At 61.9% G+C, this 57,671-nt stretch carries 50 protein-coding genes and 1 tRNA gene (2 of these 51 cut by a window edge); 26 read left to right on the plus strand and 25 right to left on the minus strand.

Going from position 1 to position 57,671, the window contains the following annotated elements:
- Positions 1–30: the 3' portion of a DUF924 family protein gene (locus ACB037_RS00245; protein WP_202043833.1), read on the plus strand. Its footprint begins 573 nt before the window's first position; 30 of the gene's 603 nt are visible here — the last part of the coding sequence; its start codon lies off the left edge, out of view; it ends in the stop codon at positions 28–30.
- Between the two features lie 55 nt (positions 31–85).
- Here the strand turns inward: ACB037_RS00245 and ACB037_RS00250 are convergent, their stop codons facing one another.
- From ACB037_RS00250 to hinT, 10 genes are all read right to left on the minus strand, one after another.
- Positions 86–1,705 (minus strand): methyl-accepting chemotaxis protein, encoded by a 1,620-nt coding sequence (locus ACB037_RS00250; protein WP_371174744.1) that lies wholly within the window; start codon positions 1,703–1,705, stop codon positions 86–88.
- A 207-nt stretch (positions 1,706–1,912) separates the two neighbouring features.
- Positions 1,913–2,827 carry a protein translocase subunit SecF gene (gene secF, locus ACB037_RS00255; protein WP_029314368.1) on the minus strand — a complete coding sequence of 305 codons (915 nt, stop codon included), beginning with the start codon at positions 2,825–2,827 and terminating at the stop codon, positions 1,913–1,915.
- Positions 2,828–2,936: 109 nt separating this feature from the next.
- The gene (secD, locus tag ACB037_RS00260; protein WP_042863668.1) at positions 2,937–4,739 is read right to left on the minus strand and encodes a protein translocase subunit SecD; all 1,803 of its coding nucleotides are present in this window, start codon (positions 4,737–4,739) and stop codon (positions 2,937–2,939) included.
- Between the two features lie 148 nt (positions 4,740–4,887).
- Entirely contained in the window at positions 4,888–5,355 is a 468-nt protein-coding gene (locus tag ACB037_RS00265; RefSeq protein ID WP_041212852.1) for a hypothetical protein, read from the minus strand.
- Positions 5,356–5,461: 106 nt separating this feature from the next.
- The gene (locus ACB037_RS00270; RefSeq protein WP_371174745.1) at positions 5,462–6,322 is read right to left on the minus strand and encodes a DUF6279 family lipoprotein; all 861 of its coding nucleotides are present in this window, start codon (positions 6,320–6,322) and stop codon (positions 5,462–5,464) included.
- Positions 6,323–6,373: 51 nt separating this feature from the next.
- Positions 6,374–7,237 (minus strand): phosphotransferase, encoded by an 864-nt coding sequence (locus ACB037_RS00275; RefSeq protein ID WP_342040787.1) that lies wholly within the window; start codon positions 7,235–7,237, stop codon positions 6,374–6,376.
- Positions 7,227–7,823: a penicillin-binding protein activator LpoB gene (gene lpoB, locus ACB037_RS00280; protein WP_010674346.1), complete on the minus strand. Its 597-nt coding sequence runs from the start codon at positions 7,821–7,823 to the stop codon at positions 7,227–7,229. Before lpoB ends, ACB037_RS00275 begins: the two co-directional genes overlap by 11 nt.
- A complete protein-coding gene (locus ACB037_RS00285) occupies positions 7,823–8,221 on the minus strand; it encodes a YcfL family protein (RefSeq protein ID WP_010674345.1) in 399 nt (132 codons plus the stop codon). Before ACB037_RS00285 ends, lpoB begins: the two co-directional genes overlap by 1 nt.
- A gap of 68 nt (positions 8,222–8,289) precedes the next feature.
- A complete protein-coding gene (locus ACB037_RS00290) occupies positions 8,290–9,711 on the minus strand; it encodes a COG3014 family protein (RefSeq protein WP_371174746.1) in 1,422 nt (473 codons plus the stop codon).
- Positions 9,711–10,061 carry a purine nucleoside phosphoramidase gene (hinT, locus tag ACB037_RS00295; RefSeq protein WP_010674343.1) on the minus strand — a complete coding sequence of 117 codons (351 nt, stop codon included), beginning with the start codon at positions 10,059–10,061 and terminating at the stop codon, positions 9,711–9,713. Before hinT ends, ACB037_RS00290 begins: the two co-directional genes overlap by 1 nt.
- Before the next feature lie 256 nt (positions 10,062–10,317).
- Here hinT and ACB037_RS00300 point away from each other — a divergent pair, with 256 nt between their 5' ends.
- A complete protein-coding gene (locus ACB037_RS00300) occupies positions 10,318–12,330 on the plus strand; it encodes a methyl-accepting chemotaxis protein (RefSeq protein WP_041215416.1) in 2,013 nt (670 codons plus the stop codon).
- A gap of 70 nt (positions 12,331–12,400) precedes the next feature.
- Here ACB037_RS00300 and ACB037_RS00305 read toward each other — a convergent pair whose 3' ends face one another.
- The gene (locus ACB037_RS00305) at positions 12,401–13,285 is read right to left on the minus strand and encodes a 6-carboxytetrahydropterin synthase (RefSeq protein ID WP_201894747.1); all 885 of its coding nucleotides are present in this window, start codon (positions 13,283–13,285) and stop codon (positions 12,401–12,403) included.
- A 79-nt stretch (positions 13,286–13,364) separates the two neighbouring features.
- Between ACB037_RS00305 and ACB037_RS00310 the strand changes: the two genes are divergently transcribed.
- The 4 genes from ACB037_RS00310 to ACB037_RS00325 all read left to right on the plus strand — a co-directional run bounded on the left by ACB037_RS00310 (position 13,365) and on the right by ACB037_RS00325 (position 17,058).
- Positions 13,365–14,708 (plus strand): dihydroorotase, encoded by a 1,344-nt coding sequence (locus tag ACB037_RS00310; protein ID WP_371174747.1) that lies wholly within the window; start codon positions 13,365–13,367, stop codon positions 14,706–14,708.
- A 213-nt stretch (positions 14,709–14,921) separates the two neighbouring features.
- Positions 14,922–14,998: transfer RNA gene (locus tag ACB037_RS00315), tRNA-Pro, on the plus strand.
- A 120-nt stretch (positions 14,999–15,118) separates the two neighbouring features.
- Positions 15,119–15,595 carry a hypothetical protein gene (locus ACB037_RS00320; RefSeq protein WP_223955526.1) on the plus strand — a complete coding sequence of 159 codons (477 nt, stop codon included), beginning with the start codon at positions 15,119–15,121 and terminating at the stop codon, positions 15,593–15,595.
- 203 nt (positions 15,596–15,798) lie between these two features.
- Positions 15,799–17,058 (plus strand): dicarboxylate/amino acid:cation symporter, encoded by a 1,260-nt coding sequence (locus ACB037_RS00325; protein WP_045525467.1) that lies wholly within the window; start codon positions 15,799–15,801, stop codon positions 17,056–17,058.
- Positions 17,059–17,131: 73 nt separating this feature from the next.
- Here ACB037_RS00325 and ACB037_RS00330 read toward each other — a convergent pair whose 3' ends face one another.
- Complete coding sequence (locus tag ACB037_RS00330) at positions 17,132–17,578, minus strand: isoprenylcysteine carboxylmethyltransferase family protein (RefSeq protein ID WP_371174748.1); 447 nt, start codon at positions 17,576–17,578, stop codon at positions 17,132–17,134.
- Between the two features lie 179 nt (positions 17,579–17,757).
- Here ACB037_RS00330 and alr point away from each other — a divergent pair, with 179 nt between their 5' ends.
- Positions 17,758–18,984: an alanine racemase gene (gene alr, locus ACB037_RS00335; protein WP_371174749.1), complete on the plus strand. Its 1,227-nt coding sequence runs from the start codon at positions 17,758–17,760 to the stop codon at positions 18,982–18,984.
- A 54-nt stretch (positions 18,985–19,038) separates the two neighbouring features.
- Here the strand turns inward: alr and ACB037_RS00340 are convergent, their stop codons facing one another.
- The 7 genes from ACB037_RS00340 to ACB037_RS00370 all read right to left on the minus strand — a co-directional run bounded on the left by ACB037_RS00340 (position 19,039) and on the right by ACB037_RS00370 (position 26,998).
- Entirely contained in the window at positions 19,039–19,983 is a 945-nt protein-coding gene (locus tag ACB037_RS00340) for a TerC family protein (RefSeq protein WP_029314355.1), read from the minus strand.
- A gap of 450 nt (positions 19,984–20,433) precedes the next feature.
- A complete protein-coding gene (oppF, locus tag ACB037_RS00345; protein ID WP_045525464.1) occupies positions 20,434–21,429 on the minus strand; it encodes a murein tripeptide/oligopeptide ABC transporter ATP binding protein OppF in 996 nt (331 codons plus the stop codon).
- Positions 21,430–22,410, minus strand: a complete 981-nt coding sequence (locus ACB037_RS00350; protein ID WP_039038983.1) for an ABC transporter ATP-binding protein — start codon at positions 22,408–22,410, stop codon at positions 21,430–21,432.
- Positions 22,411–22,518: 108 nt separating this feature from the next.
- On the minus strand, positions 22,519–23,430 hold the full coding sequence (gene oppC, locus ACB037_RS00355; protein WP_010674331.1) for an oligopeptide ABC transporter permease OppC: 912 nt from the start codon (positions 23,428–23,430) through the stop codon (positions 22,519–22,521).
- 14 nt (positions 23,431–23,444) lie between these two features.
- The gene (gene oppB, locus ACB037_RS00360; RefSeq protein WP_010674330.1) at positions 23,445–24,365 is read right to left on the minus strand and encodes an oligopeptide ABC transporter permease OppB; all 921 of its coding nucleotides are present in this window, start codon (positions 24,363–24,365) and stop codon (positions 23,445–23,447) included.
- Between the two features lie 97 nt (positions 24,366–24,462).
- Positions 24,463–26,082: an ABC transporter substrate-binding protein gene (locus ACB037_RS00365; RefSeq protein ID WP_319901105.1), complete on the minus strand. Its 1,620-nt coding sequence runs from the start codon at positions 26,080–26,082 to the stop codon at positions 24,463–24,465.
- A gap of 280 nt (positions 26,083–26,362) precedes the next feature.
- A complete protein-coding gene (locus tag ACB037_RS00370; protein WP_010674328.1) occupies positions 26,363–26,998 on the minus strand; it encodes a YchE family NAAT transporter in 636 nt (211 codons plus the stop codon).
- An 832-nt stretch (positions 26,999–27,830) separates the two neighbouring features.
- Here ACB037_RS00370 and adhE point away from each other — a divergent pair.
- From adhE to ACB037_RS00395, 5 genes are all read left to right on the plus strand, one after another.
- Positions 27,831–30,506 carry a bifunctional acetaldehyde-CoA/alcohol dehydrogenase gene (gene adhE / locus ACB037_RS00375; protein ID WP_041215422.1) on the plus strand — a complete coding sequence of 892 codons (2,676 nt, stop codon included), beginning with the start codon at positions 27,831–27,833 and terminating at the stop codon, positions 30,504–30,506.
- Between the two features lie 110 nt (positions 30,507–30,616).
- Positions 30,617–31,852 (plus strand): HD domain-containing phosphohydrolase, encoded by a 1,236-nt coding sequence (locus ACB037_RS00380; RefSeq protein WP_323899907.1) that lies wholly within the window; start codon positions 30,617–30,619, stop codon positions 31,850–31,852.
- A 352-nt stretch (positions 31,853–32,204) separates the two neighbouring features.
- Positions 32,205–33,896, plus strand: a complete 1,692-nt coding sequence (locus ACB037_RS00385) for a LytS/YhcK type 5TM receptor domain-containing protein (RefSeq protein WP_371174750.1) — start codon at positions 32,205–32,207, stop codon at positions 33,894–33,896.
- Positions 33,893–34,597, plus strand: coding sequence for a two-component system response regulator BtsR (gene btsR / locus ACB037_RS00390; protein WP_010674324.1), 705 nt, complete (start codon positions 33,893–33,895; stop codon positions 34,595–34,597). Before ACB037_RS00385 ends, btsR begins: the two co-directional genes overlap by 4 nt.
- A 143-nt stretch (positions 34,598–34,740) precedes the next feature.
- A complete protein-coding gene (locus tag ACB037_RS00395) occupies positions 34,741–36,162 on the plus strand; it encodes a carbon starvation protein A (protein ID WP_049636408.1) in 1,422 nt (473 codons plus the stop codon).
- Between the two features lie 62 nt (positions 36,163–36,224).
- Here ACB037_RS00395 and ACB037_RS00400 read toward each other — a convergent pair whose 3' ends face one another.
- Positions 36,225–37,868, minus strand: a complete 1,644-nt coding sequence (locus tag ACB037_RS00400; protein WP_371174751.1) for a mechanosensitive ion channel family protein — start codon at positions 37,866–37,868, stop codon at positions 36,225–36,227.
- Positions 37,869–38,084: 216 nt separating this feature from the next.
- Between ACB037_RS00400 and ACB037_RS00405 the strand changes: the two genes are divergently transcribed.
- From ACB037_RS00405 to ACB037_RS00425, 5 genes are all read left to right on the plus strand, one after another.
- A complete protein-coding gene (locus tag ACB037_RS00405; protein ID WP_039038991.1) occupies positions 38,085–38,417 on the plus strand; it encodes a DUF3302 domain-containing protein in 333 nt (110 codons plus the stop codon).
- A gap of 10 nt (positions 38,418–38,427) precedes the next feature.
- A complete protein-coding gene (locus ACB037_RS00410) occupies positions 38,428–39,465 on the plus strand; it encodes an HlyD family secretion protein (RefSeq protein ID WP_128296454.1) in 1,038 nt (345 codons plus the stop codon).
- Positions 39,466–39,585: 120 nt separating this feature from the next.
- The gene (locus tag ACB037_RS00415) at positions 39,586–41,346 is read left to right on the plus strand and encodes a DEAD/DEAH box helicase (RefSeq protein WP_371174752.1); all 1,761 of its coding nucleotides are present in this window, start codon (positions 39,586–39,588) and stop codon (positions 41,344–41,346) included.
- Between the two features lie 87 nt (positions 41,347–41,433).
- Positions 41,434–42,867 carry a D-alanyl-D-alanine carboxypeptidase/D-alanyl-D-alanine-endopeptidase gene (dacB, locus tag ACB037_RS00420; RefSeq protein WP_042017206.1) on the plus strand — a complete coding sequence of 478 codons (1,434 nt, stop codon included), beginning with the start codon at positions 41,434–41,436 and terminating at the stop codon, positions 42,865–42,867.
- 211 nt (positions 42,868–43,078) lie between these two features.
- Positions 43,079–43,336: a GrxA family glutaredoxin gene (locus ACB037_RS00425; protein ID WP_010674029.1), complete on the plus strand. Its 258-nt coding sequence runs from the start codon at positions 43,079–43,081 to the stop codon at positions 43,334–43,336.
- Between the two features lie 59 nt (positions 43,337–43,395).
- Here the strand turns inward: ACB037_RS00425 and ACB037_RS00430 are convergent, their stop codons facing one another.
- On the minus strand, positions 43,396–43,605 hold the full coding sequence (locus ACB037_RS00430) for a DUF1653 domain-containing protein (RefSeq protein ID WP_371174753.1): 210 nt from the start codon (positions 43,603–43,605) through the stop codon (positions 43,396–43,398).
- A gap of 356 nt (positions 43,606–43,961) precedes the next feature.
- On the opposite strand from ACB037_RS00430, the gene ACB037_RS00435 reads away from it, so the two are divergent.
- Complete coding sequence (locus tag ACB037_RS00435) at positions 43,962–45,176, plus strand: pyridoxal phosphate-dependent aminotransferase (protein WP_005302243.1); 1,215 nt, start codon at positions 43,962–43,964, stop codon at positions 45,174–45,176.
- Positions 45,177–45,241: 65 nt separating this feature from the next.
- Here ACB037_RS00435 and ACB037_RS00440 read toward each other — a convergent pair whose 3' ends face one another.
- Positions 45,242–46,717, minus strand: coding sequence for a YfcC family protein (locus ACB037_RS00440; protein ID WP_010674027.1), 1,476 nt, complete (start codon positions 46,715–46,717; stop codon positions 45,242–45,244).
- Between the two features lie 162 nt (positions 46,718–46,879).
- Positions 46,880–48,073, minus strand: a complete 1,194-nt coding sequence (fabV, locus tag ACB037_RS00445; protein ID WP_041212832.1) for an enoyl-ACP reductase FabV — start codon at positions 48,071–48,073, stop codon at positions 46,880–46,882.
- A 271-nt stretch (positions 48,074–48,344) separates the two neighbouring features.
- On the opposite strand from fabV, the gene ACB037_RS00450 reads away from it, so the two are divergent.
- Together ACB037_RS00450 and ACB037_RS00455 are read left to right on the plus strand one after the other, a co-directional pair.
- Complete coding sequence (locus tag ACB037_RS00450) at positions 48,345–48,770, plus strand: DUF4124 domain-containing protein (RefSeq protein ID WP_201894808.1); 426 nt, start codon at positions 48,345–48,347, stop codon at positions 48,768–48,770.
- A 481-nt stretch (positions 48,771–49,251) separates the two neighbouring features.
- Positions 49,252–50,550, plus strand: coding sequence for a PAS domain-containing methyl-accepting chemotaxis protein (locus ACB037_RS00455; RefSeq protein ID WP_045525449.1), 1,299 nt, complete (start codon positions 49,252–49,254; stop codon positions 50,548–50,550).
- Positions 50,551–50,622: 72 nt separating this feature from the next.
- Here ACB037_RS00455 and ACB037_RS00460 read toward each other — a convergent pair whose 3' ends face one another.
- On the minus strand, positions 50,623–50,820 hold the full coding sequence (locus ACB037_RS00460; RefSeq protein ID WP_039038678.1) for a hypothetical protein: 198 nt from the start codon (positions 50,818–50,820) through the stop codon (positions 50,623–50,625).
- 61 nt (positions 50,821–50,881) lie between these two features.
- On the minus strand, positions 50,882–51,778 hold the full coding sequence (locus ACB037_RS00465; protein ID WP_371174754.1) for a DMT family transporter: 897 nt from the start codon (positions 51,776–51,778) through the stop codon (positions 50,882–50,884).
- Between the two features lie 111 nt (positions 51,779–51,889).
- Here ACB037_RS00465 and rsxA point away from each other — a divergent pair, with 111 nt between their 5' ends.
- The 6 genes in view from rsxA to ACB037_RS00495 are tightly spaced (at most 43 nt apart) and all read left to right on the plus strand, a layout consistent with a single transcriptional unit that may run on beyond the window.
- Complete coding sequence (gene rsxA / locus ACB037_RS00470; RefSeq protein ID WP_039038677.1) at positions 51,890–52,471, plus strand: electron transport complex subunit RsxA; 582 nt, start codon at positions 51,890–51,892, stop codon at positions 52,469–52,471.
- Positions 52,472–52,475: 4 nt separating this feature from the next.
- Positions 52,476–53,042: an electron transport complex subunit RsxB gene (rsxB, locus tag ACB037_RS00475; RefSeq protein ID WP_042017194.1), complete on the plus strand. Its 567-nt coding sequence runs from the start codon at positions 52,476–52,478 to the stop codon at positions 53,040–53,042.
- 14 nt (positions 53,043–53,056) lie between these two features.
- A complete protein-coding gene (rsxC, locus tag ACB037_RS00480; protein WP_371174755.1) occupies positions 53,057–55,675 on the plus strand; it encodes an electron transport complex subunit RsxC in 2,619 nt (872 codons plus the stop codon).
- Positions 55,676–55,678: 3 nt separating this feature from the next.
- Positions 55,679–56,731: an electron transport complex subunit RsxD gene (gene rsxD, locus ACB037_RS00485; RefSeq protein WP_371174756.1), complete on the plus strand. Its 1,053-nt coding sequence runs from the start codon at positions 55,679–55,681 to the stop codon at positions 56,729–56,731.
- A 43-nt stretch (positions 56,732–56,774) separates the two neighbouring features.
- Positions 56,775–57,407 (plus strand): electron transport complex subunit RsxG, encoded by a 633-nt coding sequence (rsxG, locus tag ACB037_RS00490; protein WP_043156385.1) that lies wholly within the window; start codon positions 56,775–56,777, stop codon positions 57,405–57,407.
- A 16-nt stretch (positions 57,408–57,423) separates the two neighbouring features.
- Positions 57,424–57,671: the 5' end (the start) of an electron transport complex subunit E gene (locus ACB037_RS00495; RefSeq protein WP_010674312.1), read on the plus strand. Its footprint extends 511 nt past the window's final position; 248 of the gene's 759 nt are visible here — the first part of the coding sequence; it begins with the start codon at positions 57,424–57,426; its stop codon lies off the right edge, out of view.

Below are 57,671 nucleotides of genomic sequence, written 5' to 3' on the forward strand. Positions count from 1 at the left end.
TTCCTGCAACAGCCCGGTTCGGGGTTCTGACATAAAAAAAATCCCCGCCATGGGCATGGCGGGGAGAGAACATCCGATCCGCGCATCACTGGATGCGATAGCGGGAGATCTGCTGGTGGATATTCTCCGTGGTCACGTTCAGCTCCTCTGCGGCGGCGGAGGTCTCCTCCGCCGTGCTGCTGGTCTGCTGCACCACCTGGGCTATCTGCTCGACCTGGAGGGCGATGGATTCCGCCGCCGAGGTCTGCTCGCGGATGGCCAGGGTGATCTCGCCGACCTGATCCATGACGCGATGGGAGGCCTGGCGGATCTGGGTGATGATGGCCCCGCTTTCCGTCGCCATGGCCACCCCTTGCGCCACCTTCTCCTCCACCAGGACCATTCTGGCCACCGTGGCCTCGGACCCTTGCTGGATAGCCTCCACCGTCCTTGAGATCTCCTGGGTCGACTGGGCCGTCCGCTCCGCCAGCTTGCGCACCTCGTCGGCGACCACCGCAAAGCCGCGTCCCTGCTCACCGGCCCGCGCCGCCTCGATGGCGGCGTTGAGCGCCAGCAGGTTGGTCTGCCCCGCCACATCGTTGATGACGTTCACCACCCCACCGATGCGGGAGATCCCCTCCCCCAGCGCCGTCACATCGCGGGAGGCCTGACGAATGGCGTCGGCGATGTCGTTGATGGCGAGCACAGTGCGCTCTATGGTGGCCCCGCCGTCACTGGCGAGCTTGCCGGATTCATTGGTGATGCGGCTGGTCTCCTGGGTGCGCTGGGAGATGTCCGTGATGCTCACGCTCATCTCCTCCACCCCGGCGGCGATAAGGCTGGTGGCGTCATTGGCCTGACTCGCCGACTCCGCCATGTGCTGGGCCGCCTGGGAGAGGGACTCTGCCGTGCTCTTGATCTGCAGGCTGCCCACCGAGAACTCGGTGAAGGTCTGCTGCAAGGTGTCCAGCAGGCGGTTGACCGCCGTCAGCGTCTGGCCGATCTCGTCCTGCTGGCTCACATTGGCCCGCAGGGTGAAGTTCAGGTCGCGCTGGATCTCGGACAGGGTCGCCATGGCCAGACGGAGGGGATTGGCGACCTGCCTGAACAGCCAGAGAAAGAGCACCAGCGTGAGGGCACCCGTGCCCACCGAGATGAACAACAGGGCCTGCATGCTGCTATCGGCATTCTGCTCGCCTCGCAGCTTGACGGCGTCACCTTGCTGGATGTTGAAGTGGACGTGCTTGTCGATGGCCTGGGAAAGCTGCTCAAACAAGGGGGCAAGCTCCTTGTCGATCGCCTCTCTGGCCTCCACATTCTTGTTCGCGCGGGACAGGCGCAGGACGTCTTCAGAGGCCTTGCCGTACTGGGCAACCAAGCGCCGATCATCGGCGACGAGCTGCCTGTCCTCCTCATTGGAGATCATCCCGCTTTCATACTGACTCAGCAGGGCGTCCATCTTGGTGTGAAGGGATGCAATGCTCTGCTCTATCTGACTCATCTTGCCGTCGTCGGTGTTGAGCACGTGCGCCTGGATAAATGAATGCAGGGCGTAGAAGTCTGTCTGTATCTCCTTGATCGTGGAAATGCTGGGGACTGTGTTGTCTGTTACATAGCTGAGATCCGCATTGGCGGAGGAGAGTCTGCTGATGCTGAACCAGCTGAGACACCCCAGGGCCAGCATGACCAGCAGGGCAATGAGTTGAAGCCGACGAGCGATATTCATGAGTGCTTACTCCATCCATAGACTCCCTGCCAGTGTAGCCGAAGCGGGCCCCGAAAATAGCGCCTAAAACATGCATTTCATTACACTTTTCAACTTCTGCTCGGCCGCATCACACCCGCCGCCCCAGCCCGGCCTTCGGGACCGCCGCGCCCCCTCTGGCAGAATGGAAAAAGGAAGGCATTCGCCTTCCTTTTTTGCCCGGGGCGGTCACGCCGCCTCGGCCAGCTCCTCCTCTTTTTTCTGGTAAGCCTGGGGGGAGAGCCCCAGCAGCTCCTGCACGGTGGAGGCCACCGTGATGGAGGAGAGTGTCCCCACCAGGATGCCGGCGAACAGGGTGAAGGAGAAGCCGTAGAGGGCGTCGCCACCGAACAGGAGCAGGGCCCCCACGGTGAAGAGGGTGGTGCCCGAGGTGATCATGGTGCGGCTGAAGGTGGCCTTGATGGCCACGTCCGAGCACTCGTGGATCCCCATACGGGTACGCGACCCCAGCAAGTCCCGCAGCCGGTCCGAGATGACGATGCTGTCGTTGAGGGAGTAGCCTATCACCGCCATCAGGCCCGCGATGACGTTGAGGTCGAACTCGATGTCAAAGAGCGCGAGCAGCCCGATGGCCACCAGACCGTCGTGCAGCACCGACACCAGGATGCCGATGGCCTGGCGCCACTCGAAGCGCACCGCCAGGTAGGCGGAGATGGCGAGCGAGGCCACCAGCACCGCCAGCATCCCCTGCTGGAACAGCTCTGCGCCCACCTGGGGCCCGACGATGGTGGTGCGCAAGAGCTCCACCGGCAGGGCGAGTTGCTGCCCCAGCATGGTCGCCAGATCTTCCGCCGCCCAGGGCAGCGCGTGGGGGGGCAGCTTGATGAGCCACTCGCCGGGCACACCGGCGCCGTGCAGCTCCACCACACCCGCCAGGGGCGCCGTCAGCAGGGCGTTGAGCTCATGGGCCTCCTTCAGGGTCTGGATGCGAAACTCCAGCAGGATCCCGCCGGTGAAATCGAGCCCGAGGGCGAGTCCTTTTGTCGCAAGGACGGCCACGCAGGCCAGGGTCAGCAGCACGGAGGCCCACAGCCCGATATAGCGCCAGCGGGTCAGCCCCATGGCCAGGATCATTCTCAGCATTGTTCTTCCCTCGACGTCAGGTGGTACAGGCTTCCCGGCAGGAAGCGGTCGGTGCGCAGGTCATGCAGACTCACGGGCGCGGCGTCATGGTGATGAAGTCGGCTCATGGTCATACCCTCAGCAGCTTGGCGCGGCTGTTGCCCCACAGGGGGTTGATGATGGCGCGGGTGCCCCAGATGCCGGTCACCATGCTGGAGATGAGCCCCAGGATCAGGGTGATGGAGAAGCCCTGCAGCGGCCCGGAACCGATGGCATAGAGCACCACGGCGCAGATGAGGGTGGTGATGTTGGCATCGAAGATGGTGCGAAACGCCGAGCGATAACCAAAGTCGATCGCGTTGGCCAACGAACCCCCTTCCCGCAGCCGGTCCTTGATCCGCTCAAAAATCAGCACATGGGTATCCACCGCCATGCCGACGGTGAGCACCAGACCGGCGATCCCCGGCAGGGTCAGCACGGCCCCCGGCAGCACCGCCAGCATGCCCACCTGCATCAGGAGGTTGGCGACCAGCGCCGTGATGGCGACCCAGCCGAACTTGCGATACCAGGCCATCATGAACAGCATCATGCCCGCCATGCCGAACGCCAGGGCGGTGAAGCCCGCCTCGATGTTCTGCAGACCCAGGGTCGGGCCTATGCTGCGCTCTTCCAGGATCTTCAGCGGCGCGGTGAGGGCCCCGGCCCGCAGCAGCATGGCGAGCTCCTGGGCCTCGGGCAGGCTGCCAATCCCGGTGATGCGGAACTGGTTGCCAAGGGCGGTCTGGATGGTGGCGACGTTGATCACCTCGCTTCGGGCGCGCAGCTTGCCTTCGGCGTTGGTCTTGTACTCGGTGAAGACGGTGGCCATGGGCTTGCCCACGTGCTGGCGGCTGAACTGGTTCATCTTGCTCCCCCCCAGGGTGTCGAGCACGATGTTGACCTGGGGTTGCCCCATCTCCCCCATGTTGGCGCGAGCATCGACGATGTGCTCGCCGCTCAGCACCGGCTGGCGGGCCAGCCCCACCGCCTGGCCGCTGCGATCCGCCATGAAGAAGCGGCTGTCGGCCTTGGCTTCATAGAAGGCCAGGGATGCGGTGGCGCCGATCACCTCTTTCGCCTGCTTGGGGTTGTGCACCCCCGGCAGCTCGATGCGGATGCCGTCCTGCCCCTGACGCACCACCGAGGCCTCGACGATGCCGAGCTCGTTGATCCGCTTTTTCAGGATCGACAGGTTCTGGGTCACGGCGTTGTTCACCAGCAGGGTGCGCTCGGCGTCGCTCAGCACCAGGGTCAGTGCATTGCCGGAGCGGCTCAGTGTCCACTGATCCTGGCGGGTACCGGCACTCTCCTTGATGATGGAGAGCCAGGCCTCCTGCCCCGTCACGTCGGGCAGGGTGACGGCCACGCTCCCCTGGGCGGTGCGCATCACGCTGGCGCCGCGCAGGTTGGCCTCGCGAAAACGGGTGCGCAGGGTATCCACCAGGTTCTTGGTCTGGTTGTCGATGACGAAATCCACGTCCACCCCGATCAGCAGCTGGGAGCCACCGCGCAGGTCCAGCCCGAGCTTGATGGGGTCGGCGCCGAGCCGGCTGATCCAGGCCGGGGCATTGGAGTAGAACTCCAGGGTCAGGGCGGCGCTGTCCAGCCCCTGCTGCTCCAGCAACTGCTTGGCCAGTTGCTGCTCCCCCTGGCTGGCGAACACCAGCGCCATCCGGCCACCCTGGGCGATCTGCTTGAGGGGGTCGATGTGGTTCTCGGCCAGCAGGGTGCGCTGCGCGTCGCTCAGGCGCGACTGGCCGTGCAGACCGAGGGAGGGCTGCTCACCGAAGAAGGTGGGCAGGGAATAGAACGCGAACGTGACCAGCATCAGCAGCAACAGGGCGTACTGCCACAGGCTCATGCGGTTCAACACGGTATGACTCTTTTTTCTCATGAAATCGGCCTCTGTCAGGCGATGGCAAGGGGCGACACCGGGGTCGCACCGTGCAAAAAAATGAAACAAGACAGCCTAGCCGTTCACTAAAAGTGAACAGCAACAGAGAGAAGATGAGGCAACAGGTGGCAAACTGACCCCATCGGGATCAGGCGAGGAAGCTCTGGGCGAAGCGGTACTGCAGATGCCGGCGCTGCAGGCGGCGCCTGTGAATGCCGGCGAAGTGATCGCGAAAGCTCGTCCCCGGGTAGAAGAGGGCGGCATAGAACAGCAGGCCGCACAGCAGCAGCAGGATCGCCTGCTGGGACCAGCTCATCACCAGCTCGTAGACCACGCTGCCGGGCTGATGATCGCGGCTCAGGGAGTGCTCGAGGCGCAGCAGGTGATTCTGGTGGGAGCCGACGAACTTGACGATGCCATCGTCACTGCCGCTGACGCCGTGGGCCGCCGGGCTTGCGTCGGCAGGTGCCGCCCCCTCCGCCAGCGAGTGGGCCTGCTGGGCCGAGGGCTGGAACGCGGGTACCTTGACCCCCTCCACCGAGAGGGTAGAGAACAACAGTGCGAGGGTGATGAGCAGGGTCATCGCCGCCAGTTTCACGTTGTCGGTCAGGTTCAAAAGTTAATTCCCACACAATAGAAAGGGCAAGCTACCACAGCCTGCCCCACAAGAACAAGGGCGGCAGGCCCGGGGCCCGCCGCCCTTGTGTTGTCTCACCGCGTCCTCAGCGGCTGCGGGTCATGCCCTCGAAGTCTTCGGCATAGTCCTTGAGCAGGGTGTAGAGGTGGGCCCGCTGGGAGAGATCCATGGAGTGGCTGAGATCGCTCAGCCACTGGATGGTGCGCTGGCGGGACTGGTCCGTGTAGCCGGTGAAGCGGCCATCCATCAGGCCGTCCCCCTGCTGGAGCAAGCGGGTCAGCTCCTGGCCGAAATCCGGACTCTGGCGCTGTTTCATCAGCCGATCAAGCTCCTTGGTCCAGGCCTCCTGGAAGTCGAGCCAGGGGGCCATCATCTCGTATTGCCACTCGGCCCACTGGGCAATGAGCGGCTCCTGGGCCGGCTTCACCTTGCCAATCCAGAACACCAGGCGCTCGTTCATCTTCTCCCGAAAGCCCTTGATCATCTCGGCCTTCGACTGGGTGGCAAAATCGTGCTGGCGCTCCTGCTGGCGCTTCACCCGATCGGCCATGAAGCGAGCCACCTGCTCGTCAGTCAGGGTCTTGGCGAGGCGCACCGTGCGGGGAATGGCATTCTCCAGAGTACGGGTCAGGCTCGCCTGGGTTCTGTCCAGATGCAGGGTCACCTGGGCCGGGGTCATGGGGCTGGCCACCGCCTTGGCCAGGGCGTCGAGATCCCGGGCATAGATGGGCAGCTCATGCTGCCGGTGCCAGGCCATCAGCCCCTTCACCTCCTGGTCCAGCAGCTTCTTCTGGCTGCGATCCAGGGAGAAGTAGTCGTCCAGTTGCCAGACGATGGCCGAGTCGAGCCAGTAGTAGATCACCCGGGTGGCGCAACCCGTCAGCAGCAGGCAGAGCAGCAGCAGGCTCCAGCTACGCGGTTGACGCCATGAGAATGTGGTCACCATGCATGCCTCCCATTCATTGAATACACGCGTCGCGCGGGCCGTTGCCGGGCATCACTCCAGGCGCTGGCGGTTGATGTCGATCAGGGCCTGATACTCGGGCCCGGGTTGCTGTTCGGCCATCAGCAGCGCCCACAGCAGGCCGATGTAATCGACCCAGGGCAGGAAGGCGTCGGCCTGGAATCCCCGGGGCCCCAGCCCCGTCGGTGCCCCGTCCATGGCTTCAAGATAGCAGCTCTCCAACTGGCACCGCTGCTCTTCGCTCCAGCCGTGGGTGCGCTGAATGCTGGCGACCTCGAACCCCGGATGGCCGGCGGCGCCGTACTCCCAGTCGATGACCCAGGGCCGCGACCCCAACAAGTTAGCCGGATTGAGATCGTGATGGCAAGGGAGCCAGCAGTCGTCCGGCTCCCGGCTCGCGAGCAGGGCCCGCTCCAGGGCGGGCAGCCAGGGAGGGATATGGGCCAGACGCTGCCGATAACCGCCGCTGTGGGCCCGCACCGCCATCACCACGGTCGGCACCGGCAGGCGGTGCAGCCGCACCAGCACATCCGCCATCAGGCGGGGTTGCGCGGCGAGAGGCGGCGCCTGCTCGGCCCAGTTGGGTTCGTCGCACCACGCCAGCAGCATCAGGCCGGTGGCGGGATCGCCGTGATGACAGGGCAACGCCAGCCCCTGCCCCACCGCCCCCTGGTAGAGCTGCCACTCGGTGGCCCGGTCGATGCCAAGGCGCACCGGATCAGGATGACCGCGGCGCAGGAAGGCCTGCTCGCCAGTGGGGAGGCTGAGCCGGTAGTTGCCGTTGGTCAGGCCCTGGCCAAGTGGCTCAAGGCGCCCCTGATCCCAGGGCGCCGGCAGACTGGCGAGGAATGCCAGCTCCGCCAGATCCCCCTGCCCCCGCGGGTCCTCACCAGCCAAAGGTGGACTTCTTGGCCTGTTTGCGGATCTCTTTCTGATCGGCCCACAGCAGTTCGCCGTTCTCCACATCCATCAGGTTCATGGTCATCTGGTAGTAGACGTCCTTCACCTTGCCGTTGTCCTTGACGATGCTGGCGAGGTTGCCATAGACCATGTAGCGGGCACCGGTCTGCTTGCCGAGCCGCACCATGGTGGCGGGATCCACCATGCCGCTGCCCTGCTGGTATTCGAGCTGCTGCTTGACCGCCGCCACCTTGCTCATGTCCACGAAGCGGAACTTGCCCGAGCGCAGCAGCTTGGTGCGGATAGTGTCGGTGATGGCCTCGGTGTCGATGTGCTCCGAGGTCTTGTTGCGGATGGAGTCCATGAACATCACCGGGCGGCCCCCGGCGGTGATCTCGCTGGTGGCCGGGGACGCCAGCATGGAATCCGCCATCTTGTCGGCGATGGCCTGCAAGTCGGAGGAGCCGTAATCGACGGTCACCGTCTCGGTCTCGGTGGGATCGCCATAGCTGACGGTGGTGCTGGAGCAGCCGCCCAGCAGCAGGGCGCCGGTCAGGATCAGCAGGGCATGATTCATTTTCATCAGTAGGATTCCTCCATCACTTCGCGAACGTAAATCCGGTAACCCCGTGCAGCCGGGCTCGGCGCCAGGGCGGACAGGGTACGGGTCTGGTAGCCATGCAACTTGAGGGGGGTCCAGCCGCGGCCATCGCTGGCCACCTCCTGCCCCGCGTCGTCATACCAGTAGAAGAGATATTGCAGCGTGTTGTCACCACGCTGGGTGCTGGCCGCCGCCACGTTGACCTGCAACAGGCCGTTCTGCTGGCGCCGGCTGAGCTCGGTCAGGGTGACGTTGACGTTTTGATGCTGCTCGGCCACCGCCGCCGCACCGGCCGCGCCATAGAGCGCCACGCCGGAAGTATTGGTGGCACAGCCCGTCAGCAGCAGAACCAGGCCCAGGGCCAACCCTTGTGCTTTCATCTTGTTCTCCTTGCCGGTGGCCGTCGGCCTGACCGGTCATTCATCTGAGTTGCCATATCCGGTTCCCCCTAGAGGGGCATCACCCGGGTCGTGAGCCCGCTCCCCAGGCGCTGTACCCACACCAGGGTGGTGCGCCCGGCGTGGATGCTGAGTGGCAGGGTGCGCATGGCGCTGCCCGCCCCCAGGGTCAGGGTGACGTTCCCGGCCGGGACCATCCCCTGCCAGCTCGAGGCCTTGGCGGGCAGCGTCAGCCAGCTGCGGGTATCCGCCCGCTCCGAGAGGGTGTTGAAGATCCCCACCAGGATGTTGCCCACATCCCCCCCCTCCTTGGCGGCAGTGCGCCGTACCTGCTCCTTGGCCACCAGCCGCAGGGCCTGCCGGGTCAGCATGCCGGGCAGCCGCTCCTGCAGATCCTTGGCCGCCAGCGCCTCCAGCCTCACCAGCTCGCTGGTCTGCGCCACCCCCTTGCCCACCGACAGGGTGAGCGGGGCGCCGTCGCTGGCCCGATTGTCGTAATAGGGCACCGCCACGGTAAAGGTACGAAAATCGCCGCTGGAGGTGGAGATGGGCAGCGGCAGGAAGAGCTCACGGCGCGCCGGGATCAGGCCATCTTCAAACAGCACCACCAGCTGGCCCTGATCCTTGGCCAAGGGCGGCGCCTTGCGGCCCATCCGTTGCTCGGTCTCCTTGAGCTCCTCGGGAGAGCCGCGAAGCCGGGCCAGGCGCAGCAGGGCATCCTGCAGGCTCTGGTTGTCCGGCGCTATCTGGTAGCCGCGCTGGTAATCGACCCAGGCGTCGTTGAGATCCCCGGCCGCCTCGTAGAGCACGCCGGAGAAATAGAAGGTGTAGGCGTTCTGGAAACCGTTTTTCACCTGGCCTATCAGGCGATCGAGCTCGGGGGCGCCGCGCGACATCAGCTGGCGCATCTCCCCGGCTTCGTCCTCCCGATCCCCCTCCTGCGCGGCCTTGCGCACCTCGTCGGCCCGCCGTTTAAGGGCCTGCTCCTGCACCTGATTGGCACGGCGCACCTCTACCAGGGCGCCGTCGGCATCTCCGCGCTGCAAGTAGTTGAGCGCCAGATAGTGGTGCAGCATGGTGCGCTCGTAATCGGGCGCCTGGTAAGCCAGGGTCTGATCGTTGGTGAGCAGGCTGCCCGCCTGGGCCAGTCCCTGGCTCAGGCGGTACTCTGCCTGATTGTCTTCCCACGCAAGCCGGCTGTCGGCGGCGGCAAAGGCCTGCTTGCTGGGGCCGTCCTGACCCGCCAGCCAGGCGATGCGCCCCTTCTCCAGCTGGTCGAGCACGAAGGTGTCGTCCCCCGGGGTCGATTCGCGCACCTCGGGCAGGGCCTCGGCGGCATGGCCCAGCAGCAGCTGGTTGCGCAGGGGCACCATCTGATCCGAGTAGGAGACGAACATGTCTTTCCACTGGGAGGCACAGCCCCCCAGCAGCAGACCGGCCAACAGCAGGCCGGTCGACGTGACGAGGCGCATCACAGGCTCAGCAGGGGTCCCAGGGGCTCGCCACCGACCAGGTGCAGGTGGATGTGATAGACCTCCTGCCCGCCGTGGCGGTTGCAGTTCATGATGAGGCGGTAGCCGTCCTCGGCGATGCCCGCGTCGCTGGCGAGCTTGCGGGCCACGGTGAACATCCGGCCCAACGCCAGCTCGTGATCCGGCTCCACGTCATTGACGGTGGGGATGAGCACGTTGGGAATAATCAGGATATGGGTCTTGGCCTTGGGCTGGATGTCGCGAAACGCGGTCACCAGGTCGTCTTGATAAAGGATGTCGGCGGGGATCTCCTTGCGGATGATTTTGCTGAAAATGGTTTCTTGCGCCATGGGTAACTCCTTTATAGGAAAAAGAAAATTCAATACAAAGCTCAAGCGGCTCCCAAACAGGCCGCCGCAACGCGCCAAGTGTGACACAAGCCGACATTTGGCACAGCCGTTGTCCCAATCGCTTCAGTTATTGTGAAGAATACCGATAGCGAGGAGACGTCCCGCGAACCACAACGGCATCCCCTTCGGGGCATGCAGGGTATCAAAGGGACGGGGTACTCAGGCAAGGGACTTTTGCACAGACAGCGGGACAATAATGAAACAAACAATGTCAGACCTCTCGATCTTACAGAGAGTCTATCTGGGCTTTGCCATCCTGGTCGCCGTCATGGTCGCCAGTGCGGTACTGACCTTTCGCGGCCAGAGCGAACTCAGCGGCGCCCTGGATCAGGTGACCCAGGAGTCCATGCCGCTGGTACTCGCCAGCAGCCAGACCCAGATAAGCCTGCTCAGCGCCAACAAATGGCTCACCGACGTGCTGACCGAGCAGGATCTCAAGCAACTGCCGGCGGAAGTGGCCGAGTTGCAACAGGCCAAGGGCCAGGTCGACAAGATGGTCGCCAGCCTCAAGCAGCAGGTGGCGGTTCATCCCCAGTTGCAGGCGGACATGACTGCCCTCGTCAAGCTGGTGGATGACTACCTGCAACTGACCCAGACCCTGCCCGGCGAACACGAGGCCCTGCTCACCCGGCTGCACAAGGTCAATCAGGCCAAGGGCCAGTTCCAGGTCAGCCTGCCCCAGTTCAAGAAGAACCTGGGGGACATGATGGTCACCATCGACGACAGCTTCATCAAGATGCTCTCCGAGACCCTGACCACCAAGCTCTCCGCCATCGAGCTCTCCACCATGGATGCCCTCAACCAGAGCATCCCCGCCCCCATCGAGGCGGCGCTCAAGCGCAACAAGATGCAGATCGAGGGCTTCAACAGCACCATCAAGGATCTCCAGGGAGAGCTCAAGGACTTCGACAACAACATGGGCCACTACGTCCATGGCTTCGTGCGCGACACCACGGGTAATGACGGCGTGCTCTCCCAATACCTGGCCCTGATGAAGCAGCAGCAGGCCATGCGCGAGCAGAGCAAGCAGGCGAGCCAGCTCATCCTCAGCATCCAGAACAAGCTGGAGGGGATCACCGCCCAGAGCCAGCAGCTGATGAACGCCAGCATCCAGGCCTCCGATCGGGTGCAGACCCAGAGTACCCTGACCCAGGGGATCAGCATCGCCATCGCCATCTTCGTCGCCATCCTGGTGGCCTTCACCCTGGGCAAGGCCATCCGCCGCCCCCTGAAAGAGCTGCTGCGGGTGCTGACCGAGGTGACCCAGGGTGACATGACCCAGCGGGTCGGCTTCAAGAGCCAGAACGAATTCGGCCAGCTCGCCAGCCAGATCAACCTGCTGATCCACCAGATGGGGGATGTGCTCAAGCAGCTCTCCCAGGCGTCGACCCAGCTCAACAGCGCCGCCCACGACAACCGCCACACCACCGAATCGGTGCGGGCGGATCTGGAAAAACAGCGTCAGGAGACCGCCTCGGTCGCCGCCGCCATGACCCAGATGGAGGCCTCGGTGCGGGAGGTGGCCCAGGCCGCCAACCAGACCCTGGAGCGGGTGCAGGATGTGGAGAAGGCCTCCGAGATGGGGCGCAAGGTAATGGCAGGCAACATCACCACCACCCATCAGCTCGCGGGCAAGCTGCAGCAGACCGGCAAGGTGATTGGCGACGTGAGCGCCATGAGCGGCCAGATTGGCAACATCCTCGACGTCATCCGCGGCATCGCCGAGCAGACCAACCTGCTGGCCCTCAACGCCGCCATCGAGGCGGCCCGTGCCGGCGAGCAGGGACGCGGGTTTGCGGTGGTGGCCGACGAGGTGCGCAACCTGGCCGGTCGCACCGCCCAGTCCACCAGCGAAATCCAGACCATGATCGAGAACCTGCAGCAAGGCGTCGCCCGGGCGGTCAACGTGATGCAGGAGTGCTCCCGCGAGATGGACAGTTGCGTGGATCAGAGCTCCCAGGCCAACAACGCCATGGAAGAGGTGCAGGGCATCGTGGTGCTCATCAGCGACATGTCGAGCCAGATAGCCTCCGCCGCCGAGCAGCAGCAGGCCACCAGCGCCGACATCGCCACCAACCTCAACCGCATCTCCGACATCTCGGATCTCAACTATCAGGGCATAGAGCGGGTCGCCGAGACCAGCCAGCAGCTCGACTCCCTTGCCGAGCAGCAGGAGGGGCTGGTCCAGCGCTTCCGCCTCAGTGCCTGATGGCCACGACCCGATACGACAAGGCCCCGCATTGGCGGGGCCTTGTTTTTTACTGGCATGTGGCGCGGGATCAGGCGTAGGCGATGGCGCCCTTGCCGACCCCTTCATAGGCGACAATCTTGACGAACTTGTCCCCTACCTGCTTCTTCACTTCGCGGGCGATGTAATGGGCCAGCAGCTCGATGGTGGTGTCGGTGTCGATCATCTCCACCTCCGCCGCCGGCATGGCGAGCTGGAACAGCCCCTGGGGCGCCACATACTTGAAGCCGATGTAGTGAGCGTTCCCTTCTTTCAGTGACGCCTCGGCCCGCTCGCTCAGGGCGAGTTCGCCAAGGGCCACCCTGTCCTCTTCGGTGCCCAGGTAGATGTCGGCCCAGCGCTCGGCCCAGTTCAGCTCCAGCTCCTCGTTGCGCGCCCCGTCCACCTCTATCTCGATGGGAGAGCGGTGGCCGTGGGCGATGCGCTGGCAGTTGCCGTCGTGCTTCTTGAGGCCGTGGCTGTAGTGGTAGAAGGCGCCCTCGATGCGCTCCTGGCGCAACGTCAGGGAGAGATCCTTGATGTTGCCCGGCAGACGCTTGGCCAGTACCCCCAGCAGATAGCGGGTCACCGACTCTTTATCCACCTGGGGGGCGGGAATGAAGGCGAAGCCCTGGGTCGGGCAACGCAGGTGAATGGCGCGACCCGGACGCAGCAGATCCACGGTGCTCTCGTCGTTGTCCAGCGCGTGGACATGGACCAGGGGACATTCCGTCGGCACCAGCAGCTTGTGATCCACCTCTTCATCGATGATCGACTTGATGAGCTTCTTCACCCGACCGAAGTCCAGCAGCATGCTCATCTCGTTGAGCTCGCCGCTCATCTCGATGTCCACCAGCCAGCTCTCGCCCACCATGCCGCGGCGCTCGCATAAATAGCTGGAATCGATCACAGTCAAATCTCTAACAAATAACTTCATTACTCAGGCCTTGCTACAGAGAAAGGGCGGTTTGCGCTATTATGACCCGCGATCACTGACAAAGGAACCGGACTCCCCCATGAACAAATTGCTTATCAAGAATGCCACCCTGGTCAACGAAGGCCGCATCTATGCCTCCGACGTCCTGATCGAGGGTGAGCGGATCGCCCGCGTCGCCCCGGACATCAGTGCCCCCGATGCCGTGGTGATCGATGCAACGGGCCGTCATCTCATCCCCGGGATGATCGATGATCAGGTCCACTTCCGGGAGCCCGGCCTGACCCACAAGGGAACCATCGCCAGTGAATCCCGGGCCGCCGTGGCCGGTGGCACCACCAGCTTCATGGAAATGCCCAACGTCAATCCCCAGACCACCACCATCGACGCCCTCGAAGCCAAATCCCAGATCGCCGCCAACTCCGCCGCCGCCAACTACAGCTTCTACCTGGGTGCCACCAACGACAACCTGGAAGAGATCAAGAAACTCGATCCCAAGCAGTCCTGCGGCATCAAGATCTTCATGGGGGCCTCCACCGGCAACATGCTGGTGGACAACCAGGAGACCCTGGCAGCCATCTTCCGCGAGAGCCCGGTGATGATCGTTACCCACTGCGAGGACACCCCGTCCATCAAGGTGCTGGAAGACGAAGCTCGCGCCAAGTGGGGCGAAGACGTGCCCATGCGCGAGCACGGCCGCATCCGCAGCGCGGACGCCTGCTACAAATCCTCCAGCATGGCGGTCTCCCTGGCCAAGCAGTACGGCGCCAAGCTGCACGTGCTGCACCTGACCACGGCGAAAGAGCTCTCGCTCTTTACCGCCACCCCGGATCTGAAGGATCTCAAGGACAAGAACATCACCGCCGAAGTATGCGTCCACCACCTCTTCTTCAACGAGGCGGACTACGACACCCTGGGCAGCCAGATCAAGTGCAACCCGGCGGTGAAGAGCGCTGCCGACCAGCACGCCCTGCTGGATGCGGTACGCAACGATGTGCTCGACATCATCGCCACCGACCACGCCCCCCACACCTGGGAAGAGAAGCAGAACAGCTACTTCAAGGCGCCGTCCGGCGTGCCCCTGGTGCAGCACTCCCTGCAGGCGCTGCTGGAGCTCTACCACAACGGGGTCTTCAGCCTGGAAACCATCGTCAAGAAGACCTCCCACGCGGTGGCCGAGCGCTTCCAGGTGCAGGATCGCGGCTACATCCGGGAAGGCTACTTCGCCGACCTGGTGCTGCTGGATCTCGGCAAGCCCTACGTGGTCACCGACAGCAACCTGCTCTACCTGTGCGGCTGGTCCCCGTTCAACGGCTACCGCTTCCAGAGCACCATCGAGATGACCCTGGTGAACGGGCAAATAGCCTGGCAGAACGGCCAAGTCACCGACAAGGTATTGGGCAAGCGCTTGACCTTCAACCGCTGATCTCGGCTTGAGAACATCACGCCAAACGGCCACCTCCGGGTGGCCGTTTTTCCTGCAAGACAGCGGTGAGGTGCCGACAAAATGCACCACTGGTCGCACTTTGATCCGAAGTTGCTCGCAAAGCAGGCAAACGATCTCGAACCTGAATTTCCCCTGTTGACAGGGTCGGAGCATCTCCATAAACTCCCTCCCCGTCAGCCGAGCTGACTCCGTCGGTGTGTAGCGCAGCCAGGTAGCGCATCTGCATGGGGTGTAGAGGGTCGGAGGTTCGAATCCTCTCACACCGACCAAATTCCCCGAGAAAGGCCTTGTCAGACGACAAGGCCTTTTCTTTTATGGTCTTCCGCCGCGATTGTCTCTCCGATCCCTTTGTGCTGTAGTAAAACCCCCTTTGCCAAGCGGCCCGCATCATGTTGCCTTCCCTTCGTACTTTCTGCACCCTTGCCCTCAGCGCCCTGCTGGTCGGCCAGCTCGCGGGCTGCGCCACCGCCTATGACAGTGAAAAATCGTTCTGGAATGGCCAGACCGGTTTTTCACAGACCCAGCTTGGCCCGGCCCGCTGGCAACTGGAGTTTGTGGGCAACGATCTGGTGGACAGGGAAACGGCGCGCAAATACGTGCTCAAGCGGGCCGGTGAGGTGGCACTGGCAAAGGGATACCCCTGGATTCAGGTCGAGACGCTGACCCTGTCGCGGGATGCCGTCAGGGTCACCCCGACCCGCCCCCAATTCGGGTTCGACGAGTACGAGCCAGACACCTTCATGGACGACATGCAGGTGGAACATCGCACCTCGGCCCTGCTCGTCTTCACCCTGGAGGCCAGCCCCCGGGACGCGCAGAGCATGGAAGCTGTTTATCTCGCGAAAATTAAAATAAACAGCGATTAATACAAATAAATCACAAGATGCATATCAAATGCAGCTAACAACAGCACAAAACTCCGAAACAAGTCACTGGATTTCCCCTTCGCGATTAGGCATGCTCCAGCACACCGGCTGTCTGGATTCCACCGCCCGGATCACAAAAAAGGACTGAGGCGGCCCCTCGCCGCCTGCACAGGCATTGCACCTATCGAAACCGGAACTCCCCCATGAAAATGAACAAGTTGACCGTTGCCATCCTCATTGCGATGTTGCTTGGCATCGTGACCGGGCAGGGTTATCGCCTGCTCGCGCCCGCACAGGCCGCAGGCTTTGCCGATGACATCACCCTGCTGACCGACATCTTCCTGCGCCTCATCAAGATGATCATCGCCCCCCTGGTGTTCACCACGCTCGTGGTCGGTATCGCCAAGATGGGCGACACCCGCACCGTGGGCCGCATCGGCGTCAAGACCCTGGGCTGGTTCATGCTCGCCTCCCTGATGTCCCTGACCCTGGGGCTGGTCATGGTCCACCTGATGCAACCTGGGGTGGGGCTCTCCCTCTCCCTGCCCGATGACGGCACCAGCTCAGGCGTGGTTGCCACCGCCATCTCCCTCAAGGATTTCGTGACCCACGCCATCCCGAAAAGCGTGGTCGAGGCGATGGCCACCAACGAGATCCTGCAGATCGTGGTCTTCTCCCTCTTCTTCGGGCTGGCCGCCGCCGCCTTGGGGGACGACGCCAAGCCCGTGGTCAAGCTGATGGCCAGCGGCGCCGAGATCATGCTCAAGGTGACCGGCTACGTGATGAACTTCGCCCCGTTCGCGGTGTTTGGCGCCATCGCCGCCATGGTCGCCAAGGAGGGGCTCGGCATCCTCGCCACCTATGGCACCTTCATGGCCCAGTTCTATCTGGCGCTCGGCTGCCTCTGGCTGCTGCTCATCGCCATGGGCAGCCTCTTCATCCGCCGCCGCATCCTGACCCTGCTCGCCCTCATCCGCGAGCCCATCCTGCTGGCCTTCTCCACCGCCAGCTCCGAGGCCGCCTACCCCAAGACCCTGGACAGGCTGGAGAAATTTGGCTGTGACAAGCGCATCGCCAGCTTCGTGCTCCCCATGGGCTACTCCTTCAACCTGGACGGCTCCATGATGTACTGCACCTTCGCGGTGATGTTCATCGCCCAGGCCTATGGCATCGAGCTCTCCACGGCCCAGCAGATCACCATGCTGCTGCTGCTGATGGTTACTTCCAAGGGAATGGCCGGGGTGCCCCGCGCCTCCCTGGTGGTGATTGCCGCCACCCTCAACCAGTTCCACATCCCGGAAGCGGGCATCCTGCTGCTGCTCGGTATCGACCACTTCCTAGACATGGGGCGCTCCGCCACCAACGTGCTGGGCAACGCCATCGCCGCGAGCGTGGTGGCCAAGAGCGAAGACAGCCTGGGTGAGACCGCCCCCCTCGGCGAGGTGGACACCGCCAAGGCGTGATCCCCCCTGACACCCATGACAACGGCCCGCTTCTGCGGGCCGTTGTCATATGCCTGATGGGGCACGCCGCGCCTCAGCACCAGCGCCTGACCTGTCGGCAATAGTTGTCATAGGCATCGCCGAATTGTCGCCGCAGCGCCTGCTCCTCCGCCAGGATCTGGAAGCGGGTAAGCCAGCCCCAGAGCAGCAGCGGCCCGAGCCACACTGCCATGCCTCCCAGATAGCACGCCAGCGCCAGGGTCCAGCAGAGCAGCCCCAGGTACATGGGATTGCGGCTGATGCGATAGACGCCCCGGGTCACCAGCACCCGGCTGTTCTCCAGCCGCTGGGGGTGCACAGTGGTGCGCTGCTGCCAGAAATGCAGAAGCGCACCGCCCCCCAACAGGGCTCCCGCCAGCCACAGCGTGGCGACCAGCACCAGCCACAGGGGCGCTGCCCTCCCCTCGCCCCGCCCCAGCCACATGGCGAGCACGATGACGACGAACAGCAGCAGCGGTGGAATCCGCAACGTCAGCTTCATATTTTCTTCCTGCAACACGTGCCACGATTGACGCCGTTGAGATACACTCCCAGAGTCGGCATCTGGATAAAAAGTGAAATATATCATTAGCATAGCAACATGCCATGATCAGACCTGCCGCAGCTCGCCTCAGCGATGAGCCCAGCCTCAACTCAAGACAATAAGAAAGGACTTGCCCCATGCACAAGAAAACACTGCTCGCGACCCTGATCTTTGGCCTGCTGGCCGGCCAGGCGGTCGCCGCCCCCTATCTGCCGCTCGCCGACGACCACCGCAACGGTCAGGAACAGACCGCCGCCAACGCCTGGCTGGAAGTGGATCTCGGTGCCTTCGAGCACAACATCCAGACCCTGAAGAATCGCCTCGGTGACAAGGGCCCGCAGATTTGCGCCATCATGAAGGCGGACGCCTACGGTCACGGCATCGACCTGCTGGTCCCTTCCGTGGTCAAGGCAGGCATCCCCTGCATCGGCATCGCCAGCAACGAAGAAGCACGTGTTGCCCGCGAGAAGGGCTTCGAAGGTCGCCTGATGCGGGTGCGTGCCGCCACCCCGGATGAAGTGGAGCAGGCCCTGCCCTACAAGCTGGAGGAGCTCATCGGCAGCCTGGAGAGCGCCAAGGGAATCGCTGACATCGCCCAGCGCCATCACACCAACATCCCGGTGCACATCGGCCTGAACTCCGCCGGCATGAGCCGCAACGGCATCGATCTGCGCCTGGACGATGCCAAGGCCGATGCCCTGGCCATGCTCAAGCTCAAGGGGATCACCCCGGTCGGCATCATGACCCACTTCCCGGTGGAGGAGAAAGAGGACGTCAAGCTGGGGCTGGCCCAGTTCAAGCTGGACTACCAGTGGCTCATCGACGCCGGCAAGCTGGATCGCAGCAAGCTCACCATCCACGCCGCCAACTCCTTCGCCACCCTGGAAGTGCCGGAAGCCTACTTTGACATGGTGCGCCCGGGCGGCATCATCTATGGCGACACCATTCCCTCCTACACCGAGTACAAGAAGGTGATGGCGTTCAAGACCCAGGTCGCCTCCGTCAACCACTACCCGGCGGGCAACACCGTCGGCTATGACCGCACCTTCACCCTCAAGCGCGACTCCCTGCTGGCCAACCTGCCGATGGGCTACTCCGACGGCTACCGCCGCGCCATGAGCAACAAGGCCTATGTGCTGATCCATGGCCAGAAGGCCCCCGTCGTGGGCAAGACTTCCATGAACACCACCATGGTGGACGTCACCGACATCAAGGGGATCAAACCCGGTGACGAGGTGGTCCTGTTCGGACGCCAGGGTGATGCTGAAGTGAAACAATCCGATCTGGAGGAGTACAACGGTGCCCTCTTGGCGGACATGTACACCGTCTGGGGCTACACCAACCCCAAGAAGATCAAGCGCTAAGCAAATTGCTGGCATGAAAAAGGGCTCCCGAGGGAGCCCTTTTTACTGCAACGTTCACGCCGCCTTTTTGCGGGTCATCAGCAGACTCAGCCCCATGGAGGCCAGCAGGATCAGCGCCACCACGCCAAGGGCGATGCCGGTCGGTATCTTGAAGATATCGAGCAGCAACATCTTGACCCCGATGAACATCAGGATCAGCGCCAGGCCGTATTTGAGCAGGGCGAAGCGATCGGCCACCCCGGCCAGCAGGAAGTACATGGCGCGCAGGCCCATGATGGCGAAGATGTTGGAGGTGAGCACGATGAAGGGATCCGTGGTCACCGCGAAGATGGCCGGGATACTGTCCACCGCGAAGATGAGGTCGCTCACCTCCACCAGCACCAGGATGAGCAGCAGCGGGGTCGCGTAGCGCACACCGTCACGCCAGACGAAGAACTTCTCCCCCTCCAGCGTCTCGGTCACCTTGAAGCGACGACGCATCCAGCCGAGCAGGGCATTGTTCTCGAGATCCGGCTCCTTGTCGGCCGCCCACAGCATCTTGGCACCGGTCAGCAGCAGGAAGGCGCCGAACAGGTAGAGGATCCAGTGGAACTGCTCGATGAGCCAGCTGCCCGCGAACACCATGCCGGCGCGCATCACGATGGCCCCCAGCACCCCGTAGAGCAGGACCCGGCGCTGCAGCTCCGCCGGGATGGCGAAGTAGCCGAACAGCATCAGCCAGACGAAGACGTTGTCCACCGCCAGTGCCTTTTCGATGAGGTAGCCGGTGAGAAACTCCAGCCCCTTCTGGTTCGCGATCTCGCGCCCGGCACTGTGATCCAGCCAGAGCCAGATGGCCAGGTTGAACAGGAGCGCCACGCTGACCCAGATGAGAGACCAGATGCCCGCCTCTTTCAGCGACACCTTGTGCGCCTTGCCGCCACCGACAAAGCGGATATCAATCCACAACAGGACCAGCACTATGCTGAAGAAACCGGTCCACATCCACCATTCACCCATTTTCACTTCTCCCAAAACGACAAAACCCACGGCCGGGAGGCAGTGGGTTCGCGTTTGGAGCAGATACACCTTGCCTCTCGGCAAGGTCTCACTTACAGCCGATTGACATCGACTGCCCGGCTGCCGGGTGCACTGCAGGATATGGGTGCACCGTAATGACGACAAACCGGCGAGAAGTTACTCCCCTTGTTGCGCGGATAGTAACAGCCTCGAAAGGTGACGCCAAGGGGCATCTTCACCGTCCCATGAAAAAGGGGCGCCACCTGGGCGCCCCTCGCAATATGGCTCTCCTTAGAACCTGTCGACGAGCTGTCACGAGAGGTCGTCAACAAGGTAAAGAGCAGCGCAGGAACCGGAATGTATATGAATACATGAGCACTCTTTGTTACAAACAAGCGAGCAGCGCATGAGCCTTGATCACGGCCTCGCAGCAAGATCGTTAACAGGTTCTCAGAGCGGGTCCACCTTGAGGCAGGAGACCGCGTGGTCGAAGTTGCCCTCGAGCTGGGGCCGGGTCTTGGCGCACTCCGGACCTGCCACCGGGCAGCGGGTACGGAACACGCAACCGGAGGGCGGATTCATGGGGGATGGCAAGTCCCCTTCCAGGATCTGGATGACCTTGCTGCGCTCCAGATCCGGATCCGGGATGGGGACCGCCGACATCAGCGCCTTGGTATAGGGGTGCAGGGGATTGGCGAAGATCTCCTTGCCGGTCCCCAGCTCCACCGCGTTGCCCAGGTACATCACCAGCACCCGATCGGAGATGTGTTTGACCACGGAGAGGTCGTGGGCGATGAAGATGAGGGAGAGCCCCATCTCCTTTTGCAGGGATTTGAGCAGGTTCACCACCTGAGCCTGGATGGAGACATCCAGCGCCGAGACCGGCTCGTCACAGATGATCATCTTGGGCTCGAGGATGAGCGCCCGGGCGATGCCGATGCGCTGGCACTGGCCGCCGGAGAACTCATGGGGGTAACGGTTCACCAGGTTCGGCAACAGACCCACCTTGGTCATCATGGCGCGCACCTTCTCCTTCACCTCTTCCCTTGGCAGGGTCGGGTAGAAGGTGATGAGGGGCTCGGCGATGATGTCGCCTATGGTCATGCGGGGGTTCAGGGAGGCCAGCGGGTCCTGGAAGATCATCTGGATCTCCTTGCGCTTCTCCCGCAGGGCGTTCTGCTCGAGCTTGGTCAAGTCCTGCCCAAGCCACACCACCTTGCCGTCGGTGGCCGGTACCAGGCCGATGAGGGCACGGGCGAAGGTGGATTTGCCGCAACCGGACTCCCCCACGACGCCCAGGGTCTCCCCTTCGTAGAGGCGCAGGGTCACCCCGTCCACCGCCTTCAGGGCGGAGGGCTTGGCCCAGGGCCAGGCCTTGTCACTCTTGATGCTGAAGTGAACCTTGAGGTCGGACACTTCCAGCAGCAGTTTCTTGTCAGTACCCATTTAGTTCACTCCCTTGATCATGGCATCCGATACCCAGTGGCACGCCCGCTCCCGGCCGTCGTTGAACGGTGTCAGGATCGGCGATTGCTGGCCACAAATCTCGCTCACCCGGTGGCAACGCTCCTGGAAAGGGCAGCCGGTGGGCAAACGCAGCAGGTTGGGCGGATTGCCCGGAATGGTGGGCAGCTCTTCCCCTTCGGTGTCGAGGCGGGGAATGGCGCGCAGCAAGCCTTCGGTATAGGGGTGGCTCGGGCGATAGAAGATATCGTTGACCCGGCCGTACTCCATGGTCCGGCCTGCGTACATCACCAGCACCTTGTCGCAGATGCCGGCCACGACGCCAAGATCGTGGGTGATCATGATGATGGCGGTGTTGAACTCGCGCTTGAGCTCGTTCATCAGGGTCATGATCTGGGCCTGTACCGTCACGTCCAGCGCCGTGGTCGGCTCGTCGGCGATGAGCAGCTGCGGCCGGCACAGGAGCGCCATGGCGATCATCACCCGCTGGCGCATGCCGCCGGAGAACTCGTGGGGGTACATGTTCATCCGCTTGCGCGACTCGGGGATCTTCACCGCATCCAGCATGCGCACCGACTCCTCGAAGGCGGCAGCCTTGGTCATCCCCTTGTGCAGCATCAGCACTTCCATCAGCTGATCCTTGACCTTCATGTAGGGGTTGAGCGACGTCATGGGGTCCTGGAAGATCATGGCGATCTTCTCGGAGCGGATCTTGTTGAGCTTGTGCTCCGGCAGATTCAGGATCTCGTCCCCCTGAAATTTGGCCGAGCCGGTGATGACACCGTTCTTGGCGAGCAGCCCCATGATGGCAAAGGCAGTCTGGGACTTGCCTGAGCCTGACTCCCCGACGATCCCCAGGGTTTCGCCAGCAGAAAGAGAAAAGTTGAGGTCGTTGACGGCCACCACATTGCCGTCCGGGGTCTTGAACTCGACCCGCAGATCTTTCACATCCAGTAATTTCATCTCAGTACTCCTTATCGCGCTGTCGTGATGGGGGCCTGCCCGTGGTGAACGCGGTGCGTTCCCTGAACGGGTCTGATGGCCCCTTGGCGTCTTGCCGGTCCCTGGGTATCAGCGATCCTTGGGATCCAGGGCATCACGCAGACCATCCCCGAGGAAGTTGAAGCAGAACAGGGTCACCACCATGAAACCGGCGGGGAACAGGAGTTGCCAGATGGCCACTTCCATCGACTTGGAGCCTTCATCCAGCAGGGCGCCCCAGCTGGTCATGGGCTCTTGCACGCCCAGACCCAGGAAGCTCAGGAAGGATTCGAACATGATCATCCCCGGCACCAGCAGGGTGGCGTAAACCGCCACTATGCCGAGCACGTTGGGCACAATATGACGGGTGATGATCTTCCACTTGGAGACGCCGCAGACGTGGGCCGCCTCGATGAACTCCTTGCTCTTGAGACTCAGGGTCTGGCCGCGCACGATCCGCGCCATGTCGAGCCAGCTCACCGCGCCGATGGCGAGGAAGATGAGGGCCAGATTGCGACCGAAGAAGGTCACCAGCATGATCACGAAGAACATGAAGGGGAAGGCGTTGAGGATCTCAAGCACGCGCATCATCAGGCTGTCGACGCGACCGCCGATGAAGCCGGACGCGGCCCCGTAGAGGGTGCCGATGATGACGGCCACCAGGGCCCCCATGATGCCGACCATCAGGGAGATGCGTCCGCCGAGCAGGGTACGCACGAACAGGTCGCGCCCCAGGCTGTCGGTGCCGAACCAGTGGCCGGTCTCCATGTCCGGGGCACTCTGCATGGCCCCCCAGTCCGGGTCATCGAACGTGTACTGGGACAGGTGGGGCCCCACGATCACCGCCAGACCGATGATGGTCAGGATGATGAGGCTGGTCAGGGCCGCCTTGTTGCGCAGGAAACGGCGACGGGCATCCTTCCACAGGGAGCGTCCTTCCACCACTTCCACTTTCTGGGCGAACGCCTCGACGGCTTCGCGCTTTTCAGTTGTGACTACCATGATGTACTCCCGGCTTAGTAACGGATCTTGGGATCGATGACGGCATAGAGAATATCGACCACGGCGTTAAAGGTGATGGTGAGGGCGCCGACCAGAATGGTCAGACCGAGCACCATGGAGTAATCACGGTTGAGGGCACCGTTGACGAACAGCTGGCCGATCCCCGGCAGGCCGAAAATGGTCTCGATGACCACGGAGCCGGTGATGATGCCCACGAAGGCCGGTCCCAGGTAGGAGACCACCGGCAGCATGGCCGGGCGCAGCGCGTGCTTGAGGATGATGTGGCGCAGGGGCAGCCCCTTGGCGCGGGCGGTACGGATGAAGTTGGAGTTCATGGTTTCGATCATGCTGCCGCGCATGATGCGGGAGATGGCCGAGATGTAGTACATCATCATGCCGAACACCGGCAGTACCATGAACTGGGCGCCGCCCCCCTGCCAGCCCCCCGCCGGGAACCAGCCCAGATAGATACTGAAGAAGAGCACCAGAAGCGGTGCCAGCACGAAGCCGGGTATCACCACCCCGGCCATGGCCGACGACATCAACAGGTAGTCGATGAGGGTGTTCTGTTTCAGGGCCGCAATGGTGCCGAAGGTGACCCCCAGGGTCACTGCCAGCAGGAAGGCGACCGAGCCTATCTTGGCGGAGACAGGCAGGGCCTGGCTCACCAGATCATTGACGGTGAAGTCCTTGTATTTGAAGGAGGGCCCCAGATCCCCCTGGACCAGGTTGCCGAGGTAAGTGAGGTATTGCATGCCGATGGGCTTGTCCAGGCCATATTTGGCTTCGATGTTGGCCAGGACTTCCGGCGGCAGGGCGCGTTCGCTGGTAAAGGGGTTACCCGGGGCGAAGCGCATCATGAAGAAGGAGACGGTGATCAAGACCAGCAGAGTCGGGATCGCTTCCAGTAGACGTTTAAGGATGAATTTCAACATAGACATTTCCTGTCCTGTACTGCTTCCAAAGGGTCGCGGTTGTAATAAAGGCCCGCCGTCTGGCGGGCCCTGCTTGTTATGCGACTTGTGTCTTTACTCAGTGAGCAACGATGTACATGTCTTTGCTGTAGATGTTGTCCAGCGGGTTGGCCGGGTAGCCACCCACGTAGGGCTTGACCATGCGGGAGGTCACGTACTGATAGATGGGGGCGATCGGCATGTCCTTGGCCAGGATCTCTTCGGCCTGGACATAGAGCTTGTTGCGCGCCTCGGCATCCACCTGGTTGCGGGACTCGCTCATCAGCTTGTCGAACGTCGGGTTGGAGTATTTGCCGTCGTTGTTGCCGTGGGTGGTCTGCATCAGATCCAGCATGGAGGAGGCTTCGTTGTAGTCGGCAATCCAGCCACGACGGGCCACATCAAACTGACCTTGCTTGAGCGTCTCCAGATAGGTCTTCCACTCCTGGTTCACCAGGCTCACCTGCACGCCGAGCTTCTTCCACATGGAGGCGACGGCCACGGCCACCTTCTTGTGGTTGTCGTCGGTGTTATAGAGCAGCTCGAACTTGAGCGGGTTGCCCGGGCCGTAACCGGCTTCGGTCAGCAGCTCTTTCGCCTTGGCATCGCGCTCTGCCTGGGTCAGCTTGGACCAGGATGGTGCCACCGGCTTGAAGCCGTCCACGAAGTCGGGCACCAGGGCATAACCCGGGGTCTCACCCTTGCCCATCACCTTGTCGGCGATCACGTCGCGATCGATAGCGTAGGTGAGTGCAGTACGCACCCGCACGTCGTCATAAGGTTTGCGCTTGGTGTTGAAGGTGTAGTAGTAGGTGCCCACATAGCCGCTCACCTTTACTTCGTCCGGCAGCTCTTTCTTCATCTGCTTGAAGCGTTCGATGGGCATGTTGTAGGTCAGATCCACTTCGCCAGCCAGATAGCGGTTCAGCTCGGCGTTGGTGGACTGGATGGGCAGGTAGGTCACCTTGTTGATGACGGTCTTGCCGTTGTTCCAGTAGTTGGGGTTGCGCTCGACGTCGACGCGCTCGTTGACCACCCAGTCCTTCAGCACGTAGGCGCCGTTGGATACCATGTTGCCGGGCTGGGTCCACTTGTCACCGAACTTCTCGATCACCTTCTTCGGGACCGGATAGGTGGTGGTGTGGGAGAGCATGCTGACGAAGTAAGGCACCGCCTTCTCCAGCTGCACCTCGAAGGTATGATCGTCCACCGCCTTCACGCCCAGGGTGTCGGCCGGCTTCTTGCCCGCGATGATGTCGGAGGCATTGACGATGGTCGGGATCTCCATGTACCAGGAGTAGGGAGAGGCCGTCTTGGGATCCACCGCGCGCTGGAAGGCAAAGACGAAGTCATGCGCGGTGACGGGATCCCCGTTGGACCACTTGGCATCCTTGCGCAGGTGGAACACGTAGTGTTTGTTGTCCTTGGTTTCCCAGGACTCGGCGACGCCGGGAAGGGTTTCACCCTTGGGGCCGGAGGAGACGAGACCTTCGAACAGGTCACGCAATACGTTGGATTCGGGGGTACCTTCCACTTTCTGGGGATCCAGGGTGGCGGGTTCGGAACCATTGCCTTTCACCAGGGTTTGCTCGGGAGCAAGCTTGGTACCGGCGGGGACATCGGCGGCGTGAGCCAGGGTGGCGCCACCGAAAAGTGCAGTCAATAAAAGGGTATTAATAATTGTTTTTCTATGAGTCATTTCCATACTCCAACAAGAACATTCCATGCATTTGTTATCCACGAGACAAACACCTCGCTGCCCGCATAATTCCCTGACAATTCTGATAATGCAATAGATATCATCAGGAACAGGCCGCTTTCATGGTCAAAAAAACAACTTAAAACCATTTATTCAGCATTTAAATATCCCGCAGCGGTCATTTTTCGTACAAGGCCGCTCGATTCTAGGAAATGACCAACAAAAAAGAAACAATAAAAAGCCGGTCACAAGGACCGGCTCCGACAAAAACGGACCTGGCTCACACCAGACCGGGGAAGACTCCCTTGATGCCCGCCACGATGATCTCGATGCCAAGGGACATCATGATGAGACCCATGATACGGGTCACCACGTTGATGCCGGTGTTGCCCATCAGCTTGAACAGCAGGGGAGCGGCGCGGAAGATGAGCCAGGAGCAGCAGGCAAACGCCACCACCACCACGAACATGCCGGCCATCTGGGGCAGGGTCTTCTGGCTGGCATAGACGATGGAAGAGGAGATGGCACCGGGTCCGGCCATCAGCGGCAGAGCCAGGGGCACCACGGCAATGGATTCACGCGCAGCCAGTTCACCCTTCTCCTGCTTGTTGTGCTTCACCTCCCCCAGCTTGCCCTGCAGCATGGACCAGGCGATCAGGGTGATGAGCGAGCCACCGGCAATGCGAAACGACGCCAGGGAGATGCCGAAACTGTCGAGGATGAGCTGTCCCATGCACATGGAGACCATCAGGATGATCATCACGGCAATGTGGGCGGTGGTGTTGGTCTTGCGTCGCTCCTCCGGCGACATGTGGCCCGTCAGGCTCACAAAGACCGGCAACAGACCCAGCGGGTTGATGATCGCGAACAGGCCGACGAAAAATTTCAGGTATAAAGAGAAGTCTATTGCTGCCATAGGCGCCATCCAGAACCAATACGAGCCACAAGGGGCCAGCCCCCAAACTGCGCGTAAATTTACACCATGGCTTTTCCCTTCTCCAATCAAATAATCTCACCCTTACCGGGGCTTTTTAGTTAGTTCCGCTAATGTATCGATAAAATTCAACATATCGGGTTGTTAAGGGAGAGAGGCCGCCATTAACATCGCCGGGTGCCATGGCAGCGCGTTATATCAACCCTCAGCCAAGAAACGATATTTTCGGCAAATGGCACCCTTGCTTCTCACCACGCCTGCTTGCCGCCCCCACCCGCTCCTGTGACCCCGATTTTTGGCCTTTCTCACCCTGGTGCGGCGCAAGCGGGGCCCGCTGTGAAGAGGTGACGCGCTCCCTGCCACCGCCAGATGTGCTGTTTCGCCAGGGCGACTGGATGAAAACAACAACCCCTTTCTCAACATAAATGAAACGTCAGGGGAGTGGACGTTCTGCCACCATCACGGCGATACCGCCTCCTCCATCCCGGTCAAGGCGAGAATTCATCGGACCCCCTTCCCTGAACAGATATTCCAAGGGCGCGTGACAGCCGCTCGTGATGCCAAGAAAGGATGACACACTCCCGTAACATAGTGGTGCGACAAGGGGTGAAACAAAATTTCTTTTGTTCTTTTGTTACATATGATCCAGATCAATCTTTTCTGACACATCCCGACCCTATAATCGAGCCAGAAAACAGTTTACTAAGGCATGTAAATACCCCGTTATGGTGATTCTTGCCTTGACAAGGTGGCTATAATTGCCGGGCATTGCCAAGGTCTTACTAAACAGTTTTCAAATCATCAGGAGATAAACATGGCAGTAACCAATTTGGCTGAACTGGATGCACTGGTTGCCCGCGTCAAAGAAGCACAGCGTCAATTCGCCAGCTTCTCGCAAGAGCAGGTAGACAAGGTCTTCCGTGCCGCCGCCCTGGCCGCCAGCAACGCCCGTATCCCCCTGGCCCAGATGGCCGTGGCTGAATCCGGTATGGGTATCATCGAAGACAAGGTTATCAAGAACCACTTCGCCTCCGAATACATCTACAACGCCTATAAAGATGAGAAGACCTGCGGCATCCTGAGCCAGGACGACGAGATGGGCACCATCACCATCGCCGAGCCGGTAGGCATCATCTGCGGTATCGTACCGACCACCAACCCGACTTCCACTGCGATCTTCAAGGCCCTCATCTCCCTGAAGACCCGCAACGCCATCATCTTCTCCCCGCACCCCCGCGCCAAGAACTCCACCAATACCGCTGCCAAGCTGGTACTGGATGCAGCCGTGGCTGCCGGTGCGCCGAAAGACATCATCGGCTGGATTGATCAACCGTCCGTCGAACTCTCCAACGCCCTGATGCGTCACGACGACATCAACCTGATCCTGGCCACCGGTGGCCCGGGCATGGTGAAGGCCGCCTACTCCTCCGGCAAACCCGCCATCGGCGTGGGTGCGGGCAACGTGCCCATCGTCATCGACGAAACCGCCGACGTGAAGCGTGCCGTCGCCTCCATCCTGATGTCCAAGACCTTCGACAACGGCGTGGTCTGTGCCTCCGAGCAGGCTGTCATCGTGGTCGACTCCATCTACAACCAGGTCAAGGAGCGTTTCGCGACCCACGCCGGCTACATCCTCTCCAAGGACGAAGCGGACAAGGTGCGTAAAGTGCTGCTGATCAACGGCGCCCTGAACGCCGACATCGTGGGCCAGCCTGCTACCAAGATCGCCGCCATGGCCGGTGTGACCGTGCCTGCTACCACCAAGATCCTCATCGGTGAAGGTCTGGAACTCTGCGCAGAAGACGAGTTCGCTCACGAGAAACTCTCCCCGACGCTGGGTATGTTCCGTGCCAAGAACTTCGAAGAAGCCGTCGAAATGGCCTGCGACATGGTCAACATCGGTGGTATCGGCCACACCTCCGGTCTCTATACCGACCAGGATCGCAATGCCGACCGCATCAAGTACTTCGGCGACAAGATGAAGACCGCCCGTATCCTCATCAACACCCCCTCCACCCAGGGTGGTATCGGTGACCTGTACAACTTCGCGCTGGCCCCGTCCCTGACCCTGGGTTGCGGCTCCTGGAGTGGTAACTCCATCTCCGAGAACGTCGGTCCCAAGCACTTGATCAACAAGAAGACAGTCGCAAAACGGGCAGAAAATATGCTGTGGCACAAACTTCCGAAATCCATCTACTTCCGTCGTGGTTCCCTGCCGATCGCCCTGGGCGACCTGGAAGGCAAGAAGCGCGCCATGGTGGTGACCGACCGCTTCCTGTTCAACAACGGCTATGCCGATGAAGTGGTTCGCCTGCTCAAGAAGCTGAACATGGAAGTGGAGATCTTCTACGAAGTGGAAGCCGACCCCACCCTGTCCGTGGTCCGCAAGGGCGCCGAGATGGCCAACTCCTTCAAGCCGGACGTGATCGTCGCCCTGGGTGGTGGTTCACCCATGGATGCCGCCAAGATCATGTGGGTCATGTACGAGCACCCGGACACCGCGTTCGAAGACCTGGCCATGCGCTTCATGGACATCCGCAAGCGTATCTACAAGTTCCCGAAAATGGGCGTGAAGGCCGAACTGGTCTGTATCACCACCACGTCCGGTACCGGTTCTGAAGTGACCCCGTTTGCGGTCGTGACCGACGACGCCACCGGCATGAAGTACCCGCTGGCCGACTACGAGCTGACCCCGAACATGGCCATCGTGGATGCCAACCTGGTGATGGGCATGCCCAAATCCCTGTGTGCCTTCGGTGGTATCGACGCCGTGACCCACGCCATGGAAGCCTATGTCTCCGTGCTGGCCAACGAATACTCCGACGGTCAGGCGCTGCAAGCCCTGAAACTGCTGAAGGACTACCTGCCCTCCAGCTACATCAACGGCGCCAACGACCCGGTTGCCCGCGAGAAGGTGCACAACGCCGCCACCATCGCCGGTATCGCGTTCGCCAACGCCTTCCTGGGTGTGTGCCACTCCATGGCCCACAAACTGGGTGCGGAGTTCCACATCCCCCACGGTCTGGCCAACGCCCTGCTGATCAGCAACGTCATCCGTTACAACGCGAACGACAACCCGACCAAGCAGACCGCGTTCTCCCAGTACGACCGTCCGCAGGCTCGCCGTCGCTACGCCGAAGTGGCTGACCACCTGGGCCTGACCGCTGCCGGTGACCGTACCGCCGCCAAGATCGAGAAGCTGCTGACCTGGCTGGACGAGCTGAAGGCCACCCTGGGGATCCCGGCCTCCATCCGCGAAGCCGGCGTGAACGAAGCGGACTTCCTGGCCAAGGTAGACCAGCTGGCCCTGGAAGCCTTCGATGACCAGTGCACCGGCGCCAACCCGCGCTACCCGCTGATCACCGAGCTGAAAGCCATCCTGATGGACACCTACTACGGTCGTCCCTTCATCGAGGAAGCCCCTGCTGCCGCCCCGGTTGCAGCCAAGGTCGACACCAAGGTGGACAACAAGAAAAAATCCAAGGCCTGATAAACGCCACGGATGACAAGAGCCCGCGCACATGCGCGGGCTTTTTTGTTTGTCTATCTGTTTAATTTTGCTAGCTTGTTGATAGGCAAATTCGACAGAAGAGCTAGTCCATGGCGCTGATACAGGCCTCCATCGAGCAGTTGAGAGTCGGCCACTACATCCATCTTCCCACGGGATGGACGAGCCACCCTTTCATGTTCAACGCCTTCAAAATCAAGGACCAGCAGCAGCTCGACATCATCCGCCACCTCGACCTGACCCTGCTGATGGTGGATCCCGACAAGAGCGATCTGCCGGTAGAGCCCCTGCTGCGGGCCGAACCCGTTCCCTCTCTTGAGATGAGCGACACCGGGGATACCGCCCCCTCTTCTGAGGGCCCCACCTTCGATGAGAAGGCGTTCAGGCGCTCCCTTCGCATCGCGGACAAGGCGTTCGGTCAATCCCTGTCAGATCTTCGCGACGCCCTTGGCGCCCTCAACCTCAAGCCGGACGAAGGCCTGGCCAATACCGCACAGATAGTGCGCAGCACCGCCGCCCGTCTGGCAGAACACCAGGGGCCGCTCGGTCTGCACCTTATCCGCAGCCAGAACACGGATACCTTGCTGCAACACAGCCTGAGCGTGGCCTTCATCGCCATGCTGATGGCACGGGAGCTTGGCATGAATCCCGTCGAGATCGAGGAGACCGGTCTGGCGGGCCTGCTCCACGACATCGGCGAGCTCAGGATCCCGAGCCAGATCATCCAGAAGCGGGGGGAGCTCAGCAAGGCGGAGCAGAATTTCCTCAACATGCACCCCCAGTACGGACTGGAGATGCTCAACCAGTTGCAGGCTTTCGAACCCAGGATCCGCGAGGTCGCCTACCTGCATCACGAACGCCTCGATGGCAGCGGTTTTCCCCTCGGGATCAAGGGCGACAAGATCCCCCCCCTCGCCCGCCTCATCGGGCTGGTGGATCACTATGACGAGCTGCTTCATCCGCGCAGCGGCCTCAACCCGCCGGGACCCAGCCAGGTGATCGGCCAGCTCTACAAGCTCTCCCAGAAGAAGTTCGAGCAAACCCAGGTCAGGTTGCTGATAAAGGTGCTGGGGGTCTATCCACCGGGTTCCCTGGTGCGCCTGGATGACGATGCCCTGGCCCTGGTGCTCTCCACCGAGCCCAGCATGCCCCTCAGACCCAAGGTGCTGCCCTACCTCAAGGGACAGCGGCCGGAAGGGGTGGTCATGATCGATCTGCGGGAAGATGCGCGAAGCATCGTCGCCACCCTCAGACAGGAAGAGCTGGACGACGCGCAACGCGCCTTTTTCGGTCTGGGTCGGCGGGTCTGTTACTATTTCGCCTTCTGAGTTATCCCCAGAAGCTGGGGATAACTCATTGGACAAACCTGAATAATTGCTCAGGTCCCCTCGAAATCGTCCACCATTGGAGCTGGATAAAAAACGCCCAGCCGATGGCCGGGCGGAGCATGCCACCTCCGTGTGGCGTATCCGGTGGATACCTTCATGCTCGCATCAGCAATATCAAGCGGGCACCGATTACACAAATATCAATTTAACGTGCTGATTTTATATGGTTTTATTTTTCCATTCTGGCAAACTGCCGCAGCGTTCAGCCCGCAGCCCGCATCAAGACGGGCTCAGGCTCACCCTGCGTCATGACAACGCCCGGCTCCGGCGTGGTGTTTGAGGAAGCTTTTTTATGCAACTAGTCCTCTCTCTGCTCCAGCAGATGAGCGTCAGCCTGGTCATCGCCTACCTTTTTTCCAAAAGCCCCCTGTTGCGTCCCCTGGCCAACTACTCCGTCAGGCTGCCCCACAAGGTGCTCATCTATGTCATCTTCTCCTGCTTTTGCATCCTGGGAACCTATGTGGGCCTCGACATCGATGACGCCATCGCCAACACCCGGGCGGTCGGTGCCGTACTGGGGGGACTGCTGGGTGGCCCCCTGGTGGGATGCCTGGTGGGGCTGACCGGCGGCCTGCACCGCTATACCCTGGGGGGGTTCACCGATCTCGCCTGCGCCATCTCCACCACCTGCGAAGGCTTGCTGGGGGGGCTGGTTCACTGGCGGCTGATGCGGGCAGGCAGGGTCAATGACCTCTTTGCGCCCAGGGTCGCCTTCTTTACCACCTTCGTGGCCGAGATCATGCAGATGGTGATCATCCTGCTGGTCGCCACCCCCTTCGACAAGTCCCTGCTGCTGGTGCGCACCATCGCCACCCCCATGATCCTCGCCAACTCCTGCGGGGCGGCGCTCTTCATCAGCATGATCCGCGACCAGCAGCGGATGTACGAAAAGTTCTCCCGGGTCTTCTCCGCCAAGGCGCTCACCATCGCCAACCGTACCGTCGGCATCATGAGCCAGGGGTTCACTCCGGAGGCCAGCGGCAAGATAGCCCATATCGTTCAGGAAGAGACCGGCGTCGGCGCCGTCGCCATCACGGACACCGACAAAATCCTCGCCTTCATCGGCACCGGGGAAGATCACCACAAGCCGGGCACCCCCATCACCTCGGCGATCACCCTGCAAGCCATCGCCCAGAACAAGGTGCTGTTCGCCGATGGCAACAGCCAGCCCTATCGTTGCAGCATCTCCCCCCAGTGCCAGCTCGGCTCCGTGCTGGTGATCCCCCTGCAGGGTGACGAAGGGGTGATCGGCACCATCAAACTGTATGAGCCCAAGAAGCGGCTCTTCCTCAAGATCAATCACACCCTGGGAGAAGGGATCGCCAACCTGTTGTCCCAGCAGCTGCTGGCAGGCCGCCTGGAGCAACAGCAGCGCCTGCTGGTGCAATCCGAGCTCAAGCTGGTGCAGGCACAGATAAACCCCCACTTCCTGTTCAACACCCTCAACACCATCAGCGCCATTACACGCCGCGATCCGGGACGGGCACGGGAGCTGCTGCTGCACCTCTCCCGCTTCTTTCGCAACAACCTCAAGCGCCAGAGCGGCCTGACCACGCTGCGTGAGGAGCAGGAGCACTGCCTCTCCTACCTGGAGATAGAGCAGGCCCGCTTTGGCGAGCGGCTCACAGTCATCAACGAGATCCCGCCCCACCTTGCCGAGGTGCAACTGCCGAGCTTCACCCTGCAGCCCCTCATCGAGAATGCCATCAAGCACGGCATCTGCTCCCTGCTGGGAGAGGGGCGACTTCGCCTCTTCGCGAGGGAAACCCCCGAGGCGATCACCCTTTGCGTCGAAGACAACGCCGGGGCCTGGCAGCCATCCGGCCAGGGGGATGGTCTGGGGATGAGCCTGGTGGACAAGCGCCTCAAGAGCGCCTTTGGCGAGCGCTATGGCATTGACGTCCAGTGTGAGCCGGAGCAATGGACCCGGGTCTCCCTGACGCTCCCACGACAACCCCGCACCACCACCAAGGAGATGACATGATCCGCACCCTGATCGTCGATGACGAGCCCTATGCCCGCGAAGAGCTGGCAGAGCTGCTGGCCAGCGATCCCGACATCGAGATCCTGGGCATGGCGGGCAACGCCATCGAGGCGCTCGGCCTCATCCAGCAACTCAAGCCGGATGTGGTGTTTCTCGATATCCAGATGCCCAAGCTCAGCGGCATGGAGCTGGTGGCCATGCTCGATCCCCTGCCCCGCATCGTCTTTGTCACCGCGTTCGACGACTACGCCATCCAGGCGTTCGAGGAGAACGCCTTCGACTACCTGCTCAAGCCGGTGGAGCCGGCGCGCCTCGCCAAGACCCTGGCGCGGCTCAGGCAGGACATCACCCCGCAACCGGTCGGGACCCTGGCCCCGACCATCCACCATATCCCCGGATACCTGCACAACCGGGTACGGCTGCTCCCAACCTCCCAGGTGGAGTACGCCTTCTCCGATCTCGGCGGCGTCCATGTCGCCTGCCAGGGCGAGCTGTTTCACACCCAGCTCACCCTCAAATCCCTGGAGGAGAAGACCCCGCTGCTGCGCTGTCACCGCCAGTATCTGGTGGCCCCGGCCGCCATCTTCGAAATCCGTTTGCTGGAGAATCAGCTGGCGGAGATCGTGACCCCGAGCGGGGCCCGGGTACCGGTCAGCCGCCGCTACCTCAAGGAGCTCAAAGACGAGCTGGGACTGGAATAAAACGGGGCGCGATGTGCGCCGGATCACAGCGTGCAACCGCTCGGGTCGCCATGTCGCCGCTCACCCTCTTTCACCTGCCGTTAACAGAAGTCCCCCCTACACTGGCTGCGCACACCAAAAAATAACAAAGCAGGAGCGTAGCAATGATCTGGTTCTTCCTCTGTGTCGGCTTGTTGATAGCCGGCTACTTCGTATACGGCAAATTCATCGAACGGATATTCGGGCCCAAACCCGAGTTGAAGACCCCCGCCATCACCATGGCGGACGGAGTGGACTATGTCCCCATGTCGGACAAGAAGGTCTACCTGGTTCAACTGCTCAACATCGCAGGCGTCGGCCCCATCTTCGGCCCCATCCTGGGTGCCCTCTATGGTCCGGTCGCCATGCTCTGGATCGTCTTTGGCTGCATCTTCGCCGGTGCGGTCCACGACTATTTCTCCGGCATGCTGTCGGTACGCGCCAGGGGCGCCTCGGTGCCGACCGTGGTCGGTGAGCACCTGGGCACCGCCGCCAAGCACTTCATGAACCTCTTTGCCGTGGTGCTCCTGATGCTGGTGGGCGTGGTCTTCGTCCTGAGCCCGGCGGGCCTGCTCGCCAACCTCACCTCCACCGATCTGGTCTACTGGATTGCGGCCATCTTCGCCTACTACATCCTCGCGACCATCGTCCCCATCGACAAGATCATCGGCCGCTTCTACCCCATCTTCGGTGCACTGCTGGTGTTCATGTCGGTCGGCCTCATCATCGGCCTCATCGTTTCCGGCAAGGGCTTCTACAACACCGGGATGGACTTCTCCAACCTGCACCCGACGGATCTGCCGCTCTGGCCGCTGCTGTTCATCACCATCGCCTGTGGTGCCGTCTCCGGTTTCCACGCCACCCAGTCCCCGCTGATGGCGCGCTGCATGCAGAACGAGAGCTCCGGTCGCTTCATCTTCTACGGCGCCATGATAGGGGAAGGGATCATCGCCCTCATCTGGTGCACCCTGGGTCTCTCCTTCTACGACAGCACCGAGGCACTCAACGCCACCCTGGCCAGCGGCGGCCCCTCTGCCGTGGTGCACGAAGTCTCCACCAGCCTGCTCGGTACCGTGGGCGGCATCCTGGCGATCCTCGGCGTGGTGATCCTGCCCATCACCTCCGGTGACACCGCGTTTCGCAGCGCCCGCCTCATCGTGGCGGACTTCCTGAACCTGACCCAGAAGCCCATGGCCAAGCGTCTGCTCATCGCCATCCCCATGTTCATCCTTGGTTTCATCATCTCCAAGGCCGAGTTCGGGGTGATCTGGCGCTACTTCGGCTGGGCCAACCAGACCACCGCCGTCATCATGCTGTGGGCTGCGGCCGCCTACCTCATCAAGGAAGGCAAGCTGCACTGGGTATGCACCATTCCCGCCATCTTCATGACCGCAGTGGTCATCACCTACCTGGCCAACGCCCCCATCGGTTTCGGCCTCGAGATGAATGTTTCCACCATCATCGGTCTGGTGAGCACCGCCCTCATCACCCTCGCCTTCCTGGTGAAATTCAGGCCCTCCCAACTGAGAGAGGCCAAGGAGAACTGAGGCGTCAGCTTCTCTTCATGACAAGAGGCCCGGCATTGCTGCCGGGCCTCTGCTTTTTGTGGTCACTCCCTGACGGGGGGCTCGGCGGGATCGGGCGCCCGGGCCGGCGCCTGATACCACTGCTCCCTGGCCACCAGCACAGCCTGCTCCGGCTGGGCAATGAAGTTGGGGGACATGATCTGCACCCCGAACTCGTTGAAGACATCCTGAATATGGCCATGGAGTTCCGTCTTGACCACCGCAGGGAGTTCGTTCGCCTTCATTCTTACCTGCAACTCGTACTCCACATACCAATCCTGCAGATTCAACTGCCGCACCAGGGGAGCTTCATCCTGATTGAGCCGGGTGCAGCGCCGCGCGGCCAGCTCCAGCATGGCATGTACCTGACGCCAGGGGGTGTCATAACCGATGGTCACCTTGGTCAACAGGGCCACCCCCTTCTCGCCCGCCAGCCGTGTCAGGTTCACCACCTTGCCCCCCACCACCACCGCATTGGGCAGCGTGACCTCGTGATCCTGGCGCGTCACCAGCTTGGTCGAGAGGGCATTGAGCTCGCTCACCATCCCCTCCACCTCGCCGATCTGCACCAGATCCCCTGGCCGCAGTGCACGGGAGTAGATGAGCACCAGGCCGCTCATGGCATGGTTCATGATACCGGCCGATCCCAGTGTCACCATCAGGCCGAAGAAGACGCTGATCCCCTTGAAGGCATCGGAATCCGCGCCCGGCAGATAGGGGTAGGCCACGGTCAGGGCAAACAGCCAGATCACCACTGACAGCAGTCGCCGGGTGGCGCCTATGGTCTCGGCGTGCAAACCCTGCACCCGAAACTGGCCACGCTCGATGCGGTCGAAGAGGATGGCCAGCATCTTGATGAAGAAACGGGTGATGACCACGATAAGCAGCACGGTTACCAGACCGGGCATGGCGGCAATCATGCCTTCCAGCATGTCGCCACACAGGGCAAACAGGGATTCCCCAAGCTGATAGCTCCAGGCCCGGGTCTGGGGGAACAGGCCGAGCACATAGGTCAGCCAGCCATAGGTGAGCATGAAGATGAGCAGCAGAGTAATGAGGCCGAGCAAGCGGACCTCGACATTCCCGGTGACCTGGCGCCAGGAGTGGGGGACCAACCCCTTCTGCAGCAACAGGCGGTTGGCCAGCCACTTTCTGACTCGCCGATGCCCCCGCTGCAACAGCCAGATGAGGCCGAAGAAGATCAGGCTGACCACCAGCGCCAAGCCGACGGCTCTGAGCAAATAGGGGGTCGAGTGCAGCTCGAGATACTTGATGCGCACGCCGTCGAGCCGATGCAGGACACGTTCAGCCGCCTGATCCAGGGTCAGCTCGTCGAATTCATCAAGGTCCCCTTCCAGCAACACCAGAATGCGCTTGCCATTGACCAGAAACTCCCGGCTCTCCTGGCCGTGCCGGCTGCCTTTCGTCACGGCCACAGGCGTCATGAGGTCGCTTGGCTCCATCCGCTGAACTCGCTCATGGGCCAGCCGTACCCTGGCCGCCCCATCCAGGTTGCCATATTTAGCCGTCAGCATGACGATGGGTTCATGAAGCAGGACCAGGGTCTGTGCCAATTCCTGCTCATTGGGTTCCATTCTGGGTTCGGCGGTCCAGCCGAGGCGGGACCACAACAGGCAGATCAGCAACAGGCCAAGCCGCCATCCTTTGCCACTGCACCATTCGTTCATCAGGTTCACCTCTCACCTTGCCCGGGCATCCATTGCTGTTTGATTTTATCTAACCAAATCAATTTTGTGTGTTAAATGAGCAACCGATGAACCATGCCTGTACCGCCACACCAACTCTCCGATTGCAGACTTGCACCGACGGCATATGCTGTCATTATTGCCGAAGCCTCGACTCGACAATCGAAGCATTGTTAGCGACTCAGACGGGAGAAATCGATGGTACTTGACTACATTGCCCTGGGGATCCTGGTGTTTGTCGTCTTGGTCATGTTCTATGGCATTATCGTCATTCACGATATTCCATATGAAATTGCCAAGCACCGTAATCACCCCCACCAGGACGCCATTCACGTGGCAGGCTGGGTCAGCCTGTTCACCCTGCACGTGCTCTGGCCCTTCCTCTGGATCTGGGCCACGATTTATCGCCCCGATCGCGGCTGGGGCTTCTCGCAACGCCTACAACATGACGAAACAGAGATCAGCGCGCTCAAAGAGGAGCTGGCAGCACTGCAGGCTCGCATGACTACGCTCGAACAGACCGACAAATAGGTAACGCCCCATGGACCTGCTACTTATTCTCACCTATACAGCCCTCTGCATAGGTATTTTCAAGATCTTCAAGATCCCGCTCAACAAGTGGACCGTGCCGACCGCCGTGCTGGGTGGCGTCATCATCATCGGCACACTCATCATGCTGATGAACTACAACCACCCCTATTCCGAGCTGGCTCGCAACTATTATGTCTCCACCCCGGTCGTGCCCCTGGTCAAGGGACGAGTCACCGACGTCCCGGTCAAGCCCAACCAGCCGGTCAAGAAAGGGGATGTGCTGTTTCGCATCGACGCTGAGCCCTTCCAGGAGAAGGTCGCCAGCCTGACGGCGCGCCTCGCCTCCAACACCGATTTTCTGAAGGCTCTGGACGCCCGCCTGCGATCCGCCAGCCTGGACAGGGATCGCGCCCAGGAGCTGATGCGACGGGGCATCGGCAAACAGCGCGACCTCGACGTCACCCAGGCCAACGTGGATGACATCATCGCCCAGATAGATCAGCAAAAAGCGACCCTCAATGACCTGAGTGCCCAGCTCAACATCGCCAAGTACGATCTGGAGCAGACCGTGGTCTACGCCCCGAGTGACGGTCATGTCGTACAACTGGCATTGCGCCCGGGCATGATTGCTGCCCCCTTCATGTTCCGCCCCGTGATGACCTTCATTCATGAAGATGCCAATGCCTATGTCGGCTGGTTCTGGCAGAACAGCATGCAGCGGCTCAAGGCGGGTGACGAGGCCGAAGTCGTGCTCGACGGCATTCCGGGTCGCATCTTCAAGGCCAAGGTGCAGTCCGTTATCCCGGCCATGGCACCGGGCAATATCCAGGCACAGGCGGGTCTTATCGATCAGACCTCTGCACAGGTACCGGGTCGCCTGCCCATCGTGCTCGAGATCACCGATCCCGAATGGGCAAACTACCAGGTGATCGCGGGTTCCAGCGGTCAGGCCGCCATCTATACCGAGCACTTCCACCACGTGGCCATCATGCGCAAGATCCTGATGCGCATGGGTAGCTGGCTCAACTACCTGTTCCCCTTCCACTGAGGTCCCTGACCTGCACGGGCCGGCATCTTGCCGGCCCGCTTCCTGTCAGCACGCCCCCCTCACTGCATTTTCCCCGCAAGATCCCTATAATGGCGCCACCTTGCACCACAGCCGTTCCCCATGTTCGTTCTCAGACCCTATCAAACCGACGCGGTCAACGCCGTCATCAGCCACTTTCGCAAACACCCGGATCCCGCCGTGGTGGTGCTGCCCACCGGGGCCGGGAAGAGCCTGGTGATCGCCGAACTGGCCCGCAAGGCCCGTGGCCGGGTGCTGGTGCTGGCTCACGTCAAGGAGCTGGTGGAGCAGAACCACGCCAAGTACGAGACCTGGGGACTCCGGGCCGACATTTTTGCCGCCGGGCTGGATCGCAAGGAGGCGAGCGCCCAGGTGGTGTTTGGCTCGGTGCAGTCGGTGGCGCGCAATCTGGATGCCTTCGACGGCGCTTTTTCGCTGCTCATCATCGACGAGTGCCACCGGGTCTCGCTCGATGACGACAGCCAATACCATCAGGTGATCGAGCATCTCAAGGCCGCCAATCCAGTCCTCAAGATCCTCGGACTCACCGCCACCCCCTATCGGCTGGGGCTGGGCTGGATCTACCGGCGCCACTACCACGGCATGGTCAAGAGCCACGGCGAGCGGCTCTTTGGTGACTGCGTGTTCGAACTGCCCCTGCGCTTCATGGTGAAAAACGGCTACCTGACCCCGCCGCGCCTGGTGGACGCCCCCATCGTCCACTACGACTTCAGCAAGCTGGTGCCGCGGGAGAACGGCCTGTTCAGCGAGGCGCAGCTCAACGGCGAGATCAAGCGACAGGAGCGGGTCACCCCCCATATCCTGAGCCAGGTGCTGGAGTATGCGGCCGACCGGCAGGGGGTGATGATCTTCGCCGCCACCGTCGAGCATGCCCGGGAAATTCATGGCCTGCTCGGTGCCAGAGACCAGCAGGCCGCCCTCGTCACCGGCGAGACGCCGGGACCGGAGCGCGACGCTCTAATCAGTGCCTTCAAGGCGCGCGAGCTCAAGTTTCTGGTCAACGTGGCAGTGCTCACCACCGGCTTCGATGCCCCCCACGTCGACCTTATCGTGATGCTGCGTCCCACCGAATCGGTGTCGCTCTATCAGCAGATTGTGGGACGGGGCCTGCGCCTCTCACCCGGCAAGAGCGATTGCCTGGTGCTCGACTACGCAGGCAACAACTTCAACCTGTTTGCCCCCGAAGTGGGGGAACCCAGGCCCCACGCCGGCACCGAGCCGGTTCAGGTGCCCTGCCCCGCCTGCGGCTTTGCCAACACTTTCTGGGGCAAGACCGACGAGGATGGCAAGGTGGTCGAACACTACGGCCGCCGCTGTCAGGGACTGTTTGAAGATGACGAGGGCAACCGCGAGGAGTGCGACTACCGCTTTCGCGCCAAGATCTGCCCAGGTTGCGGTGCTGAAAACGACATCGCCGCCCGCCGCTGCCAAAGCTGTGACCAGCTGCTGGTGGACCCTGACGACAAGCTCAAGGAGGCCCTCAATCTCAAGGACTGCATGGTGATCCGCTGCGTCGGTTTGACCCTGAGCCCTGGGCGCGGCAAGCAGGGGGAGCGGCTGGAGGTGACCTACCACGACGAGGATGGCCTGACCCTGACGGAGTACTTCCCCTTTCACTCCTGGGGTGTACAGCGCTTGTTTCAACAACGCTTTGTGCGTCATCATTGGCCCGCCCCGGGCCTGGAGCCCGAATTCACGACCCTGGCGAGCGTGATGCTCGCGGCAGACCAGTTCCGTCACCCGGATTTCGTCATCGCCCGCAAGTCGGGACGCTTCTGGCAGGTGAAGGAAAAAATATTCGATTACGAGGGGCGTTACCGGACTGCCAACGCCCCGGCCTGACCCCATGGCAGGTGATACCCGGCAGTCACCCGGTTTGATTATCGGGGCGGTTTCTGATGCCGCCCTTTCGTTCAGTTAGAGGATCCTATGCAGCGGCTGTTGATTGGTTTTTGTGCTCTCTTTTCTCTGGCGGTCCACGCCGCCCCGCTGACCCCGCCCAAGGGGGGCCAGTACGCCGTGATCGTACAGGGCAACAACGGGGTGGAATTTGCCCGTCACGCCGATGACATGATAGCCCCCGCCTCCACCATGAAGGTGCTCACCGCGCTCGCCGCACGCCTCGAACTCGGTGCCGACTTCCGCTTCGCCACCGACATCCAGGCCCAGCCCGGCGCCAAACAGGGCACTACCATCAACGGCGACATCTGGATCAACTTCGTCGGCGACCCGACTCTGTCGCGCATGGATCTGGTTGCCCTGTTCAAACAGTTGGGCGTCACCCGCATTCAGGGCAACGTCTATGTCAACACCGGTGCCTACAACGGCTATGAGCGTGGCAACGGCTGGTCCTGGGGGGATCAGACCCTCTGCTTCGCCGCTCCCGTCTCCTCGGTCATCATCGACAAGAACTGCGCCTACGGCACCATCACCGCCACCCAGATTGGCAAGCCTGCGGTGGGCAACGTGGCCACCGGCGTGCCCATCGGCATCGGCGCCGACAACGTGGAGGTGATGAGCTATGGCGACATGGCGCGTCAGTTCTGCGCTCTGGAAGTAGACATGGCCAAGGGCAACTTCTACGAGCTCAAGGGCTGCATCACCCCGAACAAGGAGCCACAAGGGCTGCGCTTTGCCATCCATGACGTGGAGGCCTGGGGCTGGGACAACATCCGTTGGGCCATGAACCGCGCCGGGATCAGCCACGACGGCCTGCTGCGGGTCACCCATCAGGCCCCTGTCGGTGCCCAGACCCTGGCGACCCACTACTCTGTCTCCCTGCCGGTGATGCTCGCCAAGATGTTGAAAAAGTCCGACAACCTCTACGCCGATACCTTCCTCAAAACCGTGGGGCGTCACTACTACAACAAGCCGGGCAGCTATCGCAGCGGCACCATGGCGGTGCGCGCCATCCTGACCAAGCACGGCATTGACCTTGGCAACGCCACCCTGGCCGACGGCTCCGGCCTCTCCGCCCACAATCTCATCAGCGCGCGCCAGATGTTGTCGGTGCTTAACTTCATCCAGAAGAACGATGCCGAGCTCGACTTCATCAAGCTGCTGCCAAGCTCCCAGGTAGACGGCACCCTGGCCTGGCGACGCAGCGTCACCGCCCCCATGATGAAGAACAAGGTGCACGCCAAGACCGGTACCATCACAGGTACCTCGAACCTCGCCGGTTTCATCGACACCGCCGGTGGCCAGCGCAAGGCCTTCGTAATGTTCCAGCGCGGTCTCTCCCAGGATCCGGCAACCCACGAGCGCTACCGCGCCAGCAAGGCGCCCTGGCCCTGGACCGTCTTCGAAAAAGGCGTGCTGGAGAGCATCTACCAGCAGCAACCCATCCAGATCGTCGAGCAGTGATAGACGGGCTGCCTTGCCGGCAAGGCGGCCCGATTCCCCGGCCTTGGGGCGAAACAGGGACGCTGGCGCCGTCATCAGCAGTGGGCGCAATCGGAGATGGCGAACGTAAGCATCGCTATTTTCAGCTTTGACTGACAGGGCGCCAGGGCTATGCTGTGCCCAGCCTCATCTCAATGGCCTTCTTCAACGGCTTGTTTAATGGAGAGAAAAGATGTTTGTAGAGATTTTTGGTCGTCCCGGTTGCCCCTATTGCGTGCGTGCCAAGCAGATTGCCGAGCAACTGACCGAGGAACGCGATGACTTCGAGTTCCGCTACGTGGATATCAACGTGGCCGGGCTGACCAAGGACGATCTCGCCGCCAAGGCGGGCAAGCCGGTCACCACTGTGCCGCAGATCTTCCTGGATGAGCAGCACATCGGCGGCTGCACCGATTTTGAGGCCTATGCCAGAGCCAATCTGGGTCTGTAAGCCCCGACACCATGAAAAAAGGCGCCTCTGGCGCCTTTTTTCATGTCGCCAAGCCTGCCTCAGGCCACCGGCGTGAAGCGGCTCACCACCTGTCCCTGATGTTCAATCCACTCGATGAACATGGCGACGGGGCGGGCATAGACCTGACCATCCTGTTCGGATTGATAGATCACCAGCTGCTCCTGGGTTTCGGTGTGCAAGGCCAGGGCCAGAACCTGGTAATAGCCCCCCTTGAAATGGCGGTAGCGACCGGTGGCGGGTGCCTGCATGAGTGAACCTCGAGAGCGGAAAGATGAGCCCCCGTGCCTGCGTGCTCCCCTGGCAGACCGACGGGTCGGGGCCTTTTTTACCCCAGCCAATCGTGCCAGATGGGGGAGATATTTCAATACACTCATGTTGCTTTATGAATCTGCCCCTCATCTTTCACTGATCTACCAAAGAGAGGCAAACGATCATGCTGAATTTAACATTTCAACAACCCTGTTTCAGGGGTAAATATCAGGGATTTATTCCATAAATTAGATTGTTCTAGCATTCAATTCTGTGAAGAATAGGGGCAGAGAAATTTGATACTAAAAACAGCTTTTCTGCCAACGCGCCCCACGGGGAAGGAATCACGCTCACCATGTTCACTATCGACAAGTCGCACAAGCTCGACGATGTCTGCTATGACATCCGCGGCCCGGTGCACAAAGAAGCTCGCCGTCTCGAAGACGAAGGTCACCGCATCATCAAGCTCAACATCGGCAATCCGGCCCCGTTTGGCTTCGAAGCACCGGAGGAGATCATCAAGGATGTGATCCTCAATATGCCCCAGAGCCAGGGCTACTGCGACTCCAAGGGGCTGTTCTCGGCCCGCAAGGCGGTGATGCAGTACTACCAGCAAAAAGGGATGCGCAAGGTCGACATCGACGACATCTACATCGGCAACGGTGCGAGCGAGCTCATCGTGATGGCGATGCAGGCGCTGCTCAACAACGGCGACGAGATGCTGGTGCCCTCCCCCGACTACCCGCTCTGGACCGCGGCCGTCACCCTCTCCGGCGGCCATGCGGTGCACTACCGCTGTGACGAAGGGGCTGACTGGTATCCGGATCTCGACGACATCCGCGCCCGCATCACCCCGCGCACCCGCGGCTTGGTGCTGATCAACCCCAACAACCCGACCGGCGCCGTCTACGGCAGCGAATTTTTGCTTGAAGTGATCGAGATCGCCCGTCAGCACAACCTCATCATCTTCGCCGACGAAATTTACGACAAGATCCTCTACGACGACATCTCCCACACCAGCGTCTGCACCCTGTGCGACGATGTGATGGTGGTGACCTTCAACGGCCTCTCCAAGGCCTACCGCGCCTGCGGCTTCCGTCAGGGCTGGATGGTCATCACCGGTCCCAAGGGTCGTGCCAAGGGCTACATCGAGGGGCTGGAGATGCTGGCCTCCATGCGGCTGTGTGCCAACGTGCCCATGCAGCACGCCATCCAGACCGCCCTTGGGGGCTACCAGAGCATCAACGAGCTGATCCTGCCGGGGGGTCGCCTGCGTCGCCAGCGGGACAAAGCCTGGGAGCTTTTGAACGAGATCCCCGGGGTCTCCTGCGTCAAACCCAAGGGGGCGCTCTACATGTTCCCCCGCCTCGACCCCAAGGTGTATGACATTCGCGATGACCAGAAGATGGTGTTCGACCTGCTGCAGCAGGAGAAGCTCCTGCTGGTGCAAGGCACCGGCTTCAACTGGCCGGCACCGGATCACTTCCGCCTGGTGTTCCTGCCCCGGGAAGAGGAGCTGGAAGAGGCCATCGGCCGTCTCGCCCGCTTCCTCAAGGGCTACAAGCAGTAAGCAAGGCTCATGAAAAAGGCTCCCGCGGGAGCCTTTTTGTTGTCTATCGTTTTCTATTCGTGCCATCAGCCGTGCAGCAGGGCCCCGGCCACCAGCACCGCCATGGTGATGAGGGCCACCCCGATGATGAAGGGCAGCACCCAGCGCACGAAGCGATCGTAGGGGATCCTGGCCAGCGCCAGCCCCGCCACCAGATGGGCTGCTGTGGGGGCAAACAGGTTGATCCAGCCGGAGGCGGACTGATAGGCCGTGATCACCAGATCCCGGGAGATGCCGGAGAAGTCAGCCAGCGGCCCCATCAACGGCATGGAGACGGTCGCGAGCCCCGAGGTGGAGGGGATGAAGAAGCTCAGGATGATGTGCACCAGATAGGCCATCAGGATGAAGACCGACGACGACAGTCCGCTCACCAGCCCCTCGGCCCAATGCAGTATGGTGTCGATGATGACGCCGTGCTCCATCACCACATAGATGCCGCGCGCCACCGCCACCACCAGCGCCACCCCGATGAGATCCCGCGCCCCGTTCAGGAAGGTCGCCACGTAGTTGGACTCCGGCATCCGGTTGATGAGGGCAATCAGGATGGAGGCGCTGAAGAAGAGGGTGGAGAGCTCGTCGAACCACCAGCCCAGGGTGGGCAACAGATCAATGCCCAGATCCGACCAGGGCACCACCGCATAGATCATCAGCAGGAAGGTGCCGAAGAAGACCAGCATGGTGAGCTTCTGCTTGCCGCTGAAGGCGAGGTTGCCGCTCTTCATCTGGGAGAACTCGTCGTCATAAACGATATCGGCCAGCACGGAGCGGGACTTGTCCTGCTGCACCTGCCTGGCGTAGCGCATCACGAACCAGGAGGCGAAGATCACCAGCAGCAGCCACTGGATGACCCGTAGCCCTATCCCCTCACCGATGGGGATACCCGCGAAACCGGAGGCGATGCCGGTGGCAAACGGATTGACGGTGGAGGCGAGCACCCCGACCCCGGAACCGAGCAGGATGATCCCGGCCGCCACCATGCGATCGAAGCCCGCCGCCATCATCACCGGCACGATGAGTGCCCAGAAGGCCACCGTCTCCTCCGCCATGCCGAAGGTGGAGCCACCCAGGGCGAACAGGGCGATCAGCACCGGGATGAGCAGCCGCTCGCGCCCGGCGAAGGTACGCACTATGGCCCCGACCCCGGCATCCAGCGCCCCGCTCTGCATGGTCACCGCCAGAAAGCCGCCGATGATGAGCACGAACAGTGCCACGTCCGCCGCCTTGTGAAAGCCCTGGATGGGCGCCTTGAGCACATCGAATACCCCCTGCGGTTGGGAAGGGAGCTCGGTGTAACTGCCGGGTACCGGCAACAGTCGCTCGTCACCGCTGTAGTCGGCCACGGCCGCTGCCGCCACCGGCTGCTGGGTCTTGGCCGTCACATAGTTGTATTTGCCCGCCGGCAGCACCCAGGTGAGGGCCGCCATCAGGGCGATGATGATGAAAAGCAGGGTATAAACCGTGGGGAGCTGGCGCTTCTTGGGCGCCTCATGGGATGTGGTCATGACTTTCGTACCTCGGCGGTGCCGTCTGTGATCCGGACAGCGCAAGCCTAGCGGGTTTGTTCGGGGAAAAAGGTGATCGCGGATAATAAACCTGAGGCAACAGGTTGAGTCTGCTGCAAAAAAACAGGGCCCCGCAGGGCCCTGTCTGTGCTGGTGACCGACTTACAGCTCGACCACGTCGAATTGCACGTCCGGATTCACGTCCGCATCGTAGTCCACCTCGTCCAGGCCGAAACCGAACAGGCGCAGGAACTCCTGCTTGTAGCCGGTGTAGTCAGTCAGCTCGGAGAGGTTCTCGGTGGTGATGGAGGGCCAGAGATCACGGCAGGTCTGCTGCACGTCTTCACGCAGTTCCCAGTCATCCATGCGGATGCGGGCCTGCTCGTCCAGCGCCATGTCGGCGCCGTACAGGCGGGTGCGCATCATGCGGTCCACCTGCTCCATGCAGCCCTCGTGAATGCCCTTCTCCTTCATGATCTTGAAGGCCATGGAGATGTAGAGCGGCATCACGGGAATGGCAGAGGAGGCCTGGGTCACCACGGATTTGAGCACGGCCACGTGGGCGGTCCCCCCCTTGGCAGCCAGATCGCCACGGATGGCGGTGGCGGCGCGGTCCAGATCTTCCTTGGCGCGCCCCAGGGTACCATGCCAGTAGATTGGCCAGGTCAGGTCGGTACCGATGTAGGAGTAGGCCACGGACTTGGCGCCGTCAGCCAGCACACCCGCATCGCGCAGAGCCGCCATCCACAGTTCCCAGTCCTGGCCGCCCATGACGGTGATGGTGCTCTGGATCTCTTCCTCATTCGCCGGCTCGACGGTGGCGGTGATGATCTGATCCTTGTTGGTGTCGATGGCGGTGGAGGTGTAGACCTCGCCGATGGGTTTGAGGGCGGAGCGCACCACTTCGCCGGTGTCCGGCAGCTTGCGCACCGGAGAAGCCAGAGAGTAGACCACCAGATCGATTTGACCCAGATCCTGCTTGATGAGCTCGATCACCTTGGCACGGCACTCGTGGGAGAAGGCATCGCCATTGATGCTCTTGGCGTAGAGGCCGGCCTCTTTGGCGGCCTTGTCGAAGGCGGCGGAGTTGTACCAGCCGGCGGAGCCCGTCTTGGTCTCGGAGCTCGGCTTTTCGAAGAAGACACCTATGGTGGCAGCTCCGCTGCCGAAGGCTGCGGCAATGCGGGAGGCCAGACCATAGCCGGTGGAAGCGCCGATCACCAGCACCTTCTTGGGGCCATTCTCGATGGCGCCCTTGGCTTGGGTGTAAGCGATCTGGCGACGAACATTGGCTTCACAACCGACCGGGTGGGTGGTGGTGCAGATAAAGCCGCGAACCTTGGGTTTGATGATCATGTGTTGTCTCTTATCCGTTTGATGGATGAAATCGGGGCATAAGATACCTCATTGCGACCCGTTATGGTGCTCTGATGTGTTGAACTGCGGGGAAACAGGCAGGGATCCGTCGCTTTGTGCCGCCATGGCACACCCATTGCACAGGGGATCTACCCCGCCATGGACCAGAGAAAAGCGACGTGAGGACCGGAATGTCGCTCCCGAAACGGGGCCGTTGTCTGACCTTGCGCCATGTACTAGTGTGCAAGGAAGAGGATTCAAGGAGGAGTCTATGTCACGCATGCTGGTCATCTCTCTCGCCTGCCTGGGGCTTGCCAACGTCCCCGTTGTCCAGGCGGCTGTCTATCAATGCGCCCGCGATGGGCAGATCACCTTCAGCGACATCCCCTGCAGCAGCGACGCCAAACCCATGGCACTCAATGTCTATACCCCCTCCCCCGAGGCGGTGGAGCAGGCGGCCAACCAGACCCGGGAGATAGAGCAGAGCCTGGCGAACGGCCAGAAACAACGCCAGGCCGAGGCGCTGCGCACCGAGATCGAGGCCAAAAAGCAGAAGATGAACAACGAGATGACCCAGATCACGGAGAACAAGGCAAGATCCCGCAATGTCTCGGCAGAGATGCAGTCGGTCACTACCCGATATCAGAAAGAGATTGAGTCCCTGAACCAGAAACTCTCCACCTTGCAGGCAAAATAAACACTCCCTGTTTCGGGACAGAAAATATACCGAAGCGGCAATGTCGTCACGGGTTCACACATGCCGCACATCCAGAACATCACACCCTTGGCCGTTTATTTCTCACACCAGAGGATCAGATAGCGGCTTTTTCCCGATCCCCGTAGCCACCTAATTTCACCGCGTTCCAGAAGACTCAATTTTATCCCCACCGAGATCCCTGACGTGTCACAGGGTTCATATGAGGGCGATATATAGGGGCATCGTGACAATTGTCAGTGCCAAAAGAGGCGCCTTCATGCCAATATTCCCTGGGGCCCAAAGTGGTCCACGAGATAAATAACCTTGGTACGAGACCCTACAATTAAGAAGCTATTTATCAACATTGAAAAATAAAAAGTTAATTTGAGTACGATGACGACTCATCAGGACGCAATGCTATTGTTAATTTACTCATATTTGGTCGTTATCCCATTCAAGGGTCTCATGGAGGAGCGCTGTCATGTTCTGGAATCAAAAAGCAAGCAAGGAAGCCAGTGAGCAAGCGGCAAGGGTGGTGGAACTGGGGGCATTTGAACAGGCTATCCAGTTGCAGGTCCCCTTCGTCCAGTTCACCCCGGCGGGAGTGGTCACCTTCGCCAACGCGCTGTTTCTCAAGATCGTGGGATTTGAACGTGACGAGGTGATTGGCAAGCATCACAGCACCCTCTGCTTCCCCGACGACGTCAATACCCGGGATTACGAGACCTTGTGGCAGGATCTGCGCCACGGCGTCTCCCGCAGCGGTCGCTTCATTCGCCAGTCGAAATCCGGCAAGGCCGTGTGGCTGGAGGCGACCTATTTCCCCATCGTGATCGACGGCAAGGTGGTGCGGATCGCCAAGGTCGCCTCTGACGTGACCCAGCAGCAATCCACCCTGGAGCGCACCCAGGCCCTGCTGGCAGCCCTGGACAAGTCCCTGGCGGTCATCGATTTCCAACCCGATGGCACCGTCATCACCGCCAACCAGAATTTCCTCAACTGCTTTGGCTACCGGCTGGAAGAGGTGGTCGGCAAGCATCATCGCCTCTTCTGTGACACCGAGTTCTACCAGAACAACCCCCATTTCTGGCAGGATCTTGGCTCGGGTGACATCAAGTCAGGGCTTTTCATGCGTCTGGGTCACCGGGGGGAGAAGATCTGGCTGGAGGCCACCTACAACCCCATCTTCAACCACGAGGGCAAGGTGGTCAAAATCATCAAGCTGGCGAGCGACATCACCGAGCGGGTGGAGAAATCCATCTCCACCCGGGAAGCGGCCCAGAAGGCGTGTGCCATCGCCAGCGAAACCGTCGCGAGCGCTGCCAGGGGACGGGAGGTCATCGACAGGGTGCTCGACACCTCCTCTCACATCAACACCTCGGTCAATGCGGTCAGCAAGCAGATAGAGCAGCTCAACCAGCAATCCAGGAGCATCGAATCCATCATCTCCACCATCAGCGGCATCGCGGATCAGACCAATCTGCTGGCCCTCAACGCGGCCATCGAGGCGGCCCGCGCCGGGGAACAGGGACGGGGATTCGCGGTCGTGGCCGACGAGGTGAGGCAACTGGCGGCGCGCACTTCCAGCTCCACCAGCGAGATCGTCACCGTCATCAAGCACAACTCGGAGATCACCTCCCAGATCACCCAGACTGTCTCCGTCGTCTCCGACAAGGCGGTGGCAGGTCAGGAGCAGGCAACCATCATCGCCGACGTCATCAAGGAGATCATCGAAGACGCCAACTCGGTGTCGGACACCGTCAAGAGCCTCTCCATCTGAGCGACAGCTGCCAATGACAACGGGGGGCCCAGGCCCCCCGTTGTCATTGCTGTCCGCCCACCCTAAACCCGCTCAGCCATCCCCCAGGAGATAGTGTCTGGCTTCCTCGTCCGCCAGCGCGAGGGCGATGTCCCATAGCGCGGCGATGCAGAGCCCCTCCTCCCCCACGGCCTCCTCTTCCAGCGCCTCCAGGGCTCTGGCATCGGCCAGGGTAAAGGGGGGATGGCTCAACAGGCTTTTGGCCGCGGCCAGCAAGTGCATGTCGCTCATCGGTCGGCTCCTTCTTCGACAGCGTGTTTCCCTGTCCAGACTGTAGCCCAATGGCGGCGACTCATCCCCCGGTGGCGACTGCCTGCGCACGCTTCCTCCCGGACGGCAGCTGGCCCCCCCCGATGCCGGCCAGCACGGCGGCACAGGCCACCCATTGCAGGGCAGTGAGCGTCTCTCCCAGCAGCAGATAGGCGAGCAGCAGGGTAAAGACCGGTATGAGGTTCACATAGGCAGCCGCCAGGGTCACCTTCACCTGGGTCACCGACCAGTTGTAGAGCAGGTAGGCACCAAGTGTCACGAAGGCGCCTAGGAAAAGGATGACCCCCATGTCCTGCCAGGCCCAGCTCGCGGGCCAGGGCGCACTGAAGGCAAAGGGCGCGAAGAAGAGCGTGCCGACGAAGGCCTGCAACGCTGTCAGTGTCATCACGCCGTAGCGGCTGGAGAGCTTCTTGAATACCACGGAATAGGTGGCGGCGCAGAGCATGGCGCCCATCTCCAGGCTGTTGCCGAGCAGGGCGTTGGGGGCGAACTCGTCGGCGCCCTCCCCCAACCCCAGCAGGGCGATGCCAACGATGGCGATGGCAAAGCCCAGCAGCTGGCGGCGACTCACCCGCTCTCCAAGCAGTACGAAGGCCACCAGAGCCACCATCAGGGGAAGCAGGGCACAGACCATACCGGCCTGGCCGGCACTGGTGTAACGCAGGGCGTTGACTTCAAGAAGAAAGTAGAGGCAGGGCTCAAGCGCCCCCATCAGGGCCAACCAGCGCCAATCCCCCTTCTGGTAAGTGACGCGACCAAGCTGGCGGTAGCAGAGCAGCCAGCAACAGGACGCCACCCCCATCCGCATGAAGAGCACCTGACCGAAGGACCAGATTTCCAGCACATGTTTGAGGGCGATGAAGGAGCTGGACCAGAGCAGCATGGCCAGGGTCAGCGTCAGGACGGGTAAAGGGCGCACAATGCCTCCATGAATTGGGCATTCGAATAATAACCATACGGCCTTGCGGTTGTCTAAAGGCACCTAACATCAGATAATACGGCCGCCTTCATACCGGATAACCCATCTTCAATGACTGAGTACCTGCTTTTACTGGTCGGCACCGTGCTGATCAACAACTTCGTGCTGGTGAAGTTCCTCGGCCTTTGCCCCTTCATGGGTGTCTCCGGCAAGCTGGAAACCGCCATCGGCATGGGTCTGGCCACCACCTTCGTCATGACGCTGGCCAGCGCGTGCTCCTATCTGATGGAGCACTACATCCTGATCCCGCTGGAGATCGCCTACCTGCGCACCCTGGGCTTCATTCTGGTGATCGCCGTGGTGGTCCAGTTCACCGAGATGGTGATCCGCAAGAGCAGCCCGACCCTCTATCGCCTGCTCGGCATCTTCCTGCCGCTCATCACCACCAACTGTGCCGTGCTCGGCGTGGCGCTGCTCAGCATCAACGAGCGCCACAACTTCATCCAGAGCATCATCTACGGCTTCGGGGCCGCCGTCGGCTTCTCCCTGGTGCTGATCCTGTTTGCCGCCATGCGTGAGCGGCTGGTGGCCGCCGACGTGCCGGCACCGTTTCGTGGCGTCTCCATCGCCATGGTCACCGCTGGCCTGATGTCGCTGGCCTTCATGGGCTTTACCGGCCTCATCAAGATATAACGCTATGATTCACATACTCTTTGCCATTCTGGTGCTGGCCCTGCTTGCCCTGGCCTTCGGCATCATTCTCGGCTTTGCCGCCGTCAAGTTTCATGTGCAGGCCGATCCCATCGTCGATCAGCTCGATGCCCTGTTGCCCCAGACCCAGTGCGGCCAGTGCGGTTACCCGGGCTGCAAACCCTACGCCGAAGCCCTGGCCAATGGCGACAAGATCAACAAGTGCGTGCCCGGTGGCGACGCCACCATGCGCAAGATTGCCGACCTGATGGGGGTCGAGCCCCAGTCTCTGGACGGCGGTGAAGACGCGGCAATCCCCGTCAAGAAGGTGGCCTTCATTCACGAAGACATGTGCATCGGTTGCACCAAGTGCATCCAGGCCTGTCCGGTCGACGCCATCCTGGGTGCCACCAAGGCGATGCATACCGTCATCGCGGCCGAGTGCACCGGGTGCGACCTCTGCGTCGACCCCTGCCCGACCGACTGTATTGAAATGATCCCGGTGCCGACCACGGTCGACAACTGGAAATGGGATCTGGCCAAGGTCGCCATTCCGGTCAAGATAGTGGAATAAACAGCGGAGTAACCATGCAGCATCTGCTCGAACGCATCAAAGCCGGCACTCTGTGGGATTTTCACGGCGGCATCCATCCCCCCGAGAACAAGCACCAGTCAAGCCTGACCCCCGTCGTTGACGCGGGCCTTCCCCCACAGCTCATCATTCCGGTGCGCCAGCACGCGGGTCCGGCCGGCGAACTGCTGGTGCGGGTGGGGGACAAGGTCAAGAAGGGGCAACCCCTCACCCGTTTTGACAAGGGGCGCATCGTGCCGGTGCACGCTTCCACCTCGGGCACCATCACCGCCATCGAGCAGCACACGGTGGCGCACCCCTCCGGTCTTGACGATCTCTGCATCCTCCTCACCCCGGACGGAGACGATGCCTGGGGCGAGCGCACACCCCAGCCTGACTACTGGAACCTGGAGCGGGGGGCGTTGCTCGAGCGCATCCAGCAGGCCGGCATCGCCGGGCTCGGCGGCGCCGTCTTCCCGACCCACAGCAAGCTCGACGGCCGTGGCCAGCTCACCGAGATCCTCATCGTCAACGGGCTGGAGTGCGAACCCTACATCACCACAGATGACCGTCTGATGCAGGAATACGCCGACGAGATCATGGACGGCATCCGGGTACTCAAGCACCTGCTCAAGCCCAAGCTCACCCTGATCGGGGTGGAAGACAACAAACCGGCGGCCATCGAGGCCCTGACCCGCCATGCCAGCGACGCCGACGTGCTGGTCAAGTCGGTACCGACCAAGTACCCCTCCGGCGGCGCCAAACAGACCATAGAGCTGCTCACCGGACGCCAGGTGCCCAAGGGAGGCCGGGCGGTCGACATGGGCATCATGGTGCTCAACGTCGCCACCGTCTTTGCCATCAAGCGCGCCATCATCGATGGGGAGCCGCTCATCGAGCGCATCGTCACCCTCACCGGCGACGCCTTCAAGAAACCCGGCAATGCCTGGGTGCGTCTGGGCACGCCGGTACGCTGGCTGCTCCAGCGTTTCGAGCTGCAACCGGAGGCGGATCAGCGGGTCATCATGGGGGGCCCCATGATGGGCTTCACCCTGCCCCACGCCATGGTCCCCGTGGTCAAGGCCACCAACTGCCTGCTCTCCCCCACCCGCGCCGAGCTGCCGCCCCCCGGCCCGGAACAGGCCTGCATCCGTTGCAGTGCCTGCGCCGATGCCTGCCCCGCCACCCTGCTGCCCCAGGAGCTTTACTGGTACAGCCGGGTCAAGGAGTACGACAAGGCCGAGAAGCTCAACCTCTTTGACTGTATCGAGTGCGGCGCCTGTGCCTGGGTCTGCCCGAGCGAAATCCCCCTGGTGCAGTACTACAAGATCGCCAAGGATGACATCCGCGAGGCCCGTGCCGAGGCCGAGAAGGCCGAACGTGCCAAGCAGCGCTTCGAGGCCAAGCAGGCTCGCTTCGAGCGTGAGAAGGCGGCCCGCGAAGCCCGCCACGCCGAGGCCGCAGCCCAGCGTCGCCAGGCCATGACGACGGCCGGGGGCGAAGATCCGGTCGCCGCCGCCCTGGCCCGCATCAAGGCCAAACAGGAGACGGCCCAGGTGGCCGTGAGTGAACCCGCACCGGACAACGACGCCATGATTGCCGCCCGTGAGGCACGCAAGCAGGAGGCCATCGCCCGTCGTGCCGCCAAGGCCGCCAATGGCGAGGGCAATGGGCTGGCTGACACCCCGGCACCTGGGGAGCAACATCCCAAGGCAGAGCTGGATCCCAAGAAGGCCGCCATCGCCGCCGCCCTGGCACGTGCCAAGGCCAAGAAGGCCGCCCAGGCGCAAGGTGACAGGCCGGTGGTCGCAGGTGAGACATCTGTGAACACAAGCGAACACGCCGTTGAGGCCCCGGCCGCCGCAGAGGTGGACCCCAAGAAAGCGGCCATTGCCGCCGCCATCGCCCGGGCCAAGGCCAAGAAAGCCGCACAGGCGCAAGGTGACGGACCGGTGGTCGCGGGTGAGACATCCGTGAACACAACCGAACACGCCGTTGAGGCCTCGGCCGCCGCATCCGAACCCGCCGCAGAGGTGGACCCCAAGAAGGCGGCCATTGCCGCCGCCATCGCCCGGGCCAAGGCCAAGAAGGCTGCTCAGGCGCAAGGTGACGGGCCGGTGGTCGCGGGTGAGACATCCGTGAACACAACCGAACACGCCGTTGAGGCCTCGGCCGCCGCATCCGAACCCGCCGCCGAAGTGGATCCCAAGAAGGCGGCCATTGCCGCCGCCATCGCACGGGCCAAGGCCAAGAAGGCCGCCCAGGCGCAAGGTGATGGGCCTGTGCTCGCGGGTGAGACATCCGTGAACACAAGCGATAACGCCGTTGAGGCCCCTACCGCCGCATCCGGACCCGCCGCCGAGGTGGACCCCAAGAAGGCGGCCATTGCCGCTGCCATCGCCCGGGCCAAGGCCAAGAAAGCCGCCCAGGCGCAAGGTGACGCACCGCTGGACGCAGGTGGCATCTCCGCAAACACAAGCGATACCGCCACCGCCGAGGCACCTGCCGCCGCATCCGAGCCCGCCGCCGAGGTAGACCCCAAGAAGGCGGCCATCGCCGCCGCCATCGCCCGGGCCAAAGCCAAGAAGCTGGCGGCCGAGGCCGCCTCCTCCCCTTCAACCGACAAGAGCCACTGATCCATGTTCAATATCGCGAGTGCGCCTTTTGCCCACAACCGCAAACAGACCCAGACCCTGATGGTGCTGGTGATCCTGGCCTGCCTGCCCGGCTTCCTGGCGCAGACCTGGTTCTTCGGCTGGGGGACCCTGATCCAGATCCTGCTGGCGCTGGTCACGGCCCTGGGTTCGGAGGCCCTGGTCCTTCGCCTGCGCGGCCGCCCCGTCAAACCGGCCCTGCTGGATGGCAGCGCGGCGCTCACCGCCGTGCTCATCGGTCTCTCCCTGCCCCCCCTGCTGCCCTGGTGGATGCTGGTGCTGGGCACGGCGTTCGCCATCATCATCGCCAAGCATCTCTATGGCGGGCTCGGTCAGAACCTGTTCAATCCTGCCATGGTGGCCTATGTGCTGCTGCTGGTCTCCTTCCCGGTCCAGATGACCAGCTGGCTGCCCCCCTCCAGCATCGCCGCCTACGACATCGGCTTCGCCGATGCGGCCTCGGTGATCTTCACCGGCTTCAGCCTCGACGGCTACAGCATGCTGCAGCTCAAGCAGGCGGTGGATGGCCTGACCATGGCCACGCCGCTGGATACCTTAAAGACCGGACTGACCCAGGGACTGACCGCCACCGAAGTGATGACCCACAAGGTCTTCGAGGGCTGGGGTGGTATCGGCTGGAGCTGGGTCAACCTCGGCTACCTGCTGGGAGGCCTCTTCCTGCTCCAGCAGAAAGTGATCAACTGGCGCATTCCGACTGCCGTGCTGGGCGCATTGCTGCTCGCTGCCACCCTGGGCTATCTGGCCACCCCGGATGCCACCGCCACCCCCATGCTGCACCTGTTCAGCGGTGCCACCATGCTCGGGGCCTTCTTCATCGCCACCGATCCGGTGAGTGCCAGCACCACCGCAAAGGGGCGCCTCGTCTACGGTGTGCTCATCGGCGTGCTGGTCTATGTCATCCGCCGTTTTGGCGGCTATCCGGATGCCTTCGCCTTCGCCGTGTTGCTGGCCAACCTGTGCGTTCCCCTGATTGACAGTCTGACCCGCCCCAAGGTCTATGGAGCCCGTCGCAAATGAACCCACATCTGAATTGCCGCAGACGCGAGACAGGGAGCCTCCCATGTTGAAAAGCATGCGCAAGAATGGCCTGACCCTGGCCCTCTTTGCCCTCGGCTGCACCGCCATGGTGGTGCTGACCAACGAACTGACCCGGGATCGCATCGCCCACCAGCAAGAGCTGGAGAAGCTGCGCACCCTGCAGGCCCTGCTGCCCGAGGGGAGTTATGACAACGATCTGGTGGCCAGTTGCAAGCTGGTCAGCAGCCGGGAATACCTGGGCAGCGATGAGCCCATGCCCCTCTATACCGCCACCCTCAAGGGGGTGCATACCGGCTACGCGCTGGAAACCGTGGCCCCCGATGGTTACAGTGGAGCCATTCGCATGGTGGTCGGCACCGATGCCAAGGGGGCCGTCAGTGCGGTCAGGGTGCTGGCCCACAAGGAAACCCCGGGGCTTGGTGACAAGATAGAACTGAAGAAATCCAGCTGGATCGACAGCTTCACCGGCAAGTCCCTCACGGCCGACAACGACACCACCTGGGCGGTGAAGAAGGATGGCGGCGAATTCGACGCCTTCACCGGGGCCACCATCACTCCGCGGGCCGTGGTCAAGGCGGTGAAAAATTTGCTGAGGCTGCAACAGGAGCACCCCGAACTGCTGCACGATGCCCCCTCCTGCCATACCAACCCCTAACGCCGGAGCACACGCTATGGAACAAGTCGACGTGATTGACACGGCCAGCCAACCCGCCGGGGAAAGTGGCCGCCGCGAAGAGCTCAAGGAGCTGATGCTGCAGGGACTGTGGAAGAACAACCCCTCCCTGGTGCAGGTGCTGGGGCTCTGCCCCACCCTGGCGGTCTCCTCCACCTTTACCAATGCGTTGGGGCTCGGCCTTGCCACCATGGTGGTACTGGTCTGCTCCAACCTCGCCGTCTCCCTGGTGCGCAACTGGGTGCC

This window comes from Aeromonas sp. S19(2024) (assembly GCF_041402625.1).
GTDB classification, from domain to species: Bacteria; Pseudomonadota; Gammaproteobacteria; order Enterobacterales; family Aeromonadaceae; genus Aeromonas; species Aeromonas caviae.

Bases quoted from the DNA above. Each gene is read 5' to 3' on its own strand.
- ACB037_RS00415 (WP_371174752.1), top strand. From the start codon at position 39,586: ATGTTCGTTCTCAGACCCTATCAAACCGACGCGGTCAACGCCGTCATC.
- ACB037_RS00325 (WP_045525467.1), top strand. From the start codon at position 15,799: ATGAAAATGAACAAGTTGACCGTTGCCATCCTCATTGCGATGTTGCTT.
- hinT (WP_010674343.1), bottom strand. From the start codon at position 10,061: ATGGCGCAAGAAACCATTTTCAGCAAAATCATCCGCAAGGAGATCCCC.
- ACB037_RS00250 (WP_371174744.1), bottom strand. From the start codon at position 1,705: ATGAATATCGCTCGTCGGCTTCAACTCATTGCCCTGCTGGTCATGCTG.
- ACB037_RS00300 (WP_041215416.1), top strand. From the start codon at position 10,318: ATGAAACAAACAATGTCAGACCTCTCGATCTTACAGAGAGTCTATCTG.
- oppF (WP_045525464.1), bottom strand. From the start codon at position 21,429: ATGGGTACTGACAAGAAACTGCTGCTGGAAGTGTCCGACCTCAAGGTT.
- oppB (WP_010674330.1), bottom strand. From the start codon at position 24,365: ATGTTGAAATTCATCCTTAAACGTCTACTGGAAGCGATCCCGACTCTG.
- oppC (WP_010674331.1), bottom strand. From the start codon at position 23,430: ATGGTAGTCACAACTGAAAAGCGCGAAGCCGTCGAGGCGTTCGCCCAG.
- alr (WP_371174749.1), top strand. From the start codon at position 17,758: ATGCACAAGAAAACACTGCTCGCGACCCTGATCTTTGGCCTGCTGGCC.
- ACB037_RS00450 (WP_201894808.1), top strand. From the start codon at position 48,345: ATGTCACGCATGCTGGTCATCTCTCTCGCCTGCCTGGGGCTTGCCAAC.
- ACB037_RS00425 (WP_010674029.1), top strand. From the start codon at position 43,079: ATGTTTGTAGAGATTTTTGGTCGTCCCGGTTGCCCCTATTGCGTGCGT.
- ACB037_RS00320 (WP_223955526.1), top strand. From the start codon at position 15,119: ATGTTGCCTTCCCTTCGTACTTTCTGCACCCTTGCCCTCAGCGCCCTG.
- ACB037_RS00400 (WP_371174751.1), bottom strand. From the start codon at position 37,868: ATGAACGAATGGTGCAGTGGCAAAGGATGGCGGCTTGGCCTGTTGCTG.
- dacB (WP_042017206.1), top strand. From the start codon at position 41,434: ATGCAGCGGCTGTTGATTGGTTTTTGTGCTCTCTTTTCTCTGGCGGTC.
- ACB037_RS00340 (WP_029314355.1), bottom strand. From the start codon at position 19,983: ATGGGTGAATGGTGGATGTGGACCGGTTTCTTCAGCATAGTGCTGGTC.
- ACB037_RS00270 (WP_371174745.1), bottom strand. From the start codon at position 6,322: ATGGTGACCACATTCTCATGGCGTCAACCGCGTAGCTGGAGCCTGCTG.
- ACB037_RS00380 (WP_323899907.1), top strand. From the start codon at position 30,617: ATGGCGCTGATACAGGCCTCCATCGAGCAGTTGAGAGTCGGCCACTAC.
- ACB037_RS00430 (WP_371174753.1), bottom strand. From the start codon at position 43,605: ATGCAGGCACCCGCCACCGGTCGCTACCGCCATTTCAAGGGGGGCTAT.
- ACB037_RS00385 (WP_371174750.1), top strand. From the start codon at position 32,205: ATGCAACTAGTCCTCTCTCTGCTCCAGCAGATGAGCGTCAGCCTGGTC.
- ACB037_RS00310 (WP_371174747.1), top strand. From the start codon at position 13,365: ATGAACAAATTGCTTATCAAGAATGCCACCCTGGTCAACGAAGGCCGC.
- ACB037_RS00405 (WP_039038991.1), top strand. From the start codon at position 38,085: ATGGTACTTGACTACATTGCCCTGGGGATCCTGGTGTTTGTCGTCTTG.
- rsxD (WP_371174756.1), top strand. From the start codon at position 55,679: ATGTTCAATATCGCGAGTGCGCCTTTTGCCCACAACCGCAAACAGACC.
- ACB037_RS00370 (WP_010674328.1), bottom strand. From the start codon at position 26,998: ATGGCAGCAATAGACTTCTCTTTATACCTGAAATTTTTCGTCGGCCTG.
- btsR (WP_010674324.1), top strand. From the start codon at position 33,893: ATGATCCGCACCCTGATCGTCGATGACGAGCCCTATGCCCGCGAAGAG.
- ACB037_RS00395 (WP_049636408.1), top strand. From the start codon at position 34,741: ATGATCTGGTTCTTCCTCTGTGTCGGCTTGTTGATAGCCGGCTACTTC.
- ACB037_RS00435 (WP_005302243.1), top strand. From the start codon at position 43,962: ATGTTCACTATCGACAAGTCGCACAAGCTCGACGATGTCTGCTATGAC.
- ACB037_RS00350 (WP_039038983.1), bottom strand. From the start codon at position 22,410: ATGAAATTACTGGATGTGAAAGATCTGCGGGTCGAGTTCAAGACCCCG.
- ACB037_RS00460 (WP_039038678.1), bottom strand. From the start codon at position 50,820: ATGAGCGACATGCACTTGCTGGCCGCGGCCAAAAGCCTGTTGAGCCAT.
- ACB037_RS00365 (WP_319901105.1), bottom strand. From the start codon at position 26,082: ATGACTCATAGAAAAACAATTATTAATACCCTTTTATTGACTGCACTT.
- rsxA (WP_039038677.1), top strand. From the start codon at position 51,890: ATGACTGAGTACCTGCTTTTACTGGTCGGCACCGTGCTGATCAACAAC.
- secF (WP_029314368.1), bottom strand. From the start codon at position 2,827: ATGCTGAGAATGATCCTGGCCATGGGGCTGACCCGCTGGCGCTATATC.
- ACB037_RS00330 (WP_371174748.1), bottom strand. From the start codon at position 17,578: ATGAAGCTGACGTTGCGGATTCCACCGCTGCTGCTGTTCGTCGTCATC.
- ACB037_RS00305 (WP_201894747.1), bottom strand. From the start codon at position 13,285: ATGAAGTTATTTGTTAGAGATTTGACTGTGATCGATTCCAGCTATTTA.
- ACB037_RS00455 (WP_045525449.1), top strand. From the start codon at position 49,252: ATGTTCTGGAATCAAAAAGCAAGCAAGGAAGCCAGTGAGCAAGCGGCA.
- ACB037_RS00440 (WP_010674027.1), bottom strand. From the start codon at position 46,717: ATGACCACATCCCATGAGGCGCCCAAGAAGCGCCAGCTCCCCACGGTT.
- fabV (WP_041212832.1), bottom strand. From the start codon at position 48,073: ATGATCATCAAACCCAAGGTTCGCGGCTTTATCTGCACCACCACCCAC.
- rsxC (WP_371174755.1), top strand. From the start codon at position 53,057: ATGCAGCATCTGCTCGAACGCATCAAAGCCGGCACTCTGTGGGATTTT.
- rsxG (WP_043156385.1), top strand. From the start codon at position 56,775: ATGTTGAAAAGCATGCGCAAGAATGGCCTGACCCTGGCCCTCTTTGCC.
- ACB037_RS00290 (WP_371174746.1), bottom strand. From the start codon at position 9,711: ATGCGCCTCGTCACGTCGACCGGCCTGCTGTTGGCCGGTCTGCTGCTG.
- ACB037_RS00410 (WP_128296454.1), top strand. From the start codon at position 38,428: ATGGACCTGCTACTTATTCTCACCTATACAGCCCTCTGCATAGGTATT.
- secD (WP_042863668.1), bottom strand. From the start codon at position 4,739: ATGAGAAAAAAGAGTCATACCGTGTTGAACCGCATGAGCCTGTGGCAG.
- lpoB (WP_010674346.1), bottom strand. From the start codon at position 7,823: ATGAAAATGAATCATGCCCTGCTGATCCTGACCGGCGCCCTGCTGCTG.
- adhE (WP_041215422.1), top strand. From the start codon at position 27,831: ATGGCAGTAACCAATTTGGCTGAACTGGATGCACTGGTTGCCCGCGTC.
- ACB037_RS00285 (WP_010674345.1), bottom strand. From the start codon at position 8,221: ATGAAAGCACAAGGGTTGGCCCTGGGCCTGGTTCTGCTGCTGACGGGC.
- rsxB (WP_042017194.1), top strand. From the start codon at position 52,476: ATGATTCACATACTCTTTGCCATTCTGGTGCTGGCCCTGCTTGCCCTG.